Origin of the sequence: Aliidiomarina sedimenti (assembly GCF_003986955.1) — a bacterium.
In the GTDB taxonomy this organism is placed as follows: Bacteria; Pseudomonadota; Gammaproteobacteria; order Enterobacterales; family Alteromonadaceae; genus Aliidiomarina; species Aliidiomarina sedimenti.
This window is the reverse complement of sequence record NZ_PIPN01000003.1, coordinates 172,361-230,031: the sequence shown is the minus strand read 5'-3', so window position 1 is coordinate 230,031 and position 57,671 is coordinate 172,361. Positions and strand designations below refer to the sequence as shown.

The following is a 57,671-nucleotide window of genomic DNA, read 5'->3' as shown; positions in this document are numbered from 1 at the left end:
GACTCAGCAGGCGGTTACGTACCAATACCAGCTCTCCGACCATATTCATGATGTCGTCTAAGCGCTTGGTATCCACCCGCACCGTCGTCTCAGCAGCTGGTGCAGTCGGCTTCGCCGGGGCTTTTCCAGTACTGCTCGCGGCAGGCGCTGGCGCTTTTGCAGCAGCGGTTTGCTCCGGTGCTGGCTGTTTGGCTTCAAACTTACCTTTGCCGTGCAAATCATCGAGCAAGGATTCGAATTCATCATCGCTGATTTCATCGCCTTTAGCGTTGTCATTACCGGACGCAGCAGGCTTAGCAGGTGCCTTGGGCGCTTCTTGCTGAGCCTTTTCCGGGGCCTTTTCCGGCGCTTTGCCACCACCGTGGATTTCATCCAACAGTGCTTCAAATTCATCGTCGGTAATGTCGTCATCCGATGCCGCTGGCTTCGGTGCTGGCGCTGCAGTGGCTTTTTTATTGCCGTGCAGTTCGTCCAGTAGCGATTCAAATTCGTCTTCGGTTATTTCGTCAACACCGCCGTCACCTTCGACCTTAGTGCTTGTTTCAGCTGCTGCCGGCGCCGCTATTGGTGCCTCATCCTCGCTTTCCGGACGACTCAGGGCAGTTAACGTCTGCAGTAACTCCGGCGTCGCAGGGATCGGTTCTTCACGTGCCTGGACCTGAGCAAACTGGGCATTGATGGTGTCGAGTGACTGCAGAATAACATCCATAAGTTCTGCAGAAACAGAGCGCTGACCATTGCGTAGGGTATCAAAGACATTCTCGGCACCGTGGCAGGTGTCAACTAACTCAGTTAGCGACAAAAATCCGGCACCGCCTTTAACAGTATGGAATCCGCGGAAAATTGCATTCAGCAGATCGCGATTTTCAGGGTCGTTTTCAAGCTGCACCAATTGTTCGGACAACAGCTCAAGGATCTCCCCCGCTTCAATCAAAAAGTCCTGTAGAATATCTTCATCTACATCAAAGCTCATGCGCTCGGTGCTCCTAGAATCCTAAACTGGACAACAAATCATCAACTTCATCCTGCCCTTGCACCACATCCTGGCGTTCATCAGGGTTTATCACCGGGCCTTCAGCTCCGATAGGATCAGCTTTTTTCTTATTGTCTGTGTTGCTTCGCTCTGCTCTGGCGCGTTCCTGATCGCCAAACACTCGTAACAGCTCTATCAGACTGACTTCTACTTCATGCACCAACTCGATAACCCGGCGGATAACCTGCCCGGTCAAGTCCTGAAAATCCTGAGCCATTAACACTTCAGTTAACAGGCCTTGCAGATGTGCAGAGTCGCCTCTGGCTTGCTTAATAAACTTATCGACCTGATGACAGAGAGCTTTAAATTCGCTTAGCTCGATATCACGGCCCATCAGTTTATCCCAGGCCGGCTCAATCGATGCTGTCTCTGTGGCCAGCTTATCCGCTAACGGTAAACTGGCTTCGACCGCATCCATCGTTCGGTTTGCAGCATCTTCAGTGCGCTGCATCACGTAATGTAAACGGTTCTTAGCATCAGGAAGATCATCAGCAGTCATCTGTTCGATACGTGGATCAAGCTGAAAGTCGGACAAGGAGTCATGCAATTGACGCGTCAGCTTACCAACCGAATTGAAAAGTCCTTCACTTGACTTGTCTTTCAAGCGCATGAACATCTGGTCGGCCTGCGCTTGCTGACCACTTTCAAGTAAAGTGACCAGCTCCTGCGCCTGTTCGAGTGTGATTGCTGGAGTTTGAGCCTGCGTTGTATCCCCCATCGCCGCTTAACCCAACCGCTCGAAAACTTTATCCAGCTTTTCTTTCAGTGTTGCTGCAGTAAAAGGTTTTACTATATATCCATTGACGCCGGCTTGAGCTGCCTCAATGATTTGTTCACGTTTAGCTTCTGCCGTTACCATCAGCACCGGGATTTCTTTCAATCCGTCATCGGCGCGAATTGCGCGTAACAGATCAATACCCTGCATGCCCGGCATGTTCCAGTCAGTGACCACGAAATCGAAGTCACCGGACTGTAGCATCGGCAACGCGGTGGTACCGTCGTCAGCCTCTTCAATGTTGGTGAACCCAAGGTCACGCAACAGGTTTTTTATAATGCGACGCATCGTGGAGAAATCGTCCACGACCAAGATCTTCATACCTTTATCCAAAGTACCCTCCACTGAGGCATTTGTAATTAATGTTATTTTTCGGATACGTCATCATGACACACCCGCACCTTTATTTGAATCGTTTGCAAGGTTGCGTGGCAGCCTTACGACGTCCAATCCTGCATCCGTGACTTCAGCCGCATCATTGCCTGACTATGGATCTGGCTGACCCGGGACTCACTGACACTCAGTACTTCACCAATTTCTTTCAGGTTCAGTTCTTCGTCATAATACAGTGACAATACCAGTGCTTCGCGTTCAGGCAAAGTCCGAATTGTCGAGGACAGCGCATTTTGGAATGCATCCTGCTCAATATCATTGAAAGGGCCGTCAAACGAAGCGTCCTGTTTATCTGACAACAGCACGTCGTCGGTGACCCCCAGATCTTCGATGCCAATCATACGACCAGAGCGGACATCATTCAAAATTGAATGATACTCTTCAAGCCCCATATCCAGTCTTTTCGCCACATCTACGTCGCGCGCATCGCGCCCGGTTTCAGACTCTACTTCGCGGATCGCATCGGCAATCAGACGTCCGTTGCGGTGAACCGAGCGCGGGGCCCAGTCACCACGCCGAATTTCATCCAGCATGGCACCGCGTATCCGGATACCAGCAAAGGTTTCAAAACTAGCGCCTTTACCGTGATCGAAGTTACCCGCCGCTTCCAACAGCCCAATCATGCCGGCCTGGATCAAGTCATCTACTTGCACGCTGGCTGGCAACCGCGCCACCATATGGTGAGCAATGCGCTTCACCAGATTACTATGCTGCTCAACGATTTGTGTGCGATTATCGACGGTTGTAGCGTAGCCTGTCGCTTTATTCATTGGCCACCCCTTTGTACATGCTGGGTTTCTGAACCAGTTGTTCAATGAAAAATTCTAAATGACCGCTCGCCTGAGCCTGCACCGGCCAGCGCGCGGCTCGGTGTGCCAGCGCTTTAAATGCTAATGACGACGGTGACTTCGGCGCGGCCTGAACAATTAACTGTTGGCGGCGTACACATTTACGCAGATTCTCATCGTACGGCACAATCGCCGCCAGCTCCAACGCTACATCAAGAAACCGATCGGTCACCTTGGTCAGTTTGTTAAACAGCACCTGCCCTTCGCGCATGGTGCGAACCATATTTGCTATCACTTTAAAGCGGAATACATTGTGCTCACGGCTAAGAACCTTGACCAGCGCATAAGCATCGGTGATTGAAGTCGGCTCGTCACAGACCACCAGTACCACATCCTGCGCAGCGCGGGAAAAGCTCAGAACCATCTCTGAGATACCCGCGGCGGTATCCACAATCAATACATCGAAGTCATCCTGCAAGGTACTGAATGCGCGAATCAGCCCGGCATGTTCAGCGGCAGACAGTTCCACCATGTTGCGCGACCCCGAGGTTGCCGGCACAATTTTAATTCCAGCAGGGCCCTCGACCAGAATATCTTCCAGGTCACATTCACCGGCAAGTACGTGAGAAATATTTTTCCGCACCCGCAGGCCAAGCATGACGTCCACATTGGCAAGGCCTAAGTCGGCATCCAGCACCAGCACGCGCTGGCCCTGTTCAGCCATCGCTACCGCCATATTCAGTGACACATTGGTTTTACCCACACCGCCCTTGCCACCTGTCACAGCAATTACTTTGACCATGCTCTGTTTCATCATTTTGCGTAAACCGCTTGCTTGATCCATCACATTCTTCTCTTATAGCTGCTGCGACGCGTTGGCCTGGGGGACAAAAGGCGCTGCTTCGGCGTTAGTGGTCATATTCTCTGCAGCCTTACGCACCAGCGTTTTCGCGTCTGCAATGTGAATATCCTCAGGCACTTGTTGACCATCGGTCAGGTAGCTAATTGGTAAGCCGTTGTTAATCGCTGTACTAAGTACCTCGCCCAGGCTCAGTGATTCATCAAGCTTGGTAAAGATACATCCGCATAGCGGGATCTTCTTGAACTGACGCACAATCTCGTTTTGTACTGGTGCCTGCGCAGTCGATGACAGCACCAGGTAAGGCCGGATTTTAAGCCGCGTATTGTCCATCAATGTCGCCAGTTGCTCACTCAGGCGCAAATCTCGCTGTCCCATGCCGGCGGTATCAATCAGCACTAACTTGCGTTGCCGGAACTGCAACAGAACCGCATTTAACTCGTCTGCATCTTTGGCTACTTTAATCGGGCAACCAATGATCCGAGCGTACGTCTGTAGCTGCTCACTGGCTGCTATACGGAAGGTATCCGTGGTGACCAGCGCCACGTCGTCGGGACTGTGCATCTGTGCATAGCGCGCCGCCAGCTTGGCAATGGTGGTCGTTTTGCCGACCCCTGTAGGGCCTACCAGCGCGACCACGCCACCCTGACTTAAAATGTCATTTTTGGTCGTGCCTATCTGTCCTTCAATCAGATCCAGCGTTTGCTCCCAGGCTTGCTCATCATTGAGGCCCTCAGGAATGAAACAGCTAATCTGGTCTGCAACCTGCTCCGTAAACCCAAGTCGCATCAACTTTTTAATCAGCATTGCGCGGGTTGGTTCGTTGCGCTCGATCTCTTGCCACATCAGGCCAGAGACCTGTTGCTCCAGCATTTGCCGGATTGCTGACATGTCCGATTTCATCGCACTAATGGTGGCATCGTGGTCTTCCAACGGTCTCATTTTGAAATCAGTCGAGGCCTCAGCATGTTTGCCTGAACTGCTTCCGTTGGCACGCTGCTGACCATTTGCTGCTGACGGCTCGGCCCGGTTTGTCTCGTCATTCGTTTCTTCACCAGCCGCCTTCGCGCCTTCTTCCTGGCGCGCCAGCAATGCTTCGAGTGAATTGGCAATCGCCTCTTTCTTTTCCTCGCCGCCTCTTATCGCTTTGCCTCGTGCCGCGTTGCCATTTTTCGCCTTGGGATCAGGTTCCTGGTCAAAGGCCGCCATAATTTCAACGCCACCATTGACGCGTTTGTTCGACATGATGACAGCATCCGGCCCTAAGGTGTCTTTCACCTCTGCCAGCGCTGAACGCATATCCTTGCCAAAAAAACGTTTAATCTTCACTTAACTACCCCCAATCCACTACTGGCCGATCGAGCTCATGATGCGAATTTGCTTGTCGTCCGGGACTTCCTGGTACGACAACACATGCATGCCCGGGATGGTGTTGCGCACAAAACGCGACAACGTGTTTCGCAACACGCCGGATGTTAATAACACCGACGGCTGGCCGTTCATTTCCTGACGCTGATGCGCCTCTTGCAATGACTGCTGAATCTTCTCTGCCATCCCCGGCTCGATACCGGCACCTTCGTTGCCGGCGGCCTGCATGGACTGATGCAACATCTGTTCCAGCTCAGGCGCCAGGGTAATGACAGGCAGTTCTTCAATACCACCAGCCGCTTCCTGCACAATCAAGCGGCGTAGCGCTATGCGCACCGCCGCGGTCAATACATCGGTATCCTGACTCTTAGCGCCATACTCCACCATGGTCTGGGCGATGGTGCGGAAATCCCGTACCGGGACCCCTTCACTTAACAGGTTCTGCAGCACTTTAACTACCGCAGCCAGGTTCAGCGTATCCGGCACCAGGGCTTCTGACAGCTTCGGTGTCTGTTTACCCAGCATATCCAGCAGCTGTTGCCCTTCTTCATGGCCTAGCAGCTGCGATGCATTGTTGGTCAGGATCTGGCTCAAATGGGTTGCAATCACGGTTGCCGAATCGACTACGGTATAACCCAGTGTCTGCGCGTGCTCACGGTCTTCCCGTCGGATCCAAATCGCTTCCAGACCAAACGCAGGGTCAATGGTTTTCTCACCTTTTACTTCGCCGAAGACCTGGCCTGGGTTGATCGCCATCTCCCATTCAGGGCGGATCTCAGCTTCACCGAAGGTAACACCCATTAAGGTAATCCGGTATTGGTTCGGCCCCAGGTCGAGGTTGTCGCGAATATGGACTGCTGGCACCAGAAATCCGAGTTCCTGCGAGAGCTTTTTCCGCACTCCTTTAATCCGCGCTAAAAGCTCGCCACCCTGGCTCTTGTCAACCATCGGGATCAGTCGATAACCCACTTCCAGACCAATGGTGTCAACCTGATGCACGTCATCCCAGCCAATCTCTTTTTGTTCATGCGGGGTCGAGTCAGTCAGCTGCTTTTGTTGCGCAACCAGTTCGCCGGAGGCTTCTTCTTTCATCGTACGAATACGGAAATAGGCCATCGAGGCGAGCATTAATGCCATGCTTAAGAATGCGATATGCGGCATCCCGGGCACCACGCCCATAACAAAGAGAATGCCGGCAGAAATAATCAGGATCCGCGGGTTCGAAATAAGCTGCAGGCTCACCTGCTCGCTCATATCTTTGGAATCATTTTCCCGGGTAATTACGATCGCAGTGGCCACGGACAGCAATAGCGCAGGTATCTGAGCCACCAGGCCATCACCGATACTTAGCAGGGTGTAGACCTCTACCGCATCGCCGAAACTTAAACCATGCTGCGCCATACCAATGATAAAGCCGCCGATCAGGTTGATCATCAGGATCAGAATACCGGCAACCGCATCACCTTTAACAAATTTACTGGCACCATCCATCGAACCGTAGAAGTCGGCCTCGCGGGTAACATCCTGCCGGCGCTGCTTGGCATCTTCCTGGGTGATTAAGCCGGAGTTGAGATCGGCGTCAATCGCCATTTGTTTACCGGGCATTGCATCCAGGGTAAAGCGAGCGGTCACTTCGGAAATACGCCCGGCACCCTTAGTAATAACAACAAAGTTGATGATGATAAGGATCGCGAAGACTACTAAACCAACCGTGTAGTTACCGCCAATTACCACGCTACCAAAGGCTTCAATCACGTTACCGGCGGCATCCGCACCTTCATGTCCATGCAGCAAAACCACCCGCGTCGAGGCGATGTTTAATGCCAGTCGCAACAGCGTTGCAATCAGCAAAATCGTGGGAAACATGGCAAAATCGAGCGGGCGCTTGGTGTAAACTGCGACCAGCAGTACGATCATCGACAATGTGATATTGAACGAAAACAGGGTATCCAGCAGAAAAGGGTGCATTGGCAAAATGACCATCGCCAAAACGGCGAGGACAAAGAGCGGTGTGCCTACTCCTTTAACGTGCTGTGAATTATTCTGATAAAAGCTTTTCAGCGCACCAAACTGCTGCATTCGATTAGCAACCTCAAAACTGCATGACTGAGCAGCTCAGTCAACAAGTTGAAACTTCAGGAAGTGTCAAGAAAGTGTCAACGTCCCCCATCCTATCTAACTACTATTCAATTATCAGGCCAGCTTGATCAGGGACCTCCTTTTCACATTGAAATAAGTCCACGCGCCTTGTGTAATAAGGCATAGGTTGATCTAACTGGCGTTGATTGAGAGTCTGATAGCGATCAGTCAGATCATCCAGCTGTGGGTACCAATGCAAAAATAATGTAAAAACTGCCAAAGTTCCGACGCCTGCTATACTGCTTGCAATCAGCACCTCGAGCAGGCTGCTGCCGTCGTCCGCTCTAGCGCAGGCCCGGCCGCGTCCGGGGAAATACAGGGTCATCAGGGAACTCCTCATTCGGCGGCGGGATTGTGCTGTCCAGCGCCAGGCTTGAAGCGCTCGCATACCAGTAGGGTTGGCTACAACTTTGCGCCGGCACCAGTAGTAAGCGCTCACGTTCCACGTTGTTCCGTCGGTCTGTAACCCGCACCGACCAACACTGGGTTGTGGTTGGATAAGGGTGAGGACACTCGTCAGGCATCACCGCCCCGTCCAGCTCACTATTGTTATAACTGTCGGTTTCGAAACTGCCAGGCGACGACCCGCTCTGCCCCTCATTTAGTTGCAGTGCAAGCTGACTGAATAAGGCCTCAACCTCCTGCTGACGAGCGATACCGGTCTGTTGCAGATGAAGGTGCATAAACTGCCCCATCATCTGCTGACTACTCAGCGCCATCGCGGCCAGCGAGAAGCTTAATAACGCGAGTACGAACAGGAGTAGCGCGACACCCCGCTCAGTAGGAAACCGATAGCTGACCATCTATTCGCACCCGCCAGTTAAGTAAGTCATCACCGACCCGCCCCGCGATTGATACAAATGCCTGGGGGGTTGGCTCCGTGGTATTCAGCGTAAAGACAAAGGATTCAATATAAGCATGAGCGGATTCATTTAGATTCGACCAGTAGCCATCACTGCAACTCCTATTTCCACCCCGCCATTGCAGATGCCCGTCACGTAAACGAAGGCCAAGTTCATCACCCAGCAGAAGACATTGGGTCGCTGCACTCCACTGCCAGTTTATTTGCCCCGCGTCGACAGTGCGTCGCAACTCGCCATCCAGCCACCCGGCCAGCTGATAGAAATGCTGAACACGTCGGGCATGGGTGAGCCGCTGATCGAGTTCGATCAGCGGCCGGCTGAACACCGGCACCCAGACCAGCATAAAGATGGCGCTAATCAGCATTACCAGGCTCAATTCGAGTAAACTTACTCCCCGTTGCTGTCTGCGCGGCTTAAACACAGGCGGGTATTCCGCTCATGGCCGGCGACGAGCAACCTCTGATCCGGCCCAGCGCACTTACTACTATTGATATTTCCTGATCCTGCCTGCCCGCACGAAGTCTCAGCGTGCCCCCGTTTACACTGCTAAACCCACGTCCTGCACTAAAACTGAAGATGCGCGGGTTGTATTGTGTCGCTCTGAACGTAAATCCCTGGCGCAGCGTTCCTTTTGCCAGTGCACAGTCGCTTTTGTGATCACCTTCAAACCAGGCACACCACTGGTTATTTTCAAAGTGAATATGGCTGGTGCGTTGCTGCGCAATAGCCTGTTCGCGGGTTTCACTTATCTGCATCAGCAAGATTCCATGCAATCGTCGCAGCATCAGTGTATTAAAGCTTTGCTGTATCTGCGGAACCGTCACCGCCCCCAAGAGGCTCAGCAACGAAACCACCAGCATCAGTTCAAGTAAGCTGAACCCGCATTGTTTGCCGTGCATCTCTATAGCCATAGCCATTCCCCCACCCGCAATACCGAGAGTATGAACCTAGGCCGCTTTTTTGCTCGCCAGTTGCGCAATCACGCACAAAAAAGCCCGCCGTGTACGCAAATACACGGCGGGCTTTTAACTACATACTGAAATCAGGAGACCTGGGTAACCCTTAATTCGGGGGGAATTGAGAAGGTCACATTCTCTTCGCGACCGCTGCGTTCCTCGACGTCTCCACCACCCCACAGCTGCAAACGTTTCACCACGTTATGAACCAGAATATCCGGAGCAGATGCACCTGCGGTGACGCCCACATTGCGCACATTGGTAAACCAGTCTTGCTGCAGGCAATGTTCGTCATCAATCAGATACGCCGGGGTACCCATTTTCTCAGCCAGTTCGCGCAAACGATTCGAGTTGGAACTGTTGCGCGCACCGACCACCAGCATCACATCCACTTCGTCCGCCATCTCGCGAACCGCATCCTGCCGATTCTGGGTGGCATAGCAGATGTCGTCTTTACGTGGCCCGTTAATCGATGGAAAACGAGAGCGCAATGCATCAATCACATCAGCAGTATCATCCACCGACAGTGTAGTCTGGCTCATGTAATGCAGGTTTTCCGGGTCCTTGACGTCAAGTTCGGCCACATCGTCGACCGATTCCACCAGGTAAATACCGCCTTCGTCGTTCAGATACTGGCCCATGGTCCCTTCTACTTCAGGGTGTCCGGCGTGCCCAATCAGCACACACTCATGACCTCTGCGACTGGCGCGGGTCACTTCCATATGCACTTTGGTGACCAGCGGGCAGGTTGCATCAAAGACTTTCAAACCCCGGTTCTGAGCCGCCTGGCGGACCGCCTTTGAGACCCCGTGGGCAGAAAAGATAACAATACTGTCGTCCGGTACCTGATCCAGTTCTTCAACAAACACGGCCCCACGGTCCCGCAATCCGTCCACCACATATTTGTTGTGGACCACTTCATGGCGCACATAAATAGGCGGCGAAAACATCGCCAATGCCTGTTCGACAATGGTGATCGCACGGTCAACACCGGCACAAAAGCCGCGCGGGTTAGCCAGGATTACGTTCATGCGTCCTCCACACTCAAAATTTCAACCGCGAAGATAATGCGCTGACCGGCCAGTGGATGATTAAAATCGATGGTCACGGTATTACCTTCGACGTTACGCACTATGCCGGGGACTTCTCGCCCGTCAGGCTGGTTAAAGGCAATAATAGAGCCCACTTCCGCCGGCGCATCATCACTGAACTTAGACTTATCAAGATGGTAAATGTTCTCATCGATCGGCACACCGAAGGCTTCTTCAGGTGCTAAAGTGAATTCGCGCTCGTCACCAGCCTTTAACCCCAACAGGTGTTTCTCAAAATTTGGGGTCAGATTGCCGTCGCCGACCCGAAAGCGCGCGGGCTTTCCGTGCACTTTCGAACTATCCGCCGCACTGCCGTCTTCCAGCTTAATCGAAAAATGCATCACCACCCGGCTATTCTCACCGATGACCGCTAACTCACTCATATCTACCTCTTCACTTTCAACCATCGAGCCGGGGCCTGATCATTGAATTCACTTATCGATTTCGAAAGCCGTCCCAGATCATCAGGCCAGCGCCAATGACAATGGCGCTGTCGGCTACGTTAAATGCTGGCCAATGATGGCTGCTGTCACCGAGACGAATATAAAGATCAAGGAAATCTACCACGTAACCATGCTGCAGTCGGTCCAGCACGTTACCCAGCGCGCCGCCAATAACCAGCCCAAATGCCCAGTTTAAGCGCCATTCCCGACGCGACTGACGGCGCATCCAGAAAACCAGCACCGCCGATATAACGACCGCCAGCAAGGTAAAAAACCAACGCTGCCAGCCACCGGCATCACTTAAAAAGCTAAACGCGGCACCAAAATTTTGTGCATGCACAATATCAAAAAACGGCAGCACGTTAATTCGTTCATACAGACTCAAGGTCGCCAGAATCGCCTGTTTGGTAAGCTGATCAAGGACAATAATCAGCAATGGCACCCACATCAGGCGCCAGCCACTGTCCTGCCAACGCGCTGGTCGTTGTGCTGTCATCAGGCGAAACTCCGTTGCTCACCGTCGCCATCCACATTGGTGACACAGCGCTGACATAGCTCAGGATGCTCGTTGATAGTGCCAACCTCTTCGCGGTGATGCCAGCAGCGAGCACATTTGCTATGCGGTGACTTCAGGACCACTACTTTAAGCCCCTCGACGTCAGTGGCAATGGCATCATCTGGGATCTGACTCAACGGCGCCGTGTCAGCGTGCGAGGTCAGCAACACAAACCGCAGCTCGTCTTTAAGTTTAGCCAGCAGCGCTTCCAACTCGTCGCTGACATACAGCATAACGTTAGCTTGCAGCGAGCCACCAATACGATCGTCACGGCGTGCCTGCTCAAGAGCCCGGTTTACTTCGCCGCGCACCACCAGTAGTTGTTGCCAGTCGCTGTCACTAAGCTGACTCTCAACATCCAGCTGTGGCCATGCCTGATACCACTCCGCCGTAAATACATAAGTCTGACGACCCTCGACTTCAGGCATCAGCTCCCAGATTTCCTGTGCGGTGAAACTGGTAATAGGCGCCATCCAACGCACCAGCGCTTCGACAATATGCCACAGCGCGGTCTGACACGAGCGTTGCGCAACACTGTCTTGCTTCGCCGTGTACTGACGGTCTTTAATAATATCCAGATAGAAACTACCAAGCTCAATCGAGCAGAAGTGCATCAGTTTCTGGGTCACGCTCAGGAACTGGTAGTTGTCGTACGCATCGATAATCTCACTTTGCAGTGTCCGCGCCCGGCCGACAATCCAGCGATCCAGCTCAACCATATCTTCAGTCGCTACCGCATGCTCTGCCGGGACGAAGCCATTCAGGTTAGAAAGCAGAAAACGCGCGGTATTACGAATACGACGATAAGCATCGGCTGACCGCTTAAGGATTTCGTCTGACACTGTCATTTCAGCGGTATAGTCCGTTGAAGCAACCCACAAACGCAGAATGTCACCACCCAGTTTGTTCATTACTTCCTGGGGTGAAACCACGTTGCCCAACGACTTGGACATTTTGCGTCCATCCTGATCAACGGTAAAGCCGTGGGTCAGTACATGGCGGTACGGGGCTTTTCCTTTGGTCGCAACACCCGTCATCAGCGACGACTGGAACCAGCCACGGTGTTGATCCGAGCCTTCCAGGTACAGATCCGCCGGCCACGCCAGCTGTTCCTGCTGATCAAGCACGCAATAGTGAGTGACCCCGGAATCAAACCAGACATCCATGGTGTCGGTCAGTTTGCGATACTGCTCTGCTTCATCGCCCAGTAGTTCTGCGGCATCCAAATCAAACCACGCCTGAATACCGGCCTGTTCAATTTTGCCTGCCACCTGCTCCAGCAACTCAAGCGTGCGCGGGTGCAATTCGTCAGTTTCGCGATGAACAAATAAAGTAAGCGGTGTGCCCCAGGTACGCTGACGCGAAATACACCAGTCCGGACGCCCTTCTACCATGCTGGCGATACGGTTTTCGCCCCACTCAGGGACCCAGCGAACCTCTTTGATCTGTTCCAGCGCATCGCGGCGCAAGTTTTCTTTTTCCATGCTGATAAACCATTGCGGTGTAGCACGGAAGATAATTGGAGTTTTATGCCGCCAGCAATGCGGGTAGCTGTGCGGATAAGCTTCGTGGTGCGCCAGATTTCCCGCCTCTTTAATCGCTTCGGTAATCACATCATTGGCTTTAAATACGTGCTGACCTGCAAACATCGGGGTGTCGTCTTTATACACACCACGGTCATTAACCGGGTTGTACACTTCAAGACCATATTGCTTACCAACCAGAAAGTCATCGACACCGTGCCCGGGGGCTGTGTGTACACAACCGGTGCCTGATTCGGTGGTAACGTGATCGCCCAGGATCAGTAAAATATCACGCTCAAACAGCGGGTGATTCACTGTCATTTTTTCCAGCGCCGCACCCTTGCAGAAGCCAAGTTTATGATATTTATCGATACCATATCGAGCCATCGCATCGCTCACCAGATCAGACGCCATGATCAGACGTTCGACCGGCTTATCATCATTCCCTGCTTCAACCTGAACCAGTGCGTACTCCAGATCACCGGCTAAGGTAATCGCCTGCGAGGCCGGGATTGTCCACGGGGTGGTGGTCCAGATGACCACGCTCACCGGGCCGCTGCCTTCGTGCCCTTCCGGGTGTTCAAAAGCCGCCACCAGTTCAGCCTCGTTCTGGGCCGGGTATTTAACATCAATCGCCGGTGAGGTCTTGTCTTTGTACTCGACCTCAGCTTCAGCCAGCGCCGAACCACAGTCGGTACACCAGTGCACCGGCTTAAAGCCTTGTTGCAAATGGCCACGCTCAATAACTTTACCTAACGCGCGAACGGTATTGGCTTCCTGTTCGAAAGCCATCGTCATATAGGGCTGGTCCCACTGACCGAGTACACCTAATCGTTTGAAGTCTTCACGCTGGCCCTGGATCTGGCTGAGGGCAAACTCACGGCATTTCTCACGAAACTCGGCATCGGTTAGTTTAGCACCCGGCTTGCCGTGCTTTTTCTCAACGACCAGCTCAATCGGTAAACCATGACAGTCCCAGCCTGGAACGTAAGGAGCGTCAAAGCCACTTAAGGTCTTCGATTTCACCACCACATCTTTAAGGATTTTATTGACCGCATGGCCAATGTGGATCTGGCCGTTAGCGTACGGAGGGCCGTCGTGCAGAATAAACTTGTCGCGACCTGCACGCGCATTGCGGATCTCGCCATACAGATCGGCGGCGTACCATTGCTCAAGCATTTTCGGTTCGCGTTGCGCCAGGTTGCCGCGCATAGGAAACGGCGTTTCAGGTAAGTTTAACGTGTGCTTATAGTCGCTCATGCCTTTCTAATTTCCGTCGCTTTATGAATTATTACCCGAATTCAAGATTCAAGCCCCGCGCTCGAATCTTGAATTCATGACTGACCTAGCGGTTTGCGTAGGCCTGAGCCTGCATTACATCCAGGTGAATTTGTTGTTTTAGTTCTTCCAGCGAAGCGAATTTCACTTCGTCGCGAATTTTATGCAAAGGGGTGACGACCATCTCTTCACCATACAAGTCACCGGCGAAGTTAAACAGGTGCGCCTCAAGCTGGACACCCTGGCCATTGACCGTAGGCCGCCGGCCAATATTGGCGACCCCGTTGTAGCGTTTGCCGGCCACCTCAACCTGAACCACAAACACCCCCTGCAAGGGTGAACGCAACCGCTTCAGTGGAACATTCGCGGTCGGAAAGCCAATGGTACGCCCTTTCTTTGCGCCATGGCTAACTTTACCGCACAGAGTAAAAGGTCGGCCAAGCATCTCCTCGGCATCGGCAAAATGGCCCTGCTCCAGTGCTTCACGGATTAACGTCGAGGAAACACGTTGGGTATCGTGGCGATAGCTTTGGGTGTCAACCACCGCAAAGTTATACTGCTCACCCATTGCTTGCAACAGCGCGAAATCGCCAGCGCGGTCTTTACCAAAACGAAAATCATCACCCACTACAACCAGCTTAACGCCGAGTTTATCGACCAGCGTGGTTTTTACAAAGGTTTCTGCCGCCTGGCTGGCAAATTTTTGATTGAATGGTGTACACAGCATGCGCTGGATACCCTGACTTTTCAGTAATTGATACTTCTCGCGCCAGGTGGTCAGCCGTGCCGGAGCAATTTCCGGACGAAAAAATTCAAGCGGCTGTGGCTCAAAGGTCATCACCACCGCCGGTAGCTGTAATTCAGCCGCGCGGGCTCGCACCCGCTGCAGCACCGCCTGATGCCCGAGGTGAACGCCGTCAAAATTACCAATGGTGAGAACACAGTGGCGATGGGACGGAGTAATTGTGTGTAAACCGCGAATAAGTTCCATAAGCGCTGGATTATACCCCAAACCCCGCCCAGGTTTCACCCACAATTCAACGTTCAGGCGCGGGGCTTGATCATTGAATTGACGCAATTCAACGTTCGAGCGCGGGGCTTGAACGTTGAATTGGACTCATTGCGTACAGCAAATGCGGCAAATTCAATGATCAAGCCCCGCGCTCGTTTGTTGAATCGTTAGTGGGGGGTGCGCAGGTGGCGCAGGCGGCCTCCGAGGAGCAGGAAACTGGCGCCGTAGACCAGGCCACCAGCGCCGATCAGGCCACCAAGCCAGAGGCTGCGGATCAGATTACCCTGTGCCAGCCAGCTTGTAATGGGCGGCGACAAGAGCAGGATCATGGCCACCATGGCCAGTGTCGCAGCGATGATTCGGGCAAAAAACACTAAGGTGGCCCGCGGTAACGCCAGCACGCCTTCGCGATACAAAACGCTCGCCAGCAACAAGGCATTCACAGTTCCTGACAACGCGGTGGCGATCGCCAGGCCAACGTAACCAAAAGGAATCGCAAAAATCACGTTGAATACCATGTTCGCTGCCATGGCGATAATGCCGTACTTCACCGGCCGTTTGGTGTCCTGGCGCGAAAAGAACCCGGTTGCCAGTACTTTAACCAACATAAAGCTAAGCAAACCTGCACCGTATGCCATCAGACTGTACGAGGCCATCCGCGAATCATCGACGCTAAATTCACCGCGCATAAAAAGCACCATCAGCATCGGTTGAGCCAGCACAATGAGTCCTGCCATCGCCGGTAAACCCAGCATACTGACCGCGCGCACGCCCCAGTCCAGAGTTTCGCGAAAATGCGCTAGTGACTGGTCTACGTGCCGCGCTGACAATGCCGGTAAAATAACCGTGGCGATGGCGATGCCAAACAGCCCAAGGGGGAACTCAAGTAAACGGTCGGCATAATAGAGCCAGCTGATCGAGCCGGTCATCAGGAAGGAGGCAATCAGGGTATCAAAGAGCAGGTTGATCTGACTGACCGACACCCCAAAAATAGCGGGTAGCATCAACAGCCGAATACGTTTGACCCCGGGGTCGTTCCAGCCCCAGCGTGGGCGGACCAGGAAACCGGCGCGCTTTAAAAACGGCAGTTGAAACAAAAACTGCACCAGACCACCGGCGAAGACACCAATGGCTAACCCAATCTCCGGCTGGGCCAGGTTCGGAGCCAGCCACCAGGCCGCGGCGATAATAGCCACGTTGAGAAAGACCGGGGTAAAGGCCGCCACCGCAAACTTACCAATGGTATTCAGGATCGCACCGGCCAACGCGGTGAAGGTAATAAACCACAAATAAGGAAAGGTGATTTTTAACAACAGGCTGGCAAGCTCAAACTTTTCAGCGTGCGGCCCGCCCTGCCAGTAATCAAGAAACCAGCCGAAGCCAAACATCGCAGCCACCACTGGCGAGCCGATCACCGCCAGTATGGTCACAACCGTAATAATGGTACCAAGGGTGCCTGCGACCCGGGCGATCAGCAGCCGCGTTTCATCCAGCGTTCTACCGCGGTGATATTCGGTTAAGACCGGTACAAACGCCTGCGCGAAGGCGCCTTCGGCGAACAGGCGGCGCAAAAAATTGGGAATTTTATTGGCAAAGAAAAATACGTCCGCCGCCTGACCAGCCCCTATCAGAGCCGCAATCACAATATCGCGTACCAGGCCGAGAACCCGTGAAATAAGGGTCATCGCGCTGACCACCAGCCCGGAACGAACCAACCGGGGTGACTGCTTTGGAATATCTGCCTGCCCCTGAGGTTCAGACGGGGTCGACGGTGAGGGTTCAGTTGTGCTCAAGGCAACGTCCTGCGCTGTTAATCCGAATACAGGCTATAGTACGGGATAGCAAAACGCAGGCATAGACCCTAAAACGCAAAAGCCACGTTCAGATACTAACCAAATAACTGTTGCCCTCAGGCCAGCAGGCCGGTAGAATACGCGCACAAATTTTATCAATGTCATGCACAATGGATTGACTTTTAGGTCCGAATTCGGGTATAGTCCGCGGCCTTAAACGTTAAGACAGCAATGTCAGACACAGCTTACAGAATTTAGGAGTTTACCTTGGCTAACATCAAGTCTGCTAAGAAACGTGCGGTACAATCCGAGAAACGTCGTCAGCACAACGCGAGCCGTCGTTCAATGATGCGCACGTACATGAAAAAAGTTAACGCAGCTATTGCTGCTGGCGACCAGGAAAAAGCATCAAACGCATACGCAGAATTGACGCCAATCCTTGATCGTTACGCGAGCAAAGGCCTGATTCACAAAAACAAAGCGTCTCGCCATAAGAGCCGCCTGAACACACAAATTAAAGCATTAGCTTAATTTGTGTTGTTGAAGTGAATTGCGCCACGCGCAGATCAAAAAACCGGCTACTAGCCGGTTTTTTTGTATCTGATTATTGTCTATTTGGCGTCTACTTGACGTCTACTTGGCGTCTGCTCGACCAAGTGAGCCCTACAAACCAAGCCCTTCTTTTTCCGCCCAGTTGCGCAATGCGCGTTCCTGCGCTGTCGTCACCAGTTGCCGCCAGGCAGCCAGTTTACCAATTGAATTCAGGTAGTGGATGCCAGCCCGGACCGCCGCTTCCGCTGTACAGTCCTGCGTAGTCTGAGCGAATTCAGCCTGCTCCTGCTCACTCAGTTGACGCTCGACCAACAACCCCATCAGCTCAAATTCATTGAGTAAGTCATCCTGTGCCGGCACGCGTACGTATTTAGACGCATCATCCAGATCCGCAGGGATCTCGTCGCCATCATTCAGCTCTATATTATCAATATGAATAGCTCCATTGTCACGTTCTACAAAGGCATTCACATCCAGCCCCGAGCCTTTCGCTGACACCAGCATGTAGGCAAGTTCTAACTCTGAATAGGTCAACGGTCAAACCCCTCAAAAAAGTCCTGCAACGAATCGTCATCCAGGGTCAGCTCGTCACTGCTCTGTTGAGTTTCCTCGAAGGCGCGCTGCAACATTAGCTGCATAATCATATGGTAATCACTGTGCGCCAGGGCCTGGTACTGCTCCGGCAGAGGCTTGTCGGCGACAATCGCATGCAGGAACTCAAGCAGTTCCTGAGTCGCATCTGCCTTTTCCGTGCTCAGGCGGTCACTTTCCGTCCACAAGCTAAAGCCAGACAGGAAACCACCCGCCCACGGCACTAAACTGTTGAGGTTCTCGACCGCAACGGATTCATAATAAGGGGCAGCTTCGCCAGCTAGCAGCGAGTCTTTTACTTCCGAATAGTAGGTGGTCAGCTGGTCAACGCTCTCTTCGCAGATGTCCTCGCTGATATCTGCCAGCGTTTCGTCCTGCAACAGGGCCAGCCATAACGAGCGGGCGACTGGCGTTGGGCTCAGTGCCAGCGCATAAAGCAATCCATCGAGTTCCGCCATGGTGCGTAAACCGCTCCCCTGGCGTCGCTGAAACTTCGTTTCCAGTGCCTGCCGGATCTCATCCAGTTCTTTGGTATGCATAAACTGTTCGAGGCCAGCTTCAAACGCCGTTTCCGGCGTTAGCAACGCCTCTTCAACGGCGGCGGCGCTGGTGTATTCAGCACTTGTCACCAACTCTTGCTGATAAGCACGTTGAATAAGCGGAAGTAGCTCTTCGGCCTGCATACTGACACAGGTTTCAACCAGCACCCCATTCACCGCTGCCGGGTTAGCCGTAAAGTCCTGCAGCCGGGCACCGACCACTTTGGCCACGCGACCATAGTATTCCGGATGCAACGCTGCATACTGCTGCAACAACCAGGCGGCAAAGACACGCCGCTCATCGCGGTGCTCGCTATTCCCCATCAGCGCATCAAGCAAGCCAATTAACGGGGCGTCACAGTACGGCAGCGCATAACTGACGATGTACTCTTGTTGCGCATGCAATAAGCCTTCATCCGCAGCCCCTAGCGCCCGGGCGAACAAACTATCATCGTGACATTGCAGCAACGCCAGCAGTGCATGAGTCGCCGCCAGAGGATGCAGGATAAAATAATCGGTCCCGATCAGCTCCACCGCCGCGTCAGTGTCCTCAGAGCCAAGCTGATAATCGGGCAATTGATGGCTATCGAAAGTATCCGGCTCTGCCAGTTGTGAAAAACGCTCAAGCAGCTGCGCCGTACTGTGGGACATTAAGGACACTCCGGGATTAATGGAAAGCTGATAGTTTAAGAAAAATTAACGCTTAATGGAAATAGTAACGTGCCGGCCGCTGCCAGGGTTCAAGACATTCCCGGCAATGTTCCTGCAACGTCCGTTTAAATAGCTTACGTTCCGCGACAGTCCGTTGTGATGGCGCCAGCACATCCACCCGCACCAGTTCACCGAGTACCGGGTTAGGCATACTCGATGCCTGTACGTCAGCCACGCCGACCACCTGCAATAACGCCTGCTCAACCACTTCCGGCTGCACGCCGCGGCCGCCTACCATGAGTTGGTTGTCCTGATGGCCCAGTAAAAATACCCGTTGATCCTGCTTAACCGCGAGGTAGCCGGTATGGATAGTAGCGCCGCTGCCGGTAAAGCGAATATCCAGCTGGGCATCATTGATTTCCAGCTTAAGGCCATCGTCGTTGGCAGCAAAAAGTGAGACCGGTAGTCCGGGTTCACGGTCATCAATCAGCCAGCTCACCCCGGCCCCGGTGTTGGAGAAGCTGTGCGCCAGCATGGCGTCCGGGAATAAGTTTTCCAGCCGCTGCAACGTGGCCGCATCAACGATACCACCATTGACTAAGGCAAGGTGCAGCGCCAGGCGGGTGATTTCTTCCGACGCGGTCAGGTTTCGCCATAAGCGAGGCGGTGCCGCAATTGCATTGACTTCAGCATGGATAAACATATCAGCCAGCGCATTTAACGTGTCCGCTTGTGCCAGCACGATGTCTTCGCCATGCCTGAGCGCGCGTAACCACACCAGAAGCCCAGCCAGTTCAGCCGGTTCCTGCATGACGCCCCAGCGCAGGGGGTGCTCTATGGAATCTTTCTGTACCAGGTCATTGTTCGCCAGTTCATCCAGCGAATAGCTAATCACGTCCCCGTGCTCATCCAGCAGTCCCCACTGGGTCACCACTGGCAGATTGTCGCTGCTATAGTCGTTGAGATCGCGCAGCTGACCACGCTCAGAAATATGGAAATGACAGCCTTTCGGAACCGCGTGATCCACCGGCAGCAAAATCAATTCAGCGACGAACCCATCCAGAGCCACCATGTGCACCAATGCATCTGCCGACGCAGTCAGGGTGAGTGCCAGACGTGAGCCTGCGACTGCGGCATACTGATTGCGCAAGGCTTTGGCCTGTTTCGCCACAGCCTTGAAAGTCTGGGTGCTTTGGACGTTGGGACCGTAATTATGGACCCGCGGTTGCTTAGAGTCGGTAAACTGAGAAAGGTAGCCTAATAAGGTGCTCATGGTATCCGCTAATCCTGGCGCTGGGCCTTATCCGTTGATCGTTTTACGTAGCTTGCTAGCGCAAACACTAGTAACGAAATACTACCTGTTTGCAATGGCCAGGTACATAGCCAGCCGCTTCAGTTTTCAGATTGTTTACGGGTCTTCAGGCTGTGTTAGAAGTGGTTCGATCAAAAAGCGCGCAGGCTAGTAAGCTTTGCGCGCTTTTTTTGATGTGTTCAGGGTGATTAAACGCTCTTTGACGTCACTTTGTTCGGCCTGACACCGCTGTAACAACGCCTTGGTGTTGTGGTAGGCCTGACGAAAATACGGTTGATAGACATCCAGCGCAACCTTGTCATTATCTATTGCGGCACCCATTTTCTGATGCAGCGTTTCGCGCTTTTCCAGTACCGCACTTAAGGCATCATCATCCAGCTCTTCAGCATCGGCAAGTTGCTTTAACTCTGCTTCCAACGCTTCCGCCTGAGCCAGTAAGTCGATTGGTTCCGGCAAACTATCGGTCAAGTTATCCACCCACAGCCATCTGATCACGCTGGGCAAAGGCCTGATTGCGGGCCTCAACCGGAATAGCATCCCAGCCTTCTTTCAGGTTACGCATCACTAACAGACAGTTATCCACAGCCTCAAGCTTGTTCTCGGCCATCGCCTCAACAATCTGCCGCTTCATATAGTCATACAAATCAAACATATTGTTGACTACTTCACTGTCAACGGTCATATCCAGACCTTCCTGCAGGGCACTTACAATTGAAAGCGCCTTGGTCAGGTTTTCCGATTTGGTCTCAAGGTCTTTCCGCTCCATTGCGCCTTTGCTGATAGCGAGCTTTTGCAACGCCCCATTCATCAACATCTGAATCAGTTGATACGGGTCCGCTGTTGTCGCCTGATCGCGACCACCAACGCTTTGATACGCATTCACACCTTTCTTATACATAACAATACCTTTTCGGTTTTACTATCTGTTACTCAACGTATCGGCGCCAGGCGCCGATACTTTATCGCTATTTAGCCGCCACCGCCCCACTGGGTCAGAAAGTTCAGACTGGAGGACATCCGTGCAATGTTCTGATCAAGCGAGCCAAAACGCTGGCGCAGGTTGGATTCATACTGCTCCATATAGCGCTCAAACTGCTCTCGTTCATTGTCGACCATCTGCTTCTGACTTTCGTAAACATTTGTACGACCATCGAGTAAGCCTTGCGACTGGGTATATTCACGAGTGACGTCACGCAACTGAGTAGCAATACCGTTTTCCCCGGACAGCAGCTCTACCATGCCGTCAAAGTTCTGCGCCAATGATTGATCGAAACGCTGAGTACCGGTACCACCGCCAATATTGCGCGGGTCAAACTCAATCTTACCATCGTTGTCAGTTACAATACCCATCTGATAAAGGCTATTGAAATCACCGCCGCCCTCTATCGGGGTGGAGATAATCGACGCCATACGGCTACGAATCGAGCGCACCATAGAGTCACCAATCAATGGGCCACTCTTGCCCTCAGGCACATATTCAGTCAGCTTGGCAATTTCATCGACCAGACCGTTATACGCCGATACGAAATCATCCACCATGCCACGAACGCTTTCCTCGTCGACCTCTACCGTAAGCTTGGGTTCATCATCCACACCGGTTTCACGCTCCGCGGTAATAGAGACCCCTTCAATGGCGTTATCAAAGGTATTCGAGTCGCTGCGCACTTCAATGCCATCAACGGTCATGATAGCGCCCTGCGCCGCCTTACGCTCAGTCAGATTGGCATCGGTTAAACCATCCAGGCCGCCGACGCCGTTGGCCGTAATCGACAAATCATTGCCATCGCCAGTGACAGTAGAATCAAACACCAAAAAGCTTTCGGTGCCTGTATTAATAACACTGGCAGTCACGCCAAAATTACTGTCTGAACGATTGATCGCATCCGCGATATCACTCAGGCTAGCGCCGTCTTCAACATCGACATCAAAGGTGTTATCGCCACCGGCACTGAAGGTCAGCGAGCCCGCGCCCGTTGCCTGTGGATCCGTCGAATTAGCAAACGATGCTGATTGCATCCGTGACCCCGAGGCCACCTGGTTTATCTGAATATTGTAGTTACTGGTCGCAGCACGTTGGTTCGCATTCGCGGTAAAGAACGGGTTGTCTTCATCCTGACCGGCGATCGTGGCAGAGCGTGCGTTTAAGTCGCGCTCACGACTTAAGCTATCTAACGCATCAACCAGTTCGGTCATTGAGCTTTTCAGCTTACCCACTGCAGAAATATTACTTTCTGCGTCTCTGGTACGTTCCACCAGGCGCGATTCCTTGCCCTGACGCTCTAACTGCACTAACTGACGAACCATGCCGTCCAGGTCAATCCCTGAACCTACACCTAATGATGTCATTGCCATGGGAAAATCTCCCTTTTATAGTTCAAATACATTAAACCAGGCTATCGACTAGAAAGCCTGTCGCGCTGTCAATTTCAGGTTGGGTACTTTGCCCTTGACTGGCACTCAGTTCCCGCACCCGCTCTGCTAAGCGCACAATTTCTTCCGACGGTATCTGCCTTACGGTTTCACCCGTATTGCGGTCAATCACCGTAATCACGGTTTCGTCAATGTCTTTGTTCACCGAAAACTGCAGTTCTCTATTCAAAGTTTGCGCCACTTCGACAAATTGTTCTGCCGTTTTTGACAATTCGTCCTGGCTCATTTCGCGCTGCTCTGAATTCTCTGTGCGCTGCTCCCGAATGGCCTCGCGTACGCTGTCTATCGTACGCGGATTCAATTCGTTCGATTCCTGCGCCTGTGTCTGCTGCGCCTGAGTCCGGTTTTGCTCACTGCTGTCTATACGTGGCAGTGAGTCTGAATTCATCGATTCTATACTCATAACCTACTCTCCAACCTACCTTTTTTTGCTACCTGTACAGCTGATTCAGGTATGCCCCTATATAACTATCGGCCAGTTCACCGTTTTACTTTAACCCTAAAGTCTATTTTTTCGCCAGCTAGTGTTGCAACCACACTACCCTAAAAGTGACAAAACCAGCGATGGACTTTGATTTGCCTGCCCCAGGATGGCAATAGTTGCCTGTTGCATGATCTGAAAGCGGACAAGTTTTGCCGTTTCTGCGGCAAAGTCGGTATCCATAATCCGCGACCGGGCAGCACTGACGTTCTCTGCTACATTGCTTAAGTTCGCAACTGTCGACTGCATCCGGTTCTGTTTCGCCCCAAGACCAGAACGTGAGCGGCCAAGATCGCGAATGGCGTTATCCAGTGACTGCAGCATATCCTCAGCCGACAGTCCCGACCCTTCGCGCACGTCAACTTCAGCCTGGGTAATAGCCAGATCCGTGGTGCTTGCGCCCGCAATAGTCAGGCTAATCCGCTCGGCCGCATGCCCAGTTGAGCCGACTAAAAAGTTCAGCCCGTCGGTGGCAAGACTGCCATCCAGCAGTTTTCGTCCGGAAAACGCAGTGGTCTCTGCGATGCGATCGACTTCTGTCTGCAAGGCCGTAATCTCACGCTGAATCGCTACTTTGTCTTCCGCGGCGTTGATGCCATTGTCTGACTGAATAACCAGTTCGCGCATGCGTTGTAGCATGTTGCCGACTTCCTGCATCGCGCCTTCTGCTACCTGCGCCACCGAAATACCGTCATTGGCATTGCGAACTGCCTGGTTCAGACCGGTTATCTGCGACGTCATCCGGGTGCTTATCTGCAATCCGGCTGCGTCATCGGCCGCACTATTGATCCGAAAGCCCGATGACAAACGCTGGAACGTCTGGTTTAACCCAAACGACGACGTCATTAGCTGACGCTGCGCAGTCAATGACGCAATGTTAGTATTTACATAGAGTGCCATACGACACCTCGATAAACGGGCAGAGCCCGATTCACAACCTGTTTAGCCCGCGAAACCTGACACGGACTACCCCACCTCAGTTACTTATCGGCCAAACTAAATGAAGCTTGAGTGATTTTTGTGCTTTCTACATTAATTTATTCTAAACTATACGAATTGAAGCACATGCGCTGCCACAAAGCGGCAAAGTTCGCCGCTCTGGCTAGAAGTCGCCGCTTTCAGGCGAATTCATTCCTTTGGGCAATTCCAGAGCCAGTGCTTTGCCGAAATAATCAGGGGTCTTTTAGTCGTTAACGCGTTTACTAACCGGGGCAGGCTGGTGAATAAAACTGGCTGAGCGGCCACTTTTTTAACTTTCTGCATTATTTATCGGTATTTTAAAAAAGTTGGCACAAGCTCTGCATTACCCTAATCGTGAAACGGTTTAACGACTGTCTGCCGGCTGAGTTGGATGCCCCCCTACAACCTCCTTTTCCAACTCGGCCGGTTCTTTCACAATGACTGTCTGTCGGCTGAACTGGATGCCCCCCTACAACCTCCTTTTCCAGTTCAGTCGACTCTTTTTTGCCCAGCGTTTACCAATTTCTCTTAACTGGCTTCCAGCTCAGTCAAATTATTCAGCCCCAGAAATAACAAAAGCCAGGCATATGCCTGGCTTCTGCGTTACTGGCTGTAAGTAGGGGTATGGAATTACAGCAGTGACAATGCCGCTTGAGGACGAGCGTTCGCTTGACCCAAGATAGCAGTACTTGCTTGCTGGGTGATCTGGAACTTAGTTAAGTTCGCAGTTTCTGCAGCAAAGTCAGTGTCCATGATGCGTGAACGAGCACCAGAAACGTTTTCAGAGATGTTGCTTAAGTTAGAAATAGTAGACTGGAAACGGTTCTGAGTAGCACCCAGTTCAGAACGTGCAGTACCTACAGTTTCGATAGCGCCATCAATGGCAGTTAAGAAAGTTTCTGAGTCGAAACCAGCTGCTACGGTAATAGTTGCAGCGTCAACACCCAGAGTAGCCGCGTCCATGTTACCAATCGCGATACCTACTTTCTCGTCAGCTAAACCTTGTGAACCAACCAGGAAGTCAGCGTCAAAGTTACCGTCTAACAGGTTCTGACCAGAAAACTGAGTAGTACCAGCGATACGATCGATTTCATCAACCAGCTCACCAATTTCCTGGTTGATAGCTGCCAGATCTTCGTCGTTGTTGATACCGTTGTCTGCCTGAACAACCAGTTCACGCATACGTTGCAGCATGTTTGAAGATTCCTGCATGGCGCCTTCAGCGGTTTGTGCAACAGAGATACCGTCGTTCGCGTTACGAACAGCCATGTTCAGGCCATTGATTTGCGAGGTCATACGGTTAGTGATTTGCAGACCTGCCGCGTCATCAGCAGCGCTGTTGATACGGAAGCCAGATGAAAGACGCTCGAAAGCGGTATCCAGGCCGCTGCCTGAAGTCATAAGTTGACGTTGTGCGTTCAAAGACGACACGTTCGTATTCACGTATAGTGACATACTATTCTCCTTTACAGGTTTACACCTGTTGCCTAGTTATTGTGTTATGCCACCCAACCACAAGTGACAAAACCTTCCCCTACATCAAGGGTTTCGGCCTAAGAGAAAGAACCTTTAGGATTATTTTACGTTTTTTTTGAAAAAAACGTATTTTCCTTTAAAGCCCCATAGCGCACGGGGCTTACAGAAGGATAAGAAAGGTCAGAAAAAGCCAGGGATAACGAAAAAATGAAAATCCAGATAAGAAAAAACCAGGCAAACGCCTGGTTTTTGATGAGGTCTGCCAGCCAAACAGGGTGCCCCAAATTCCCCTTTCCCTGAGTGGCTGGCTCTTTCCCCCGCGCAGCTGGCAAAGCCAGGAGCGCTGGAAGTTGGATTAGCCCAGTAGCGAGAGTGCCGCTTGAGGACGCTGGTTCGCCTGTCCAAGAATACTGGTGCTGGCCTGTTGCGTAATCTGGAACTTAGTCAGTTGAGCTGTTTCCGCTGCAAAGTCAGTATCCATAATACGTGAGCGAGCTGCTGACACGTTTTCAGAGATATTGCTCAGGTTAGAAATGGTTGACTGAAAACGGTTTTGCGAAGCACCCAGTTCTGAACGCAATTCGCCCACGCTTTCGATACCGTCATCAATTTGGCCTAATACCGTTTCAGCGTCGAATCCTGCTGCAACAGCTACCGCGCCACCAAACAACTCTGCTGAGCCCATGCGGTCAGGAATATCGATGGTAACCTTTTCTTCCGCTAAGCCCTGGCTACCAACCAGGAAATCTACTGCAGTAAAAGAACCATCAAGAATGTTGCGGCCAGAAAACTGCGTAGTATCCGCGATACGGTCGATTTCATCCTGCAACTCAACCAATTCCTGGTTAATAGCAGCGAGATCTTCATCGTTGTTAATACCGTTATCTGCCTGGATAACCAGTTCGCGCATCCGCTGCATCATGTTGGTACTTTCCTGCAACGCACCTTCGGCGGTCTGAGCTACAGAAATGCCGTCATTGGCGTTACGCACAGCCATGTTCAGGCCATTGATTTGCGAGGTCATGCGGTTAGTGATTTGCAGACCAGCAGCATCATCCGCCGCACTGTTAATACGGTAGCCAGAAGACAGACGCTCAAAGGCAGTGTCCAGGCCGTTGCCTGACGTCATTAACTGACGCTGAGCATTTAAAGATGATACGTTGGTGTTTACATATAAAGACATGGGGCGTCTCCTTTATAGTCGACTCAATCTAGCCGCTTGTTCATTGTTAGTTAAAGCGTCAATGCCTTGTCTGCAGTGCGCCTTGGTTACTTAAGTTATCGGTGGAATGATTTTTTTCTTTAGTAGAAATTGCTATTTTTATTGCTTTCGCCTGATAACGCCGCCCAGATACAAGAAAACCAGGCTTTCGCCTGGTTTTGCAGAGTAACAACAGCCGGCCCAGCGCCCCTCCGGGCCAACCGTTGTTGAAGCCGGGTACTTAACCCAACAGTGACAACGCTGCCTGAGGACGTTGGTTTGCCTGACCCAAAATGCTGGTACTGGCCTGCTGAGTGATCTGGAACTTAGTCAGCTGTGCTGTTTCGGCAGCATAGTCTGTATCCATAATCCGTGAACGAGCTGCTGATACGTTTTCAGAGATGTTGCTCAGGTTAGAAATGGTTGACTGAAAACGGTTCTGTGAAGCACCTAGCTCTGAACGTGTGGTGCCCACAGTTTCAATTGCTGTATCAATCGCACCCAGATCCGTTTCAGAATCGTTCGCGGTTACATCCACAGTCCCAGAAGTAAGTTCTGCAGCGCCCATACGAGTGGCAATATCGATCGTTACTTTTTCGTCTGCCAGACCCTGGCTACCAACCAAAAAGTCAACAGCAGTAAAGCTTCCATCGAGAATGTTGCGGCCAGAGAACTGGGTAGTATCGGCGATACGGTCGATTTCATCGTTGAGCTCGCCAATTTCCTGTTGGATCGCTGTCAGATCTTCCGCGTTATTAACCCCGTTGTCAGCCTGAACCACCAGCTCACGCATACGCTGTAGCATGTTCGTGGTTTCCTGCAATGCACCTTCAGCGGTCTGTGCAACTGAGATACCATCATTGGCATTACGCACTGCCATATTCAGACCGTTTACCTGCGAGGTCATCCGGTTGGTGATCTGCAAACCGGCGGCATCGTCGGCTGCACTGTTAATGCGAGAGCCAGAAGACAGACGCTCAAACGCGGTGTCCAGGCCGTTGCCTGATGTCATTAACTGACGCTGAGCGTTCAGTGACGAAACATTGGTATTTACATATAAAGACATAATCAAACTCCTGCTTGCTGTCGCTTTTTTAAATGGCGCATCGCACCATGCTTACCCCTGCTAACGGCGATCTGGCAGCAGACTTTAACGCTGCGTTGCTATTTTTCTTTAGCAAATTGCTATAACCCCTGGCATGCGTGCGCTATAGCGTTTTAATTTTTTTTGCAACAGACACAAAAAAGCCGGGCAAGCCCGGCTTTTTAAGCGTTCGGAGGGAATTAACCCAGCAGTGACAACGCTGCCTGAGGACGCTGATTCGCTTGTCCCAGGATGCTGGTACTGGCTTGCTGAGTGATCTGGAACTTAGTCAGCTGTGCAGTTTCTGCTGCGAAGTCAGTATCCATGATACGTGAGCGAGCTGCTGAAACGTTCTCAGAAATATTGCTCAGGTTAGAAATGGTTGACTGGAAACGGTTTTGGCTAGCACCCAATTCAGAGCGAAGTGTGCCAACGCTTTCAATCGCAGCGTCAATAGACGCTAAATCTACGTCTGAGTCGTTTGCTGCAACATCGACTGTCGCTGAGGTTAATTCAGCCGCACCCATACGAGCCGGGATATCGATAGTTACTTTCTCTTCAGCCAGACCTTGTGAACCAACCAGGAAATCAACCCCGGCAAAAGTACCGTCCAGAATGTTACGACCTGAGAACTGAGTAGTGTCCGCGATACGGTCGATTTCGTCGTTCAACTCACCGATTTCCTGCTGGATTGCAGCCAGGTCTTCTGCGTTGTTGATACCGTTATCAGCCTGAACCACCAGCTCACGCATACGTTGTAGCATGTTGGTAGTTTCCTGCAACGCACCTTCAGCAGTTTGTGCTACTGAGATACCGTCATTGGCGTTACGCACAGCCATGTTCAGGCCGTTGATTTGCGACGTCATGCGGTTAGTGATTTGCAGACCGGCAGCATCGTCAGCAGCGCTGTTGATACGGTAGCCAGATGAAAGACGCTCAAATGCAGTGTCAAGACCGTTACCTGAAGTCATTAACTGACGCTGAGCATTCAACGATGATACGTTAGTGTTTACATATAGTGACATGGTATTTCTCCTCGCCGAACCTCGGCAATCTAGTTAATAAACGCAAGTCGCCTTGCTTGACTTATGTAACGGTCGACTTTGATAAAACTTTAACTATTTATTCATCTATTTATTCGTCAGTGGCTAAATTCCCGTCATTCTGCGGCCATAAAAAAAGCCTGATAACGGCCAAGTGCCGATATCAGGCTTTTTTGTTTGCACGAGCGGCGTTAATGGCGGCTCACTGTGTCAGTCAATTACCGTAGATAGTCAAATAAGCTTAAGCGGGTAATTCGGGTAAAGGTCGCCTGAGCTGCCTGCAGCGCTGTATCCTGCTTAGTCAGTTCAGTCATCGCTTCAGCGTAATCCACATCCTGGATTTTGGCCCGGGTATCTTTATTCGCAATTGAAAAATCAGTGTTGGTCAAAACGGCGGTCTCAGCACTGTTCATCCGGCTACCGGTTCTCGCCCGAGCTGTCCCCAGCGACGTTTCGACTGAATCAAGGTTGGCGATCGAGAATTCAATCCCCTGCCCCAGTTCATCCTGCAGCGCATTAGGGTCATTCAACAGAGTAATCATGTCGTTCAGCATGGTGGCGGCGTTCTGTTTTGGCTGACTTAACCGAAATTCAATCTCATCACCAGCCGCCGGAGTACCCTGCACCCGCATTTCCATGCCATTAAAGACCACCGGGTCGCCTGGTGTATAGGCTCCGGTATCCAGTACGTTATTCGCTGCATCCAATACGTCGTAGGTACCGCCGTTAAACTCAACCCGATAGACGTTATTGGCTGCATTGTCTTTGTCATAGTTGGCCTGGTGGAACGTATCCCAGGCTCCCCGATCAGCAATAAAGGTATTACCACCCGTAATAGCACCGGTGTAATTACCAACCCGTGCCATCAACTCCATTGGCGACTGCTGAAATACTTCAGCGCCGGATGATGTCGACTGCAATTGCTGATTCGCGGTGACCTGAACCTTGCGGTCGCTTGAATCACCATTGTATTCATAAGTACCGGTGAGGGCATCTAGAGTAAAGGGACGCACTTCAGACTGACTGCCGGAAAACAGGTAGTCACCGTTTTCATTCTGTGCGTTCATCATATCCAGCACGTTGTCGCGCAGAACCTCAAGTTCCAGCGCTACCGACTTGCGATCCTGCGGGCTCAATGCACCATTACCTGCCTGCACGAACAACTCTTTAGCCCGGTGCAGTGAGTCGGTCACGTTCGACATCACCGATTCCTGACGCTGCAAGTCGTTTAGCAACAATTCAGAGTTTTTCCGAAACTGGTCGTTCTGTGCGATACGCTCGGTCAGCGACAGTGCCTGCGCTTTTCCGGCGGGGTCATCGGCAGGCGTCAGAATTTTAGTTTCACGCGCAATTTGATCCTGCACTTTCAGCAGTTTCGATGTGCGGTCAGTGACCGAGTTTAAACCACGGTCGTACATCATGCTTGTCGATATACGCATATCTTAGCTCCTTCCGTTAACGCGTTGAGCTTAGCAAAGTGTCGAATATCGTTTGTGACACCGTAATAATGCGAGCTGCTGCGTTGTACGATTGTTCGTATTTGAGCAGGTTCGATGCTTCTTCATCCAGGTTAACCCCGGATACTGATTCGAAAAAGCTGGTCGACTGCTCAAGCAAAGACTTAGAGGCTTCATCGGAGGTCCGCGCCTGGGAGACTTTATTACCCACGTCGGAAACCATCCGGCCATAGCCTTCATTAAAGCTCATCATGTTCTTTTCACCCTCTACAATGGGGTTACGGCGCAAGGTTTTTTCCCGCTGTAACTCACTCATCGCGAGGCTGTTGCTGTTATCTGCAAAGCCGTTGCTATTGTATTCAATATCAAAGCTGTCACCCGCATCCGGGTTGCCGCTCAGGCTAACGTCATAGTCTGGGGTAAAATCATACAGTGTCGGAGTCGTGGTCATATCCGGGAAGGCACCTGTGCCGTTCCATTCCACTGCATTATCCAGAATGTTGTCCATGTTGGTTCCCTCAAAGTAACCAACCGTATTGCCGTCATTGTCAATAATACTCAACTGATGAGTACTCCCGACACGACCTTCGTAGCGGATCTGCACCGGTGCATCGTTAAGCAATTCGTTATTGGTGCCGTCGAAGAAGTTATCAACTGAGTCCATACCTTCGAAGCTGATCTCACCACCGCCAGAGTTCTCTGGATTTTCGCCAACCCGAACCGGAGCAGCCAGTGCAATATCTTCCGGACGTGTGATGCCCACATCGATATTCAACGCGGCATTCTGAGTGAAGTTCACTTCAAAGCGATCGCCTGGATCAAAGGTGCCATCTGCGAAATTGAACTCCATGCCAATGCCCAGATCGCCTTCCCAGTCGCCCGCCGCACCTATGGTACCAACCGGATAATCCGTTTCGTCACCAATCATACGACCATTGGTGTCGAGTGCGACTACCTGAAACTCAGTCCCAGACGGCTGGATACGTACTTCGTAACGGTGGGCAGTCAGCTCAGCCGCCTTTCCTGCCTCAAGGCGAACGTCAATCCGCTGATTGGTGCCGGTATTCGTATCAGTATGTGGTAACGCCGTCGTTTCGGTGTTGCTCAAATCAAAAAACACACCGCCCAGCTCATTGTCCAAATCCATCCCTAAACGATTCTGCTCGTTTAGAGCATCGGCAAAGCCCATTGCCATCTGGCCTAGTTTAAATTGAGTCGGCTCCAGCACCTCATCACGGTAAGCCACCATGCCACCGATGGTGCCACCCATACGGGTCACATCGACCGGTACATCGACCAGCTTGCCGTCACTTCGGGTTTGCGTGGTCAGTTCCGGACGTAACGGGTTCGGATCACCCTTTAGAGCAATCAGGTTAAAGGTGCCATCTTCCATTACCAGGCTTTGACCGGTGGCCAGGGTGATATTCTGGCGGCCATTCGAAAAGTCGGTGACGCGAATGTCAGCATATTCGGACAACTCACGCAGTTTCTCATCGCGATCGTTCAGCAATGTATTGAGTGCGCCCTGTTTTTCTTTCTTGGTACTGGTATAGCTTGAGATTTCCTTATTCAGTTCGGAAATACTCTCAATCAGATTATTTGCACGGTCAACTTCCAGGTCCAGGCGATCATTAAACTGATCGTACTGGTTCTCCAAAAACTCGCCCATTTCCCGCATCCGGGCAGCGACCCCTTCGCCTTCGGTCAGTAGCAATTCACGGTAGGTGAGCGACCCAGGATCATTATTGGTGTCCTGCATCAGGTCGAAAAATTTCTCAATCGCCGTGGCTACAGACCCTTCATCCCGCCCAAGCACGGTATCGATGCGAGTCGCCTGATCCAGATAAGTATCAGTGAAGGCAGCACGCGAGGTATCAACCCGCACTTGTCGCTGGGTAAATTGATCAACCATGCGCTCGACTTCTAAGCGGTCAAGGCCGTAGCCAATGCTTGACTCATTGTAAACAGGACGTTCACGGATATAACCGGCCGTGTTTACATTGGCAATGTTGTTACCGGTAATCTGCAGCGAGCGCTGATGCGCCAGCGTTGCATTCCTACCCAGGTTCAATAAGTCAAAAGACATTCACTCTCTCCTTTCAAGAGTTTTTATACCGAGCGCTTTCTATATCGGCTAGAAACCAAATTTCTCGCGTACATTTTGCATCACATCACTTTGCATGATGGTTTGCAGCTTGCGAGCGTACGACGGATCGGTTGCATAACCCGCCTGTTGCAGCTCTTCAACAAACTGACCAGCGTCCTGCCCTACTTCCAACGCACGCTGATAGCGCGGGTTGGTTTGCAGGAAGTCCACGTAATCATGAAAGCTGTCCGCAACACTTTGGTAAGAACGGAAAAATGCGCTTTCTCGTTGTGGCTGACCGTTGTAATACTCGGTGGTCATGGTTTGTGCCCGATCACCATCCCAACGGTTGTCCGCTTTAATATTAAATAAGTTATTACTGCTACCGTTATCATCAGCCACCACATGACGGCCCCAGCCGGTCTCAAGTGCGGCCTGAGCCAGCACAGATTCAGGTGCAATACCCGCTTCTTCGCTGACTTGCTTAGCATAGGGCGCCAGCGTTTCGAGAAACTCAATCGGGTTGCCAGGGCGCCAGTCGGCGCGATCGGCAAGCACCATGTTGTCACTGCGGCGGTTATTTGCCGCTGCCAGCTCGTCCTGAGTGCCGCGTGCATCCTGGTAAGGCACTGCCTCATCGCTCTGGCTATGTGCCGTTTGATGTGAGCTGCCATTAAAACGCTGCGCTGGAAGCAAATCTGACGGAGTATGGTCCGCTGTTCCTGTCGGGCTCAGCTGCTGCACCATCAGTTCTGCCAGTCCTAATGTACCTTGCTGCGAAAGCTCACTGGTTAACTGGTTATCATGCATGTCCTGAAAGAACTCGACGTCACGGCTACTAAACGGGTTTTCGCCGTCTTCAAAGACTTTATTGGCCGCCCGCATCCCTTTCATCAGCATGTTCATGAACAATGCTTCAAACTGCTCAGCCGCAGCCCGCAACGCGCTCTCGTCGTTGTTCAGGCCGCGCTGACGCAAATCATCTAGCTGCTGCAAATCGTAAACCGAATTGCTGCGAGCTTGCTCTAAATGATTACTACTGAAGCTGTCCATCATAACCCTGCTCTCTGCCGAAGATTCAATGATCGAGCGCGGGGCTTGATCATTGAATGGTCTTACCAATTCAACATTCAAGCCCCGCGCTCGATCGTTGAATTACCAATTATGTTGTGAGTAATGCAAATTTAAGGCCAATTAGATGACGACCAGCTCGCCGTCGATGGCACCCGCCTGTTTCAGTGCTTCCAGCACAGCGATAACATCGCTTGGCGCCGCCCCGATCTGGTTGATGGCACTAATTAAATCATTCAGTGAAACGCCCGGGTCAAACAGGAACATACGCGCGTCTTCCTGCTGGATCTCGATGGTCGTATTCGGAGTCACCACAGTCTCACCCTGCGCAAACGCGCCAGGCTGAGTCACATTCAGGTTCTCCATAATATTGACCTGCATATTACCGTGCGCGACAGCGGCGCGGTGCAGGCGCACATTGTTACCGACCACGATGGTGCCGGTTCTGCTGTTAACCACAATACGCGCCGGGGCCTCACCCTGAGTGATATGAATATTTTCCAGCGTCGACAGGTAACTGACCCGCTGGCTAATGTCCTGCGGTGCTATAACACGCACCGATGCAGCATCCACTGGCGTCGCGCTACCAGGCCCAACTAAATCGTTAATGGCCTGAGCCATGCGCTTAGCCGTCGTGAAATCAGCACGATTCAGGTTAAAGGTAATAAATTCGCTTTGCGCAAAACCGGTTTCGATTTCACGCTCAACCATAGCACCATTAGGAATACGGCCAACCGTCGGGGTATTAATCACCACACTGGAACCGTCAAGGCCTTCAGCACCAAGACCACCTACCACCATGTTGCCTTGAGCGACAGCATATACTTCACCGTCAGCGCCTTTCAGGAAAGTCTGCAACAACGTGCCGCCGACCAGGCTCTCGGCATCACCCACCGACGACACTGTCACATCAATTTGCTGACCTGGTTTGGCGAAGGCTGGAATTTCCGCATGCACGGCAACAGCGGCAACGTTATTAATCTGCGGGCGCTGTCCCTCCGGCAAGTTAATGCCGAAATTGCCAAGCATGGTGCGGAACGTCTGGTCAGTAAACGGCGTTCGTTCACCGGTCCCCGGCAAACCCACCACCAGGCCATAACCCATCAGCTGGTTCGAACGCACACCCGCCACCTGCGACACATCTTTAATACGCTGTGCCTGCGCTACCTGCGACAACGTACTGGTCGCCAGCAACAAAGCCGACAGTCCCACTACATGCCAAAATTTCGCTTTTAAATACCACATATTCTAATCCCCTAACCCCAACGGATCGTTCATTCTCCAACCATTCATACACATTCCGTGCCAAGGTGGTAGGGAGGCTCAGTTAAGATTGGCTGTATGGGGGAGAAGGCGTGTGTTTGCTGGGACGCCGTAAATACTTCCCTGTAGGCTCGGCTCGCGCATCCATGCGCGAGACGCCCAGCAAAGCACACCGCCTTATCCCCCACGCCAATCTTAACTGAGCCCACAGATGTACTTGCGGCGTCCCTCAAAACAGAACCCCAACCCGGCCGGAAAGCGGGCGACTGCGCCCAAGCCCAAGCCCTTGCCTTTGCCCGTCAGGTACAAAAAAGCCCGCAGAGCGGGCTTTTAGCAACAGGTTGATAGCGTTTAGAAAGGCCAGATAGGGCCGTTAAAGAAGCGGGTTAACCAGCCTTCACGCTGAGCGCTGGCAAGGCTGCCGGTGCCCGAGTATTCAATGCGCGCATTGGCAACGCGGTTCGACTCGATGGTGTTGTTTGAGCGCACGTCCTGAGGACGGATAATTCCGGTCAGGCGAACGTATTCCTCGCCGTTATTCAGAGTTAGCCACTTTTCACCGCGTACAATCAAATTGCCGTTCGGTAATACACGGATAACCGCCACGGTGATTTCACCTTGCAACTGATTGCTCTGATCCGCGGATGAGTCACCGCTAAATTCAGATCCACCGTTAACACCCGCTGAAATCGGGTTGCCAGATACAGTTACGTCACGGCCAAACAAGGTTGGCGTTGGCAGATCCACGTTGGTATTACGTGAAGTACCTGTGCTCGCTGATTTCGAGGCGCTCGTTTGTTCCTGCAGCTGCACCGTAATGATGTCACCTAAATTGCGCGCTTTAATGTCGGAATACAGCCCGTTGACATTCTGACCACGGAACAGTGAACCGTTCGCCACCGGCGGGTCAATCTGTTCTTCTGGCATCACTGGCGCGTAGTATGGGTCATCAGGCATAGGCGTCGGTTCGGGAACCGACGTACATGCCGCCAGAGAGAGGGCCATCAGGCCCGTTAGCCGTTTTAAATTACGCAGGAACATAAGCATCACCCTACATTTACATTTGTTGCGTCGCGAAGCCAAGCATCTGGTCAACCGACGAAATTACTTTTGAGTTCATTTCATATACACGCTGGCTCTCAATCAGATTCACCAACTCTTCGGTCACGTTGACGTTGGATGTTTCAAGTGAACCCTGCACCAACGAACCACTACCGTCCAAACCTGGAACATTAACCTGTGGCTGACCACTGGCGGCGGTCTCAACGTAGAGGTTCTCACCCCGTGGCTCGAGGCCGGCCGGATTGATAAAGTTGGCCACGTTAATTTGCCCGACCACCTGATTCTGCGCTTCACCGGCAAGTTTCACTGACACTTCGCCATCCTGAGCAATGGTCACAGACTGCGCGTCATCTGGAATATTAATCCCTGGCTGCAATGGATGACCGGCACCCGGGGTTACCAGATCGCCTTCATTATTCAGCGTGAACTGGCCATTACGGGTATAGGAAATAGTCCCGTCCGGCATCAGAATTTCGAAGAAGCCCGGACCATTGATCATGATATCCAGTGAGTTGTCAGTAGTCTGCATGTTGCCCTGCGAGAAATTCTTCTGCGTCGCGACTACTTTCGAACCCGCACCTAACATCAAACCTGAAGGCAACTCAGTGTCAGCTGTCGACTGGCCACCCGGCTGGTTAATGTTCTGGTACAACAAATCTTCAAAGACGGCCCGGTCTTTCTTAAAGCCGATCGTACTGGCGTTAGCCAGGTTGTTTGATGTAATTGAAATATCGCGTTGTTGCGCGTCTAAACCAGTTTTACTAATCCACAGTGCTGGATGCATCATCCACCTCCGCTAAGGGGAAATATTAATAAATACGTAAGAGTTGTTCTTGCCGCTCGTCGTTTTCTTCAGCAGCCTTCATCATTTTCACGCTGAGCTCGTAGTTACGATGCAGCGCAATCATCTGAGTCATTTCTTCGATGGCATTCACGTTACTGCCTTCGAGTGCACCAACTTCAAGCTGGGCATCAAATTCCGGCAACGGCAATTCTTCGCCATTTTTCATTCTGAACAGGCCATCGGTACCTTTTTCAACGTTGCCATTTGGCGGGTTTACCACACTGATACGGTCAATTTCTTCACGTACCTGAGATGGAGCGCCCTGAGGCTGCACGGAAATCGTGCCGTCTTTGCCGATCGTAATGTCCGTGATCGGCAATGGAATAAAGATGGGACCTGCATTGCCCATAACCGGCTCACCACTGGAGGTCTGCAACATGCCGCCCTGGCTAATTTCCAGATTACCGTTGCGGGTCATAGCTTCTTCACCATTCTCATCGAGAATATGCAGCCAGCCCTGGCCTACTACGGCAACATCGAGGTCACGACCGGTCGTTCTTAGTGCACCTGCGGCAAAGTTTTGCCCGGCACGCTCGGTCAGTGAAAACACCCGGCTCGGATGGCCTTCGCCATACGCTTGCATGGCACGGGCTTGAGCCAAATCGGCTTTAAACGCGGTGGTATTCACGTTGGCCAGGTTATTAGCCCGCACCGCAACCGCGTTCATGTCTTCTTTGGCGCCACTCATGGCAATGTAGAGCATGTTATCCATTGTAAGCCTCAGCTTTGCGAATACTTGTTCAGTCTATGTAGTGATTAATGCACGAGCTGTGCCAACTTTGGAGATGGACGGACGTTAATACAGAAAGTTTTTGATGGGGGGAGTAAGAAAGGTAGAGCAGAAACAAAAACGGGCGCCATAGCGCCCGTTTCTTCAACGTGTTGCCGTTATTAACGGATCTGCAGAATAGTCTGCTGCAAGGTGCTGTTCACTTCCAGTGAACGCGAGTTCGCCTGGTAGTTACGCTGCGCCACTATAATATCGACCAGTTCTTCAGTCAGGTTCACGTTGGAGTTTTCCAGCGCCGATGACTCAATAGCACCAAAGGTACCAATACCCGCTTTACCAGTGATTGCCTCACCCGAGTTATTGGTTTGACGCCACTTGGTACCACCAACCTGCTCCAGTCCTTGGTCATTATTAAACTGCACCAAAGCCACCTGGCCCAGGTACTGAGTTGAACCATTGGAGTACTCAGCAGCGATAAGACCATTCTCGTCAATCTCGACATTGGTCAATCGACCAACGGTGGTGCCGTTTTGTTTCAAAGCCTGTAACTCAAACGCTGAAGCGAACTGAGTCGGCGTCGCGCTACCACCTTCACTACGGAAATTGAAAACGATATCTAGAGGATCCGCGCCACTGGTCGGTGTATACGTGAATTCACCCGGTTCGAAATATCCGTCTGCGGTTAAGTCAGGTCCTGCAGGACGGCCACTTGCATCAAACTGAATGCGAACACCCGTATTACCACCCGAGGTTGCATCTGCAGTCAGTGTTCCGCCTGGTGCCGCAAAATCCTGCATGTCGCCATTCACGGTTTTGTACACATCCCACTGCGTCTCACCCGTGGCGGCATCATCACGACGTGCATAGTAAGTGGTAACAGTGTGCGCTTCACCCAGTGAGTCATACACAGTAGCAGACGTTGAATGGCTATAGGTGGCATCATCCGTCGGATCGAATGGATCCAGAATGGCGTCCTCACGTGAATCCAGGTTGACTGACTGATACAACTCGTCAGTGGCTTGCGGAGAACCGGCGGTAGTCGGAATTTCGACCGGACCTGTGGTACTCAACGCAGTTGAAGAGTTTGCGCCTGTTTCACGATTAACTGGATAAGCTTGCAGATAATCGCCGGAGTTATCCACGATGTAATTATCGCGGTCCATTTTAAACGCACCTGAACGGGTGTAGCTGTAGTCTTGCGACCCTTGCTCTGGCGCAGTCACGAAGAACCCGCCACCTTTAATGGCCATGTCCAGTGAGTTTTCCGTAAAGTCCAGGGTACCCTGACTGAACTGTTGGGCTACGCGCTGAATTTGCACACCGTCACCGACTTTAGTTCGGCTGTTGGTAAAGATCGATGATGCATACACATCACCAAACTCAGCCCGTGAGCCTTTGAAGCCCGTGGTATTTACGTTAGCAACATTATTTGAACTGGTATCCAAATCGCGTTGCGATGCAGATAAACCACTTAGAGCGATAAAGTATGACATACGTCACCTCGTTATTTTTTATGGGCTCAGCTAATTAGCCGTTACCGTTTGTAATCTGAATAACATCTTTAAAGTCGATGCGTCCGATGGATTCCAGGTTTAGTACGATTCCACGTTGACCACCTGTACTTACACTTTCAACATTGGCATAGGTCAGCGCCATAAGGTCTTCACTGCTACCACCGACCCGGCCATTGGCGGCAATTTTGTAATCGCCAGCCGGCACAGCTTCGCCGCTATCGTCTAAACCATCCCAGCTATAACGGTGTTGACCCGCTGGTAAGGTTCCCATATCGATAGTACGAACAACCTGACCGGCTTCATTCTCGATACGCAACGTTGTATTCTGAGTCGTTTGTTCGGTAGCAACCATGCCCTCTACCGGCTTACTGCCATCGAAGTGACCGACATCAGACGGAATCAGCACTTGCCGGCCAACCAGACTGGATGCCTGCAACGCCTGGTTCGAGGTCATGCTTTCCGCGAAGTCTTTGAATTCTTCACTCAGTCCGGTGATTCCCTCAGCCATAGTAAAACTGGTCATCTGGGCGATCATCTGGTCGTTTTCTACCGGCTTACTCGGATCCTGCATGCTTAATTGCTGGGTCAGAAGCTTAAAGAAGTCCTCCTGACCTAAGCGCGCGTCTTCCGGTTTCGCCGCCTCAGCACTCTCTTCAGGAGTCCAATACAGATCCTTTAAGGGCGAGCTATTGTTGTTTACATTGTCAACCATTCTTGGTTACCTCACCTACTGGTTCTGGCCCATGCGCAAAGTACGACTCAGCAACTGCTTCGTTGAGTCCGCGATCTGCACATTGGTCTGGTACGAACGAGAGGCCGACATCATGTTTGCCATCTCTTCCATTACATTGACATTCGGCTTGTAGATATAGCCTTCTTCATCCGCCATCGGATGATTCGGCGAGTACTCCACAATCAAAGGTGTCTCGTCTTCCACAATACCCATGACTTTAACTCCGACCGCTGAGTCTTCCTGCATCAGACTTTCTCGACCAGGTCGGCCCTGCATAGCTTGCTGCAGTTGAGTCGCAAAAACCGGATGACGGGCGCGATAGGTCTCGCCAGCCGAGCTGCTCACTGAGTTTGCGTTTGCCAGGTTACTGGCCGTGGTATTCAGACGCAGGTTCTGCGCGCTCATCGCGCTGCCTGCTACATCAAAAACATTATACAAACTCATTTTAACGGCCTCCGGTAATGGCTTTCTTCATGCCTGATATACGGTCATTCAGAAACTGTAAACTTGCCTGGTATTCCATAGAGTTTCTCATATACAAATTCCGTTCCACTTGTACATCTACAGTATTGCCATCACCTGTATCTGGTTGATCTGGAACGCGATATTGCTCGCGATTATTGGCTTGCAAGTCCAGTTCAAAATGCTTGCTATGGGTTCGGGACATACTGTAACCGGAACGACTTTGCACCCGCTGCAGCGCATCCTGGAAATTAATATCCTTTGCTTTATAGCCGGGAGTATCAGCATTCGCGATGTTACTCGCCAGCACCGTGGCACGTGCTTCTCGGGCGAGCAGCGCATGCGGGTGGATACCTAAACCTTTATCAATACCAATTGCCATAACAGCCTCGCTTATTCATTACTGCAAATACATAAGCAAGCACTGTGCCAAAGGTGGCGGCAAAGACAAACATCTGCTAAATCCCCCATTCAACGAGGGCGGGCGCGGGGCTTGAACATTGAATTGACCAATCAAAGGCCACCCAATTCAATATTCAAGCCCCGCGCCAGGGTGTGTTGAAAGACGGTTATAAAAAAAGCGGCAATTGGCTGCCGCTTAGAAAAGTTAGTTTTTACGTTGGTAGATAATACCGGGGTTACAGCGGATCATGCTGTAATCTTCGCTAAGGCCAGAAATCGATTCCGATGCACCCAGAATCAGATAACCATCCGGGTTCAGAGAGCCACGAAACTGAGCGAGAATTTTCTTTTTCACATCCGGTGAAAAGTAAATCAGCACGTTGCGGCAAAATATAATGTCAAACTTACCCAGCAATGAATAGCTATCCAGCAAGTTCAAATGGCGAAACGAGACCATCGAACTGACTTCTTTTTTCACCTGCATTTTATTATCGTCGGCAGGCTCAAAGAATCGTTTTTTGCGCTCGTCACTTAACCCACGTGCCAGCGACAAACCGTCGTAGACTGCTTCTTTCGACTGAGCCAGTACTTTGTTCGATATATCCGTCCCCACCACCTGGATGCCATGGCTTAGCGCACCAGGGTTCTTCTGCTTAAACTCCAGCAAACTCATAGCAATAGAATAGGCTTCCTGCCCACTGGACGATGCAGCCGACCATATTTTTAACGGCCGTTTTAAATTGGCAAACTCAGGAAACAGTTTCGTTTTGAGTAATTCAAACGGGTACACATCGCGAAACCACAAGGTTTCGTTGGTGGTCATTGCATCCAGCACTGCACTGCGCAATGCACGTTCACTGATCGCCATCGAACGACGCACCAGTTCTGACAATGAATCGATACTAAACTTATTCATCAGGGGACCTAGCCGGCTTTTAACCAGGTACATCTTGTTCTCGCCCAGTACAATGCCGCACTGGTGTTCGAGAAACTGTCTGAACTGGTTATAATCCGCTATATCAAGCTCGCGATCATTCACCAATGGCTATCCCTACGTTATTCATATGATTGGTCGTGTCATTCTTCATGCGTTCTTTATATCTTTTCTTTCAATTTGCATGGTGGTTCAGTGCTATGCCGACGTTTGTGCTTGCGCCGCAGGTTCATCAGTTTTCAACCATTTCTGCACCGCACCCGCCAGCTCATCCGGATGGAATTTAGCAATAAAGTCATCAGCACCGACTTTTTTTACCATCGCCTGATTAAACACACCGCTGAGCGACGTATGTAAAATGACATGCATTTTTTTCAAATCCGGGTCCGCTTTGACTTCAGCCGTTAGCGTGTAGCCATCCATCTCCGGCATTTCTATATCCGAAACCATCAGCGGTACGTGAGGCGAAATATCGCCGCCCACCTCTTTTGCTTTCGCCTTTAACCAGTCCAGCGCTTCGCGTCCGTTTTTTACCACTTCCATTTTTACGCCCAGCGAACTCAATGCTCGTTTAACCTGGTTCCGCGCCACTGTCGAGTCATCTGCGACCAAAATGGTCACGTCTTCGAGTGTTTGCGGATTACTCTGCTCACGTACGCTTTCGCTTACATCGGTACTCAATGGACTGATTTCATCAAGGATTTTTTCGACATCTAAGATCTCAACCAATTCGTTGTCAATCTCAGTCACAGCCGTCAGGTAACTGTAACGCCCCGCCCCTTTCGGTGGCGGCATCACCGCTTCCCAGTTGATATTTACAATGCGCTCGACACCTTCAACCAGGAAACCCTGCACCGTGCGGTTGTACTCGGCAATAATCACAAAACGATTATGGATATCGTCGATTGGCTTGCCACCAGTGGCCATACTAAGGTCAATAACCGACACAGCCTGGCCACGAATATGGGCTACACCACGAATAAATGCATTGCGTTTAGGCAATGCCGTAAGCCGCGGGCACTGCAAAACTTCACGAACTTTGAACACGTTGATGCCAAACCGCTGACGCCCGTGCAACTTGAACAACAATAACTCAAGACGGTTCTGACCGACCAGTTGAGTGCGTTGATTTACCGAGTCTAAAATACCTGCCATGTTGCTCTCCGTGATGTGTTGCTGTGTTTTCTTGTCTAACCCTCTACCAGGCACAGGTATTGCATGCTTTTCCAGCTAATTCCTGTTACGTCGGAAGATTGACGTACACTAGTCTAGTTATACCTTTTTTTGCCCGTGTCGCATAGTGCTGTCCAGTACATGTACGTGATGTAACACAGGCAACCTGGACAAAACATGAGGCCTTCTGCATGAAAGCTGTCACAATGCTGACGCTATTTCTGACCATCGTCGCTGTCCCCCTCAGTGCTCACAGCACCGAGGCCACTCAGTATGGCCCAGCCGAGCTGGTTACCCTGGCCGAAGACCACGTCAAGTCATTGATCGCGCGTGAATCCAGCGATGACCGAATTGAAGTCAGCGCCGGCTCACTCGACCCACGTATGGGTATCCGCACCTGCCAGCAACCCATTGACGTCAACCTGGCCAACAACGCAACCCTCGACCGCCAGACCACCGTATTAATTCAGTGCCATGATTACGAAGGCTGGCGGCTGTTTATTCCAGTACGTATTCAGCAAATGCGCGCCATTGTAGTAGCCGCGCGCCCGCTGTCTCCTGGGGATGTTATCGGCCGTAGTGACGTAAAATTTAACCACGTCGACATTCACCAGTTACGCGACTCAGCACACACCAATATCGACGAGTTACTCGGCGCGCAAATAAAACGCCGAATTGGTACCAACCAGGCAATCCAGGCGCGTCATACCTGCTTTGTTTGCCGCGGTCAGAATGTTACAATCATCTCCGGTTCCAATGGGCTGGAAGTTCGCGCAACCGGGGTTGCCCGCAGCGATGGCCTGATGGGTGACCGCATCACCGTGCGCAATAGCCGCTCCAACCGGGACGTCCAGGCAGTGGTTTCAGGCAGCAATGAAGTACGTGTCGTTTTTTAAACAAATTCGACTAAAGTTTATTACTGCAACGCCGATAAGGTTGGCGTAGGTTAGATATTACTAGGGGCAAATTATGGCTATCAATAACGTAAACTCGAGTGTCAACAACACTCAACTGAACACTAAATTTGAACAACAATCACGTCCGGCAGAAGCCCAGACTACTCAGTCTGCACCTCGTCAGGACGCGGTTTCGCTGACACCGCAAGCGCAACAGCTCGCGCAGTTGCAGCGCCGTGCAGAAAACAACTCTGGCGTTGATGAAGCCAAAGTCGAGCGTATTAAACAAGCGCTGGCCAATGGCGACTATTCAATTGACGCTGAGCGTCTCGCTGCCAACATTGCCAGTTTTGAAGCTGACATGTTCGGTAACGGAGAATAAGGCCCTTACCCATGGCTGCCTTGCTTGCTGATCTATTAGAACAGCAGATTGCGCAATTGACGCAACTGGTGGAACTACAGGCGAGCGAGAAACAACTGCTAGTCCAGCGCGCTGCCCCTGCGCTGGAAACTTTGACCGATCAAAAAGAGGCATTGCTCGACCAGATCCAAACCCTGGACGAGCAAATCGCCGAGCATCCGCAAAAAGAAATCATCTCCACCCATCCGCAACTGCGCGACAAGCGCAAACAAATTATCCAGCTGATGGAATCCTGCCAGACCAATAACGAAGTCAACGGCCAAATCGTACGCATGACACTCGGTCGCATTCAAAACCTAAAACAAAGCATTCAGGCTGCCTACACCGGCACCACAGTAACCTACACCAACAAAGGCAAAACCTCGACCGGCCCATCCGGCTCCAGCATCAAAGCCTAAACTCGCAGCTTAGCGGTAGCCCGGCAAAGGTTGGCTTTGCGGGGGACAAGGCATGTGTTTGCTGGGACGCCGTAAACCCATCCCTGGGGGCTCGGCTCGCGCATCCATGCGCGAGACGCCCAGCAAAGCACATCGCCTCATCCCCCGCGCCAACCTTTTCCGGGCTTCTCACTGCTTCTTACTCGATTCAGTTATGACCAATCTTTCATGGCCAGGCGGGTGTCGCTGGCTGCGCGGGTAGTAGGTGCGCAGAGTTGACCTCGTGGGCGGGTGGGGGATTCTGCTTTTGGGGGCGTTGAGCGCATGGATGCGCGAACCGAGCCTACAGGGACGTACTTGCGGCGTCCCCCAAAACAGAACCCCTGCCCGTCCGCAAAGCGGTCAGCCCTGCACACCGCGCCCGCGCAGCCAGCGGCACCCGCCCTGCGCGCCAACGCAAAAAGCCCGCGGCGCGGGCTTTTTGGTGGTGAGTGGTTACTAGTAGTAGAGTATCCGATCGACTTTGGTGGGGCGTACGGTTGCGATGTAGAGGTTGTGGACCTGTTCGAAGTCGAGGCGCAGTTCGGTGGCGTAGTAGTCGTCGCCGACTGGGTAACTGCGGACTACTTCGGCACCGCGGATAACGCCACTGATTTGGCTGCGGAACTGGTCGTCGCGAAGCATCATGTCGCTGACTTCGCTGGTTCCGCTAATGCGTACGCCTTGCACTTGCTCAACCAGTTCACGGTACGCTTCAAGGCGCGATGCACGCATTGCCTGCAGCACTCGCTCCTGCTCTGTCCCACCATTTTGCTTGGCAATGGGGGCGTAGCCAACAGCGGTTAGCTCCGGGAATGACTCTGGGGTTACTGTGGTGTATTCGACATGCCGGTCCATACTGCTGCAGGCAGACAATAAGCCAATACTGGCGGCAATAATAAGGTTGCGTAACATGCTCGACTCCTTGATCTAGTGTATTGTTACTAGCGTTTATTCTCTATCGGCACAAAAGCTGCATAGTTGAGTACAAATTTCGTGAGGAAAGACCCATGCAGAAAGTTTTCTTATTCAGTGCCCTGCTCACTTTACTTAGCCTGGCCTTACCGGCCCAGGCTGAATGGTACGAGAGTACCGGTAGTGCGCCGATTGTAAACAATGACGTTAAAACGGCACGTTCTGAGGCCGTGACCAGTGCGCTGCGGCAAAGCCTTGATTTTTCAGGCGGTCGGGTCGCCAGTGTCGAGCAGGTCGTGGATGGTGTGCTGACCGGCGACTTTTTTGAATGGAGTGCTGAAGGCTCAATTGAGCAGGCAGAGATTGTCCGCGAACGGATACGTGATAACCGCATTGAGGTCACCATCCGCGCCAATATCCGTCAGGACGAAGAACATTGCCCGGCAGCAAGTTTCCGCAAAGGGGTGTCGATTGTACCATTTGAACTGGCGCGGGCTGAACAGGCGCGCCATGGTGCATTATGGGATCTTGAACGCGCGGCCTCACAACGTTTCGCAGAAATGCTGGCACAGCACAGCAACACCTTATTCCTGGAACACCGGATTGAGCGCAAAGTCGGCCTGACCGATATGCGTGCCGCTAACAACGATCAGGCGATGGCTGGATTTGCCCGCCGTATCGGCAAAGAAACGGATGCCCAATATGTGATGGCGGCGGTTTTTGATGACATTAGCACCGAGCAACGCGGAACCAATTACACCTTCTGGACACCTGCCGAACAGAACCGCAATATGGCGCTGACGTTGTATGTATTTGAAGCATCCAGTGGTGACTTAATTACCCGCGCCAATGTCCGTGGGCAGACAGTGTGGGACTTTGATTACAACGAAGAAGTTGACCCCTTCGGCCAGCGCTTCTGGAGCAGTGCCTATGGCAACCTGATTCAGGAACGGATGCAGGATTTGGTCTATGGTGTCGATGAACGGCTGTCCTGCGAAGAGCCTCAGGGCCAGGTCATCGCAGTGAGTGGTAACCAGGTCACCGTCAATCTGGGCGCTAATCATGGGGTCGACGAAGGACAAAACCTGCATATCTACCATCGTGGCAACTTCATTGATGATCAGGGCATTTATCGTGAACAGTGGGTGCTCAGCCCGTACCAGCTGACTGTCGCCCAGGTCGAACGTTCTTCCGCACTGACCCGTGTCGCAGATGACGAAGTCGGCAGTAACATTCAGGTCAATGACCGGGTAGTGGTGCGATAAGCACCACACTGCTTACCTCGAGTAGCGCAATAGTCCTTTCAGCGAGGTCTTTTGCGAACCGACTATCTTATAGGCCTGAGCGAGAAACAACTCGGCACAGGCCACAGCGTCACTTAAGGCATGATGTTGCCGCACTGGCGGCAATCCATAGCGTTGCCGGCACGCCGCCAGTGTCAGTTCGCCTTTCTCGAGCCAGTCCTTCTGGCGTTGCAGACGAGTCTGTTCAAGTTTTAACGTGTCCATCAGCGCCAGTGGCTTACATGCAATACCCTGCTGACTAAAAGCGCGCTGCAGAAACTGCCAGTCAAACCCGGCATGATGCGCCACCAGCACCGCCCCATCCAGGCTTTTTGCCAGCCGTTTAAGCACCTTAGCCAGGGCTTCTCCGCCCTGAATATCGTGTTCAGACAACTGGTGAATAACCGCGCTTTGGCTAAGCGGCTGGTCACTTTGAATCACCCCGTAATCCGCCGCATTCAGCGCAATCCGTGGCACCTTCAGGGGCACCCAGCCGATCGCCAGAATCCGGTGCTGCTCAGGGTCTAAACCATCGGTTTCCAGGTCCAGGGCAACATAACGGGCTTGTTGCCACGCCCCCTGAAGGCTGGCCTGCCGCTCGCGGCCATCGCTGTTAATTATATTCGACTGCATGCCCTGGCCGAGCTGGCCAAGTTTATCGAGCAGGCTAATTAGCATCGCTCAGCCACCATCTTACAGCCCTCGCCCCACTTTGAAACCAACCCCTTGCTGCGCATCTTTGATCACACTAAAAGCAGCCTTCAATTGGCGTCGCTGTAGCGTGCTTAAAGTTTCCGGGTCAATGGAGTTCACCGGCTCAGTGGAGTCACCCTGCAACCTTAACTGATGCGACAGCCGTAGCTGGGTTAAAAATTGCCAGGCTTCAAGCAGGTTCTGATTATCTTTGGCCGTGAGCAGTTTATGGCTCTGCAGCGCCTGCAACCGCGCTGGAGTCGCTGGCATGGTTAAGCCTTCGATTAATGAGTACAGGCGCACAATGTCGTTAATAACGGCAACGCCCTGGGTTTTAATATCAATGTAATCACCGCCCTTTTCACTTTTCGTGCGCAAGCGGTTAAAAAGCCCCAGGGGGACATTTAGCTCCCCAATATGACGGCCAATATTACCCAGAAAAATATCGCGCTGGGCAATTTTGCCAATGGCTTCACGGTGTCGTCGATAGAGCTGCTGGTTGCCCGCTATCATTCTGCTATCGAAGAAAATCATACTATGCATTATCGCATCGGGCGTCGGCGACTGAACCCATTTTTTAATCTGCTGCTGCCATTCCAGCGAGGTTTTGTTCCACTTCGGATTCATCGCCATCACATCACCCGGACACAAACGAATGCCGCAGTCCGCCAGACCTGTGCAGACAAATTCAGCGAGCTTATGAAAGTACTCGCGCTGCCCCTCTTTGACCCCATCGGCTAACAGCAGACCGTTGTCCTGATCCGAGCTCAGGGTTTGGTCTTCGCGTGCTTGCGAGCCAAAAGCCATCCATGCATAGGCAACGGGTGCGGCGCCATGCTCATGCTCATACAAGCGAATCAGCTTGCGTGTCATGCCATCCGTCAGTGAGGCCAGTAACCGGCCGACCATGCCAATGTCTTTGACCCGGGTGGCAAAAGTACGCAGATAATGCGGTATGTTCTGTGCTTCCTCGACCAACGCTTCGCGGCTTTGCGCTTTAAACAGCGCATTCATTAAGAACACCGGCTCGCTGCGCTGCTGCTTCATGAGGTCAGTGGTGGTGATCATTCCGACCGGCCGCTCTTCGTCATCCAACACAGGTAAGTGGTGAATATTTGCCTGGTTCATCATTGTCAGTGCATCAAATAAACTCTGCCGGGTGTAGACCGCTTCCGGCATCTGGGTCATCACGGCGGTTACCGCCACCCCGTAATCCATACCCTTGGCCACAACCCGGTTGCGGATATCACGGTCGGTGATAATCCCGCGAAGGTGTCCTTCATCCACTACCAGTAAACTTGACACTTTATTCTCACTCATTGAAATCGCTGCTTGCTGAATGCTGGTGTCACTGCCAATACTGATTAGAGGGCGTGAAATGACACTCCCTATATCGCGCTCAGTCCAGTCTGGGGTCGAATCCTCGCCACGATGCTCGACCAGTAACCGGCGCTCCTGCGCCTGCATAAAGTAGCGCTCAAAGGGTTCAGAGTAGCGGCGCAGATAGGCGAAGGTGGCTGCATCCCAGCAAAATAGGATGCCATCAGCCAGCACTTCTATTTGGTTGGTAATCGTCCGCCCACTAAGTAGTGCCGGAAAACCAAATACATCGCCCGTTTCCAGCCGTTCGATAAACTTGCCGTGCTTATCGGTCAGGTCATAGGTACCCGAACGCACCACGTATAAGGTTGGGTGTCCCTCGCGCAGTATCTCTTCGCGGTTGTGTTGATTGACATACACCGCTTCAGCATGGTCCAGAGCGTAGTCAAACCGGGCGTTATCGAGTGCATCAAAAGGCGGCGTTTGCTTTAGAAAATCCGCCATATCCTGTAAATCTAGAGCCATAAAAATAAACCCCCGAGCTTAACGCCCGGGGGTTCCATTGTTATCAGAGTGCATGACTAATCACGCTGTCTGAAGTTAGTGGCCTGTCGCCGCACCCGATCCTTTTGGATAGCGGATAGACTCGACCAATTCCTGGATTTCCGCTGGCGATTCTTTCGTGAACTTCAGCACAATATTAGCAACGATGAAGTTCAGAAGCATACCTACAGTGCCAATTCCTTCCGGCGAAATTTGCATGAACCATTCATCTGGTCCCGCCGTCGGGTTCATGAATTTGAAGTAGATAATGTATGCCAGGGTAAACACGATACCTGTCACCATACCGGCAATCGCACCCGTACTATTCATGCGCTTATGGAAGATACCCATAATAATCGCAGGGAAGAAGGATGACGCTGCCAGACCGAACGCGAAGGCGACCACCTGCGCCACGAATCCGGGAGGGTTAATACCAAAGTACGCACCGATAAGAACCGCGAAGCCTGCCGCAATACGTGCCGCCAAAAGCTCCTGCTTATCAGTAATATCTGGTTTAAAGGTCCGTTTCAGTAAGTCGTGCGAGACCGAACTGGAAATAACCAACAGTAAGCCTGCCGACGTAGACAGTGCGGCGGCTACACCACCAGCTGCTACCAGGGCTACGACCCAGTTAGGCAAGTTCGCAATTTCCGGGCTGGCCAGAACGATAATATCAGCATCGACATTGGTGTTAGCACGGTCATCGTTGGAGAAGAACATTGGCTCTTCGCCTGCGCGAGCTTCCTCACTGATCTGAATCAGTCCTGTCTGTTCCCAGTTTGAGATCCAGGTTGGTGCATTTTCATACATTACACCTTGCTGATCAGGTCCGTTGATAGTATCCAGCACGTTCACCTTAGTGATCGATGCGATGGCCGGCGCAGTGGTATAAACCACAGCAATAAATACCAGCGCCCAACCGCCAGAACGACGGGCATCACTTACTTTAGGAACGGTGAAAAAGCGAATAATAACGTGTGGTAAACCAGCTGTACCTACCATCAGTGCCAGCGTAATCGCGAACACATCCAGTGTTGCCCGTGACCCCTCGGTGTACGCGGCAAAACCTAGCTCACGTGACAAGCCGTCAAGACGTTCCAGCAGGTAAGCGCCAGAGCCGTCAGCCAGGGTTGCACCGAAACCAGTTTGCGGCAGGATATGCCCGGTCATCTGGAAGGTAATAAATACCGCAGGGACGGTATAAGCGAATGCCAGAATGCAGTACTGCGCAACCTGGGTGTAGGTAATGCCTTTCATACCACCCAGCAAGGTGTAGAAATACACCATCGCCATACCGATAAGAACACCGGCGGTGATATCAACTTCGAGGAAGCGGCTAAAGACTACACCAACACCACGCATCTGACCTGCGATGTAAGTAAAGGACACCACGATGGCACAGAATACAGCTACCGTGCGCGCCGTTTGTGAATAATAACGGTCGCCGATAAAGTCTGGCACTGTGAACTTACCAAATTTACGTAAGTACGGAGCTAAACAAAGCGCCAGCAATACGTAACCGCCGGTCCAGCCCATCAGGTAGACACTTCCGTCATACCCCATGAATGAAATCAGGCCGGCCATCGAAATGAAGGATGCAGCTGACATCCAGTCAGCAGCGGTTGCCATACCGTTCGCTACTGGTGGAACACCACCGCCTGCTACGTAGAAGTCGTTGGTTGAACCCGCGCGAGCCCAAATCGCAATTCCGATATAAAGGGCAAACGTCAGGCCAACGACGATAAAGGTTAATGTTTGAATATCCATCGATTACTCCTCGTCGACCTGGTATTTTTTATCCAGCTTGTTCATCTGCCGAATATAGATAAAAATCAGTACGATAAAGGTATAAATCGCACCCTGTTGTGCGAACCAGAAGCCCAGTTTAAAACCGAAAAACTGCACCTGGTTCAGTACGTCAACGAGGAATATGCCGAATCCGAAAGAAACCAGCGCCCAGACAAACAGTAGTTTGACCATCAGCGACAGGTTTTCTTTCCAGTAGGCTTTGGCATGATCTGCAGATTCAAATGCCATATGAACGCCCTCCAGTTAGTTGTTGTTGTGAAAGTTATACTTATTGGGTCATTAGCGACTTTATCAGTGAATGGAAAAACGGGAATTGGACTATAGTCGTAGAAAAGGGGCAGTACGACCAAGGTCGTACTGCCCCTTTTCTACGACTATCTGTTGAGAGTGCGGGGCTTGAATATTGAATTAGCTCCACCAATTCAATATTCAAGCCCCGCGCTCGCCCTCATTGAACCCAACCAAACCCACCAATTCAACGTTCAAGCCCCGCGCTCGCCCCCATTGAATCTACAACAACATCAACGCCGGTTAGCTCGCTGCACATGCTGTAGCAGAGCTTTGAGTTGTGCCGGTTTAACCGGTTTAGCGACAAACTGCAGTCCCAACTTGCGCGCTTCTTTTTTTACCTCAGGTTCACGCACCGCCGTCACCAGCGCACCCTGCAAGGGTTTACCCCATATCTGCAATAATTCAGCTGCCAGGGTCAGGCCGTCACCTTCATGGCCCAGCTGATAATCTAATAAGACACCATCCGGTTTCGGATGACACTTAGCATATTCAATGGCATCGTCAGCGCGGGTAAACAGGCTGCAGGTCGAGCCCCATTTCTCCAATAAAGCTCGCAATGCATTGAGATTCTCCGGATCGTCATCGACACAGACGAAATGCATTGCCGAAGTCTGCACCCGACTGACCGTCTGTGCTTTCTGCCGCACCACGTGGACCGCTTCGCCCATCGGTATGCGCACCGAAAAACAGCTCCCCTGGCCTAGCACCGAACGCACGCGGATCGGACAGTCCAGCTGTTTAGCCATCCGCTGCGCCACCGACAGACCAAGGCCCACACCACTGGTTGAGCCTTTGTGGTAGCGAATAAAGGCTTCAAAAATTCGTACATGCTGCTGCTCCGGAATACCTGGCCCGGTGTCCCACACATTGATTTCCACCAGCCGGCCACGTAACCGAACACCCAGCACAACCCGCCCACGCTCGGTATATTTGATCGCATTGGATAAAAAGTTTTGTACGATACGGCGCAGATAGGTGGGGTCTGTATGCACCACCACCTGTGAACGCGTGTAGGCACGGAAGTCGAGTTTACGCTGCTCCGCAAGCACCGAATATTCGGCCACTAATGGCTGTAACACCGTATCCAAATCGACGTGTTTTAATTTCGGTTGCAGGGCGCCCTGCTCCATCTTGGCGATCGCCAGCAGGGTCGACAGCAGATTCTCTGTTGAATCCAGCGCGTTATCGACTTTATTCAGCAACTGGTTATTTCTGCTATCCAGCTGACCGTGATCGATCGCTTCCAGATACAAGCGGGCTGCATTCAACGGCTGCAAAATATCGTGACTGGCCAGCGCCAGAAAACGGGTTTTACTGGCGTTAGCCGCCTCCGCTTCTGCCTTCGCGCCTTTCAGTGCTTCTTCCGTTTCACGTCGGCGTTCGATTTCTTCGGTCAGCTCGCGGTTGACCTCGCGCACCTGGCGGGCCCGGCTTTCGATCCGCGCTTCCAGGTCAATGTTGGCATCTTCTAATGCCTGCTGGGTTTCGATATGTTCAGTCACATCGGTGAAACTGGTGACAAAGCCGCCGCTTGGCAACGGATTGCCGACCATTTCGATAATACGTCCGTCACTGCGACGACGGATAAAGCGATGGGGTGAGCCCTGCTGCATGTGCCGCAGTCGTTTTTCTACCAACCCATCGATGTCTCCCGGTCCACATTCGCCCCGTTCGGCGTTGTAACGGATCATATCCGCAATCGGGCGCCCCGGTTGCACCATCCCGTCGGGGTACTCAAACAGATCCAGATAGCGTTTGTTCCAGACCACCAGGCGCAGTTCTGCATCGACTACAGATATGCCCTGCGCCAGGTTCTCCAGCGAACTGAACATAATTGACTGCTGGTTCTGCAGCGCCTGTGTGGTGTCATCGAAAAAGTGAACCACCTCCTCAATGTTCAGACGCCGGTCATTTAACGCAGCGCGCACCAGCGAACGTGCAGTTGCCGCGCCTAATACGCCGGAAATCGCGCGTTCGGTAAAGTCGATAAACTGTTCATCAGCGACCGCATTCAGTTGCAGTTCATGGCGCTGGGTGTAGTCGGTAACCAGCTGCTCCGTGCGCTCACGGCCGAGGAAGGTCTGCATCAGCATCTTCATATCGCGTCCACGTGCTCTGTGGTGACGGGTGCCCTCACTTTGGGGAGCAGACTCCCGCGGACGCACGTACGCCATTGCCTGAATCCGGTCAATCAGGCTCGGCACCGCAATCAGGCTGAACACAACATACGCAATCAGATTGGCGGCGAAGCTATACATGGCACCAAAACTAATGATCTCATCAACCCGCGTCTCACTCAGATTTGCACTGCTGACGATGGGCAGAAAAATGGTCATCAGCCACACCCCAAAGCCAACTAACAGACCGGCATAAACCCCCTGAGCATGCCCGCGTCGCCAGTACAAACCACCAAGTACGGCGGGAAGGAGCTGCAACACCACCGAAAATGCGAGTAAGCCCATACTTACCAGATCGAGCTGCGCCAACAGCAGGTGGTAACATAACCAGCCCATCAGCAGGATACTGGTAATCGCAATCCGCCGGACCAGCAACAGCTTGCGGTAAAAACGCCGCGCCTGGGGCATTCTGGTCACATCACGTTTCAGAACCAGCGGCATAATCACGTCGTTGCTGACCATAGTGCTCAGGGTCAGCGTGGCGATCACCACCATCGCCGTGGCCGCTGAGATACCACCGACATAGACAAACACTGTCAATGCATCAAAGCCCTGCGAAAGCGGCAGGCGCAAGGAATAATTGCCGCTTGCATCCGGCAACAGGGTCACCCCGGCAATCGCAATAACCGCGATAGCCAGCGAGGTCAGCATTAAATAGAGTGGAAATAGCCAGCGCGCGGTATTCAGGTGTGACAAATGCACATTATCAATCACAGTGACATGAAACTGACGTGGTAAACACAAAATAGCACCAGCGGCCATGAACAGCTGCGCCATGAACATGGGCGTCAGCGCCTGACTAAAACTCCAGCCTTCACCCAGGTTCAGGGTCTGCAACTGAGCAGTCAGACTTAATGAAGTCCCGCTACGCAGCAGATACCAGGCGACGATGGCGGACACCACCAGTGCCAACAGCTTGACCGCGGACTCAAATGCAATCGCCAGCATCATGCCGCTACGGTACTGGGTCACATCAATATGGCGGGTTCCAAACATGATCGCGAAAGCGGCCATCAGGATAGCCACGGCGAGTTCTTTTAATGAATAGGCGGCGGTCGGATCGTCGGTGCCGAGGATGGTGGTGAAACTGATCCCCACCGCTTTAAGCTGCAGTGCGATATAGGGAATAATCGACAACGCGGCAATGATAGTAACCACCAGTGCCATTTTATGCCGCTTGCCATAACGCGAGGCAATGAAGTCCGCGATGGAGGTGATATTCTGCTGCTTACTGACCGCCACCAGCTTGCGCACGATGGGCAGCGCAAATATATACAGCAGCATAGGGCCAAGCAGAATAGGCAGAAAACTCCAGCCATTGGTGGCTGCGTTATCGATGGCACCATAGTAGGTCCACGAGGTGCAATAAATGGCCAGAGACAGCGCGTATACACTCGGATGCAGACTCCAGCGGTAACCTCTGGTCTTGCGCCGATCACCCCAGACTGCAATGACAAACAGCAGCCCTATATAAGCAAGCCCTGAGGCAATCAGTATCCAGCTCATCTGCATCCTAGTGTTTTTATTGTTAGCTTACTTTAAATTGCGCTACCTCATCTTGCAAATCCGCAGCAAGGCGCGCCAGCTCCTGACTAGACGAGGCGCACTGATGCGCACCGGTCACAACCTGACGGACACTGTCAGCAACTTTATTCACATTTTCAGTAATATCATGCGCCACTGACGACTGCTCTTCAGTCGCGGTAGAAATCTGGATACCCATTTCGGTAACCTGTTGAATCGAGTCATACACGCGGGCAAATGAATCACCGGCCTGCGCCGCCAGGTTGCCACTTTCACTCGCCTGATCAGCCGACACTTGCATCGCTTCCATCGCCTCCCGGGCGCCACGTAACAACCGCTCGGTCGTTTCATGAATGGTTTGCGTGGAGGCTTTGGTATTGGCAGCCAGGGTACGGACTTCATCTGCAACTACCGCAAAACCACGGCCCTGCTCTCCGGCACGTGCCGCTTCAATGGCTGCATTGAGTGCCAGTAAATTGGTTTGCTCAGCAATATCCTGAATAACATTGACCACTTTACTGATTTCGTGAGTTCGTTCATTGAGTACCTGAAGCCGCTCGCTGGTGCCAGTGACTGCGCCTTGCAGCTGCTCCATCGAATCGATATTGCGGGTAATACTTTGCTGCCCCGCATTTGCTTCGGTCGCGCCTTTGTCCGCCGCTTCTGAAGCCGCCAGTGCGTTGCCGGCAACTTCCTGAATAGCCGCCGCCATTTCGGTGATTGCCGTCGCGATCATTGCCGTCTGCTCTTCCTGATTGTGGGCAATACCACTGACTTCATCACTGACGGTACTGAGTTCCTGGGACGCCGCTGCCAGTTGATTCGCCGCCGTCGCCATATTGCCGATGACTCTCTCAAAGTCTGTCATCATCTGGTTGAAGCTGACTGCCACCGACGACACCTCATCGTTGCCCTCAGTATCAAGACGTATCGACAGATCTTTGTTCACCGCAATCTGCTGAATGACGCTTTGCATGCTCAGAATTGGCCGAATAATACTCCGGCTTATCAGTAAGTTAAATAAAACAACCAGTCCCAGAACCAGGGCAAACACCAACAGGATCATCCGCGATAAATTTTGCGTGCTGCTGGCCAACGCCTGTTCGACCACCTCACTCAACTCCTCAAGATTGACCTCAGTTTGATGAACCGCGGCTCGCATCTCGCCCATCAATCCGCTGCGTTCATCCACACCAAGCACCTCACGTTGACTGGCATAGCGCGCAAATGCCTGTTGGTAGCGAGTCAGCAACGGCTGTGCAGACGATGATAATTGAGAATTCAGGGCATTAGCCTGCTGTTCAAATTCAGCACGTAAAGCCGGATCCGGGTTTACTATGAAACTGGTGCGCAGTGCATGCAATTGCATGATAGCAACGCGTGCTTCCGCGGATGCCGCGTTATCAAGTCGATTCGCGCTTTGTAACAGCTCCGCAGTCCTGCCGTCTTCATCGGTTAAACCGAGTGTTTCCGTGGCCGCGACGACCTTTGAAAACCCCTGCTGGTACTGACGGATATTGCGGCGAAAGGATTCTAAATGAGAACGGTCAATTTGCTGCTCTTCAAGAATATCTGCAAGCTGCTGCAGATGCGTCTGCAATGTGCTGACGTTGCTATCAAAGGTAGCCAGGTAACGCGTTTCTGCGCGCATTAAAAAGTCTTTTTCATTGCGACGCAACATCAGCATATCGGCCACAAGTCGTTCGTTGAGTCGCTGCGCTTCGCCCAGTTCCGTTTGTTGTGATGCCTGGTATTGGTTCAGGCCAAGAATAATCAACAAACCAACCACTAAAATGGCGGTATTGAGGATTAAACGATGTTTAATAGAAAGGGAGCGCATAAAAAAAACTTTTCCAACTGGTTAAAATTGGCGCAATTATAAACACTTAAAACTGTAATCTTTGTTAATTCTTTGCTGTTTTTTTAAACGCTCTAAACATCAGACACGGGTATTATCATCTGGCGGCGCCAGCTGCAGACGTTCGGCCAAAAGCACCGCCTGGGTACGGCTGTAGACGTCCAGCTTGCGAAAAATTGCGGTCATATGCGCTTTCACGGTAGCTTCAGTAATGCCAAGCTGATAGGCAATCTGTTTATTCAGCAGGCCTTCATGCACATGGTAAAGCACTCGGTATTGCTGTGGCGTTAGCGCGGCCACCTTGTCTGCCAGCTCAATGTCTTCCTGGGACAACGCCTGCATCTGCGAGCGTAAACTCTCCGGCACCCACTCATCACCTTCCAGAATAGTGCCAATGGCTTCAGCGATTTGCTGAGAGGACATCGATTTAGGAATAAAGCCAAGCGCGCCAAAGCCAATACAACGGCCAATCACCGCCGGGTCTTCGGTGCCGCTGATAATAGCTACAGGTAGCAAGGGGAAGTCTTCGCGGATCCGAATTAAACCATACAGGTCACCGCTGCCCGGCATATGTAAATCGAGTAGCAGCAGATCAATGTCGTCA

54 protein-coding genes (2 of these 54 running past the window's edge) are annotated in these 57,671 nt (G+C 52.0%); 5 read left to right on the top strand and 49 right to left on the bottom strand.

Going from position 1 to position 57,671, the window contains the following annotated elements; genetic code table 11:
• The 16 genes from CWE12_RS08060 to murJ all read right to left on the bottom strand — a co-directional run.
• Positions 1–973, bottom strand: the beginning of a protein-coding gene (locus CWE12_RS08060; protein ID WP_126789188.1) for a chemotaxis protein CheA. It extends 1,079 nt beyond the left edge of the window; only the first 973 of its 2,052 coding nucleotides appear in the window; its start codon is at positions 971–973; its stop codon lies beyond the left edge, outside the window.
• 13 nt (positions 974–986) lie between these two features.
• Positions 987–1,751, bottom strand: a complete 765-nt coding sequence (locus tag CWE12_RS08055; RefSeq protein ID WP_126789187.1) for a protein phosphatase CheZ — start codon at positions 1,749–1,751, stop codon at positions 987–989.
• A gap of 6 nt (positions 1,752–1,757) precedes the next feature.
• The gene (cheY, locus tag CWE12_RS08050) at positions 1,758–2,141 is read right to left on the bottom strand and encodes a chemotaxis response regulator CheY (protein WP_126789186.1); all 384 of its coding nucleotides are present in this window, start codon (positions 2,139–2,141) and stop codon (positions 1,758–1,760) included.
• A 104-nt stretch (positions 2,142–2,245) separates the two neighbouring features.
• Positions 2,246–2,971 (bottom strand): RNA polymerase sigma factor FliA, encoded by a 726-nt coding sequence (locus CWE12_RS08045; protein ID WP_126789185.1) that lies wholly within the window; start codon positions 2,969–2,971, stop codon positions 2,246–2,248.
• The gene (locus CWE12_RS08040) at positions 2,964–3,833 is read right to left on the bottom strand and encodes a MinD/ParA family protein (protein WP_126789184.1); all 870 of its coding nucleotides are present in this window, start codon (positions 3,831–3,833) and stop codon (positions 2,964–2,966) included. Before CWE12_RS08040 ends, CWE12_RS08045 begins: the two co-directional genes overlap by 8 nt.
• A gap of 12 nt (positions 3,834–3,845) precedes the next feature.
• Positions 3,846–5,177, bottom strand: a complete 1,332-nt coding sequence (gene flhF, locus CWE12_RS08035) for a flagellar biosynthesis GTPase FlhF (protein ID WP_126789183.1) — start codon at positions 5,175–5,177, stop codon at positions 3,846–3,848.
• Between the two features lie 18 nt (positions 5,178–5,195).
• On the bottom strand, positions 5,196–7,295 hold the full coding sequence (flhA, locus tag CWE12_RS08030) for a flagellar biosynthesis protein FlhA (protein ID WP_126789182.1): 2,100 nt from the start codon (positions 7,293–7,295) through the stop codon (positions 5,196–5,198).
• Positions 7,296–7,639: 344 nt separating this feature from the next.
• On the bottom strand, positions 7,640–8,158 hold the full coding sequence (locus tag CWE12_RS08025) for a hypothetical protein (RefSeq protein WP_126789181.1): 519 nt from the start codon (positions 8,156–8,158) through the stop codon (positions 7,640–7,642).
• Positions 8,133–8,639: a prepilin-type N-terminal cleavage/methylation domain-containing protein gene (locus CWE12_RS08020; protein ID WP_126789180.1), complete on the bottom strand. Its 507-nt coding sequence runs from the start codon at positions 8,637–8,639 to the stop codon at positions 8,133–8,135. Before CWE12_RS08020 ends, CWE12_RS08025 begins: the two co-directional genes overlap by 26 nt.
• Positions 8,632–9,135, bottom strand: coding sequence for a GspH/FimT family pseudopilin (locus CWE12_RS08015; RefSeq protein ID WP_126789179.1), 504 nt, complete (start codon positions 9,133–9,135; stop codon positions 8,632–8,634). Before CWE12_RS08015 ends, CWE12_RS08020 begins: the two co-directional genes overlap by 8 nt.
• Before the next feature lie 125 nt (positions 9,136–9,260).
• The gene (gene ispH, locus CWE12_RS08010) at positions 9,261–10,205 is read right to left on the bottom strand and encodes a 4-hydroxy-3-methylbut-2-enyl diphosphate reductase (RefSeq protein WP_126789178.1); all 945 of its coding nucleotides are present in this window, start codon (positions 10,203–10,205) and stop codon (positions 9,261–9,263) included.
• Entirely contained in the window at positions 10,202–10,648 is a 447-nt protein-coding gene (gene fkpB, locus CWE12_RS08005; RefSeq protein ID WP_126789177.1) for an FKBP-type peptidyl-prolyl cis-trans isomerase, read from the bottom strand. Before fkpB ends, ispH begins: the two co-directional genes overlap by 4 nt.
• Before the next feature lie 52 nt (positions 10,649–10,700).
• Positions 10,701–11,204 (bottom strand): signal peptidase II, encoded by a 504-nt coding sequence (lspA, locus tag CWE12_RS08000; RefSeq protein WP_126789176.1) that lies wholly within the window; start codon positions 11,202–11,204, stop codon positions 10,701–10,703.
• Complete coding sequence (gene ileS / locus CWE12_RS07995; protein WP_126789175.1) at positions 11,204–14,047, bottom strand: isoleucine--tRNA ligase; 2,844 nt, start codon at positions 14,045–14,047, stop codon at positions 11,204–11,206. Before ileS ends, lspA begins: the two co-directional genes overlap by 1 nt.
• A gap of 85 nt (positions 14,048–14,132) precedes the next feature.
• Positions 14,133–15,056, bottom strand: a complete 924-nt coding sequence (gene ribF / locus CWE12_RS07990) for a bifunctional riboflavin kinase/FAD synthetase (RefSeq protein WP_126789174.1) — start codon at positions 15,054–15,056, stop codon at positions 14,133–14,135.
• A 188-nt stretch (positions 15,057–15,244) separates the two neighbouring features.
• Positions 15,245–16,762: a murein biosynthesis integral membrane protein MurJ gene (murJ, locus tag CWE12_RS07985; RefSeq protein WP_126789390.1), complete on the bottom strand. Its 1,518-nt coding sequence runs from the start codon at positions 16,760–16,762 to the stop codon at positions 15,245–15,247.
• A 375-nt stretch (positions 16,763–17,137) separates the two neighbouring features.
• On the opposite strand from murJ, the gene rpsT reads away from it, so the two are divergent.
• Positions 17,138–17,401 carry a 30S ribosomal protein S20 gene (gene rpsT, locus CWE12_RS07980; protein WP_126789173.1) on the top strand — a complete coding sequence of 88 codons (264 nt, stop codon included), beginning with the start codon at positions 17,138–17,140 and terminating at the stop codon, positions 17,399–17,401.
• A gap of 132 nt (positions 17,402–17,533) precedes the next feature.
• On the opposite strand, the gene CWE12_RS07975 is transcribed toward rpsT, so the two are convergent.
• The 25 genes from CWE12_RS07975 to CWE12_RS07855 form a co-directional block, all read right to left on the bottom strand.
• Positions 17,534–17,956 (bottom strand): hypothetical protein, encoded by a 423-nt coding sequence (locus tag CWE12_RS07975; RefSeq protein WP_126789172.1) that lies wholly within the window; start codon positions 17,954–17,956, stop codon positions 17,534–17,536.
• Positions 17,953–19,203 carry a UPF0149 family protein gene (locus CWE12_RS07970; protein ID WP_126789171.1) on the bottom strand — a complete coding sequence of 417 codons (1,251 nt, stop codon included), beginning with the start codon at positions 19,201–19,203 and terminating at the stop codon, positions 17,953–17,955. Before CWE12_RS07970 ends, CWE12_RS07975 begins: the two co-directional genes overlap by 4 nt.
• A gap of 52 nt (positions 19,204–19,255) precedes the next feature.
• Positions 19,256–20,476: an acyl-CoA synthetase family protein gene (locus tag CWE12_RS07965; protein ID WP_126789170.1), complete on the bottom strand. Its 1,221-nt coding sequence runs from the start codon at positions 20,474–20,476 to the stop codon at positions 19,256–19,258.
• Between the two features lie 186 nt (positions 20,477–20,662).
• Positions 20,663–20,983: a hypothetical protein gene (locus CWE12_RS07960; protein ID WP_126789169.1), complete on the bottom strand. Its 321-nt coding sequence runs from the start codon at positions 20,981–20,983 to the stop codon at positions 20,663–20,665.
• Between the two features lies 1 nt (position 20,984).
• A complete protein-coding gene (gene fliS / locus CWE12_RS07955; RefSeq protein WP_126789168.1) occupies positions 20,985–21,413 on the bottom strand; it encodes a flagellar export chaperone FliS in 429 nt (142 codons plus the stop codon).
• Between the two features lie 71 nt (positions 21,414–21,484).
• Positions 21,485–22,867 (bottom strand): flagellar filament capping protein FliD, encoded by a 1,383-nt coding sequence (gene fliD, locus CWE12_RS07950; RefSeq protein WP_126789167.1) that lies wholly within the window; start codon positions 22,865–22,867, stop codon positions 21,485–21,487.
• 31 nt (positions 22,868–22,898) lie between these two features.
• Positions 22,899–23,348, bottom strand: coding sequence for a flagellar protein FlaG (locus CWE12_RS07945; protein WP_126789166.1), 450 nt, complete (start codon positions 23,346–23,348; stop codon positions 22,899–22,901).
• Positions 23,349–23,483: 135 nt separating this feature from the next.
• Positions 23,484–24,326: a flagellin N-terminal helical domain-containing protein gene (locus CWE12_RS07940; RefSeq protein WP_126789165.1), complete on the bottom strand. Its 843-nt coding sequence runs from the start codon at positions 24,324–24,326 to the stop codon at positions 23,484–23,486.
• Positions 24,327–25,016: 690 nt separating this feature from the next.
• Positions 25,017–25,841, bottom strand: a complete 825-nt coding sequence (locus tag CWE12_RS07935; protein WP_126789164.1) for a flagellin N-terminal helical domain-containing protein — start codon at positions 25,839–25,841, stop codon at positions 25,017–25,019.
• Between the two features lie 376 nt (positions 25,842–26,217).
• Positions 26,218–27,045 carry a flagellin N-terminal helical domain-containing protein gene (locus CWE12_RS07930; RefSeq protein ID WP_126789163.1) on the bottom strand — a complete coding sequence of 276 codons (828 nt, stop codon included), beginning with the start codon at positions 27,043–27,045 and terminating at the stop codon, positions 26,218–26,220.
• Between the two features lie 259 nt (positions 27,046–27,304).
• Positions 27,305–28,129: a flagellin N-terminal helical domain-containing protein gene (locus tag CWE12_RS07925; protein ID WP_126789162.1), complete on the bottom strand. Its 825-nt coding sequence runs from the start codon at positions 28,127–28,129 to the stop codon at positions 27,305–27,307.
• A 218-nt stretch (positions 28,130–28,347) separates the two neighbouring features.
• The gene (locus CWE12_RS07920) at positions 28,348–29,172 is read right to left on the bottom strand and encodes a flagellin N-terminal helical domain-containing protein (protein ID WP_126789161.1); all 825 of its coding nucleotides are present in this window, start codon (positions 29,170–29,172) and stop codon (positions 28,348–28,350) included.
• 236 nt (positions 29,173–29,408) lie between these two features.
• A complete protein-coding gene (gene flgL / locus CWE12_RS07915; protein ID WP_126789160.1) occupies positions 29,409–30,629 on the bottom strand; it encodes a flagellar hook-associated protein FlgL in 1,221 nt (406 codons plus the stop codon).
• 16 nt (positions 30,630–30,645) lie between these two features.
• Positions 30,646–32,733, bottom strand: a complete 2,088-nt coding sequence (gene flgK / locus CWE12_RS07910) for a flagellar hook-associated protein FlgK (protein ID WP_126789159.1) — start codon at positions 32,731–32,733, stop codon at positions 30,646–30,648.
• Positions 32,734–32,781: 48 nt separating this feature from the next.
• The gene (flgJ, locus tag CWE12_RS07905; protein ID WP_241984167.1) at positions 32,782–33,789 is read right to left on the bottom strand and encodes a flagellar assembly peptidoglycan hydrolase FlgJ; all 1,008 of its coding nucleotides are present in this window, start codon (positions 33,787–33,789) and stop codon (positions 32,782–32,784) included.
• 138 nt (positions 33,790–33,927) lie between these two features.
• Positions 33,928–35,049, bottom strand: a complete 1,122-nt coding sequence (locus CWE12_RS07900) for a flagellar basal body P-ring protein FlgI (RefSeq protein WP_126789158.1) — start codon at positions 35,047–35,049, stop codon at positions 33,928–33,930.
• A gap of 369 nt (positions 35,050–35,418) precedes the next feature.
• Complete coding sequence (flgH, locus tag CWE12_RS07895; RefSeq protein ID WP_126789388.1) at positions 35,419–36,102, bottom strand: flagellar basal body L-ring protein FlgH; 684 nt, start codon at positions 36,100–36,102, stop codon at positions 35,419–35,421.
• 22 nt (positions 36,103–36,124) lie between these two features.
• On the bottom strand, positions 36,125–36,913 hold the full coding sequence (gene flgG, locus CWE12_RS07890) for a flagellar basal-body rod protein FlgG (protein ID WP_126789387.1): 789 nt from the start codon (positions 36,911–36,913) through the stop codon (positions 36,125–36,127).
• A gap of 25 nt (positions 36,914–36,938) precedes the next feature.
• A complete protein-coding gene (flgF, locus tag CWE12_RS07885; RefSeq protein WP_126789157.1) occupies positions 36,939–37,685 on the bottom strand; it encodes a flagellar basal-body rod protein FlgF in 747 nt (248 codons plus the stop codon).
• Between the two features lie 179 nt (positions 37,686–37,864).
• The gene (gene flgE / locus CWE12_RS07880; RefSeq protein ID WP_126789156.1) at positions 37,865–39,196 is read right to left on the bottom strand and encodes a flagellar hook protein FlgE; all 1,332 of its coding nucleotides are present in this window, start codon (positions 39,194–39,196) and stop codon (positions 37,865–37,867) included.
• Between the two features lie 34 nt (positions 39,197–39,230).
• Positions 39,231–39,929 (bottom strand): flagellar hook assembly protein FlgD, encoded by a 699-nt coding sequence (locus tag CWE12_RS07875; RefSeq protein WP_126789155.1) that lies wholly within the window; start codon positions 39,927–39,929, stop codon positions 39,231–39,233.
• 15 nt (positions 39,930–39,944) lie between these two features.
• A complete protein-coding gene (gene flgC / locus CWE12_RS07870) occupies positions 39,945–40,394 on the bottom strand; it encodes a flagellar basal body rod protein FlgC (protein ID WP_126789154.1) in 450 nt (149 codons plus the stop codon).
• Between the two features lies 1 nt (position 40,395).
• Positions 40,396–40,794 (bottom strand): flagellar basal body rod protein FlgB, encoded by a 399-nt coding sequence (gene flgB, locus CWE12_RS07865; protein ID WP_126789153.1) that lies wholly within the window; start codon positions 40,792–40,794, stop codon positions 40,396–40,398.
• A gap of 225 nt (positions 40,795–41,019) precedes the next feature.
• Positions 41,020–41,853 carry a CheR family methyltransferase gene (locus tag CWE12_RS07860; protein WP_126789386.1) on the bottom strand — a complete coding sequence of 278 codons (834 nt, stop codon included), beginning with the start codon at positions 41,851–41,853 and terminating at the stop codon, positions 41,020–41,022.
• 93 nt (positions 41,854–41,946) lie between these two features.
• Positions 41,947–42,903 (bottom strand): chemotaxis protein CheV, encoded by a 957-nt coding sequence (locus CWE12_RS07855; protein WP_126789152.1) that lies wholly within the window; start codon positions 42,901–42,903, stop codon positions 41,947–41,949.
• A 209-nt stretch (positions 42,904–43,112) separates the two neighbouring features.
• On the opposite strand from CWE12_RS07855, the gene flgA reads away from it, so the two are divergent.
• From flgA to CWE12_RS07840, 3 genes are all read left to right on the top strand, one after another.
• Positions 43,113–43,817, top strand: a complete 705-nt coding sequence (gene flgA, locus CWE12_RS07850; RefSeq protein WP_126789151.1) for a flagellar basal body P-ring formation chaperone FlgA — start codon at positions 43,113–43,115, stop codon at positions 43,815–43,817.
• Positions 43,818–43,890: 73 nt separating this feature from the next.
• Positions 43,891–44,199: a flagellar biosynthesis anti-sigma factor FlgM gene (flgM, locus tag CWE12_RS07845; protein ID WP_126789150.1), complete on the top strand. Its 309-nt coding sequence runs from the start codon at positions 43,891–43,893 to the stop codon at positions 44,197–44,199.
• An 11-nt stretch (positions 44,200–44,210) separates the two neighbouring features.
• On the top strand, positions 44,211–44,636 hold the full coding sequence (locus tag CWE12_RS07840) for a flagella synthesis protein FlgN (RefSeq protein WP_126789149.1): 426 nt from the start codon (positions 44,211–44,213) through the stop codon (positions 44,634–44,636).
• A 477-nt stretch (positions 44,637–45,113) separates the two neighbouring features.
• On the opposite strand, the gene CWE12_RS07835 is transcribed toward CWE12_RS07840, so the two are convergent.
• Positions 45,114–45,569, bottom strand: a complete 456-nt coding sequence (locus CWE12_RS07835) for an LPP20 family lipoprotein (protein WP_126789148.1) — start codon at positions 45,567–45,569, stop codon at positions 45,114–45,116.
• A gap of 95 nt (positions 45,570–45,664) precedes the next feature.
• On the opposite strand from CWE12_RS07835, the gene CWE12_RS07830 reads away from it, so the two are divergent.
• Positions 45,665–46,834 carry a flagella assembly protein FlgT gene (locus tag CWE12_RS07830; RefSeq protein WP_126789147.1) on the top strand — a complete coding sequence of 390 codons (1,170 nt, stop codon included), beginning with the start codon at positions 45,665–45,667 and terminating at the stop codon, positions 46,832–46,834.
• A gap of 12 nt (positions 46,835–46,846) precedes the next feature.
• Here the strand turns inward: CWE12_RS07830 and CWE12_RS07825 are convergent, their stop codons facing one another.
• The 7 genes from CWE12_RS07825 to CWE12_RS07795 form a co-directional block, all read right to left on the bottom strand.
• Complete coding sequence (locus CWE12_RS07825; protein ID WP_126789146.1) at positions 46,847–47,530, bottom strand: 3'-5' exonuclease; 684 nt, start codon at positions 47,528–47,530, stop codon at positions 46,847–46,849.
• A 15-nt stretch (positions 47,531–47,545) separates the two neighbouring features.
• Positions 47,546–49,390, bottom strand: a complete 1,845-nt coding sequence (locus CWE12_RS07820) for a DUF294 nucleotidyltransferase-like domain-containing protein (protein ID WP_126789145.1) — start codon at positions 49,388–49,390, stop codon at positions 47,546–47,548.
• 75 nt (positions 49,391–49,465) lie between these two features.
• Entirely contained in the window at positions 49,466–51,175 is a 1,710-nt protein-coding gene (locus CWE12_RS07815) for a sodium:solute symporter family protein (RefSeq protein WP_126789144.1), read from the bottom strand.
• A 3-nt stretch (positions 51,176–51,178) separates the two neighbouring features.
• Entirely contained in the window at positions 51,179–51,445 is a 267-nt protein-coding gene (locus CWE12_RS07810) for a DUF4212 domain-containing protein (RefSeq protein WP_126789143.1), read from the bottom strand.
• A 293-nt stretch (positions 51,446–51,738) separates the two neighbouring features.
• Positions 51,739–55,191 (bottom strand): PAS domain-containing hybrid sensor histidine kinase/response regulator, encoded by a 3,453-nt coding sequence (locus CWE12_RS07805; protein WP_126789142.1) that lies wholly within the window; start codon positions 55,189–55,191, stop codon positions 51,739–51,741.
• Positions 55,192–55,213: 22 nt separating this feature from the next.
• Entirely contained in the window at positions 55,214–57,049 is a 1,836-nt protein-coding gene (locus CWE12_RS07800) for a methyl-accepting chemotaxis protein (RefSeq protein ID WP_126789141.1), read from the bottom strand.
• Positions 57,050–57,148: 99 nt separating this feature from the next.
• A protein-coding gene (locus tag CWE12_RS07795; RefSeq protein ID WP_126789140.1) for a response regulator transcription factor crosses the window boundary here: on the bottom strand, positions 57,149–57,671 show its 3' portion. Its footprint extends 137 nt past the window's final position; only the last 523 of its 660 coding nucleotides appear in the window; its start codon lies beyond the right edge, outside the window; its stop codon occupies positions 57,149–57,151.

Bases quoted from the DNA above. Each gene is read 5' to 3' on its own strand.
- CWE12_RS07940 (WP_126789165.1), bottom strand. From the start codon at position 24,326: ATGGCACTCTATGTAAATACTAACATTGCGTCATTGACTGCGCAGCGT.
- flgG (WP_126789387.1), bottom strand. From the start codon at position 36,913: ATGCATCCAGCACTGTGGATTAGTAAAACTGGTTTAGACGCGCAACAA.
- lspA (WP_126789176.1), bottom strand. From the start codon at position 11,204: ATGACAGCACAACGACCAGCGCGTTGGCAGGACAGTGGCTGGCGCCTG.
- CWE12_RS08015 (WP_126789179.1), bottom strand. From the start codon at position 9,135: ATGGCTATGGCTATAGAGATGCACGGCAAACAATGCGGGTTCAGCTTA.
- flgM (WP_126789150.1), top strand. From the start codon at position 43,891: ATGGCTATCAATAACGTAAACTCGAGTGTCAACAACACTCAACTGAAC.
- murJ (WP_126789390.1), bottom strand. From the start codon at position 16,762: ATGACCCTTATTTCACGGGTTCTCGGCCTGGTACGCGATATTGTGATT.
- CWE12_RS07820 (WP_126789145.1), bottom strand. From the start codon at position 49,390: ATGGCTCTAGATTTACAGGATATGGCGGATTTTCTAAAGCAAACGCCG.
- CWE12_RS08045 (WP_126789185.1), bottom strand. From the start codon at position 2,971: ATGAATAAAGCGACAGGCTACGCTACAACCGTCGATAATCGCACACAA.
- CWE12_RS07810 (WP_126789143.1), bottom strand. From the start codon at position 51,445: ATGGCATTTGAATCTGCAGATCATGCCAAAGCCTACTGGAAAGAAAAC.
- CWE12_RS07930 (WP_126789163.1), bottom strand. From the start codon at position 27,045: ATGTCTTTATATGTAAACACCAACGTATCATCTTTAAATGCTCAGCGT.
- CWE12_RS08055 (WP_126789187.1), bottom strand. From the start codon at position 1,751: ATGGGGGATACAACGCAGGCTCAAACTCCAGCAATCACACTCGAACAG.
- flgF (WP_126789157.1), bottom strand. From the start codon at position 37,685: ATGGATAACATGCTCTACATTGCCATGAGTGGCGCCAAAGAAGACATG.
- CWE12_RS07945 (WP_126789166.1), bottom strand. From the start codon at position 23,348: ATGAGTATAGAATCGATGAATTCAGACTCACTGCCACGTATAGACAGC.
- CWE12_RS07970 (WP_126789171.1), bottom strand. From the start codon at position 19,203: ATGTCCCACAGTACGGCGCAGCTGCTTGAGCGTTTTTCACAACTGGCA.
- CWE12_RS07965 (WP_126789170.1), bottom strand. From the start codon at position 20,476: ATGAGCACCTTATTAGGCTACCTTTCTCAGTTTACCGACTCTAAGCAA.
- flgJ (WP_241984167.1), bottom strand. From the start codon at position 33,789: ATGATGGACAGCTTCAGTAGTAATCATTTAGAGCAAGCTCGCAGCAAT.
- CWE12_RS07855 (WP_126789152.1), bottom strand. From the start codon at position 42,903: ATGGCAGGTATTTTAGACTCGGTAAATCAACGCACTCAACTGGTCGGT.
- CWE12_RS07920 (WP_126789161.1), bottom strand. From the start codon at position 29,172: ATGTCACTATATGTAAACACTAACGTATCATCGTTGAATGCTCAGCGT.
- ribF (WP_126789174.1), bottom strand. From the start codon at position 15,056: ATGGAACTTATTCGCGGTTTACACACAATTACTCCGTCCCATCGCCAC.
- CWE12_RS07800 (WP_126789141.1), bottom strand. From the start codon at position 57,049: ATGCGCTCCCTTTCTATTAAACATCGTTTAATCCTCAATACCGCCATT.
- CWE12_RS07815 (WP_126789144.1), bottom strand. From the start codon at position 51,175: ATGGATATTCAAACATTAACCTTTATCGTCGTTGGCCTGACGTTTGCC.
- ispH (WP_126789178.1), bottom strand. From the start codon at position 10,205: ATGAACGTAATCCTGGCTAACCCGCGCGGCTTTTGTGCCGGTGTTGAC.
- CWE12_RS07805 (WP_126789142.1), bottom strand. From the start codon at position 55,191: ATGAGCTGGATACTGATTGCCTCAGGGCTTGCTTATATAGGGCTGCTG.
- fliS (WP_126789168.1), bottom strand. From the start codon at position 21,413: ATGTATAAGAAAGGTGTGAATGCGTATCAAAGCGTTGGTGGTCGCGAT.
- CWE12_RS07830 (WP_126789147.1), top strand. From the start codon at position 45,665: ATGCAGAAAGTTTTCTTATTCAGTGCCCTGCTCACTTTACTTAGCCTG.
- CWE12_RS07835 (WP_126789148.1), bottom strand. From the start codon at position 45,569: ATGTTACGCAACCTTATTATTGCCGCCAGTATTGGCTTATTGTCTGCC.
- flgL (WP_126789160.1), bottom strand. From the start codon at position 30,629: ATGCGTATATCGACAAGCATGATGTACGACCGTGGTTTAAACTCGGTC.
- flgK (WP_126789159.1), bottom strand. From the start codon at position 32,733: ATGTCTTTTGACTTATTGAACCTGGGTAGGAATGCAACGCTGGCGCAT.
- CWE12_RS07935 (WP_126789164.1), bottom strand. From the start codon at position 25,841: ATGTCACTATACGTGAATACGAACGTGTCGTCTTTGAACGCACAACGT.
- CWE12_RS07875 (WP_126789155.1), bottom strand. From the start codon at position 39,929: ATGGTTGACAATGTAAACAACAATAGCTCGCCCTTAAAGGATCTGTAT.
- CWE12_RS08025 (WP_126789181.1), bottom strand. From the start codon at position 8,158: ATGGTCAGCTATCGGTTTCCTACTGAGCGGGGTGTCGCGCTACTCCTG.
- flgE (WP_126789156.1), bottom strand. From the start codon at position 39,196: ATGTCATACTTTATCGCTCTAAGTGGTTTATCTGCATCGCAACGCGAT.
- ileS (WP_126789175.1), bottom strand. From the start codon at position 14,047: ATGAGCGACTATAAGCACACGTTAAACTTACCTGAAACGCCGTTTCCT.
- CWE12_RS08040 (WP_126789184.1), bottom strand. From the start codon at position 3,833: ATGGATCAAGCAAGCGGTTTACGCAAAATGATGAAACAGAGCATGGTC.
- CWE12_RS07900 (WP_126789158.1), bottom strand. From the start codon at position 35,049: ATGTGGTATTTAAAAGCGAAATTTTGGCATGTAGTGGGACTGTCGGCT.
- flhA (WP_126789182.1), bottom strand. From the start codon at position 7,295: ATGCAGCAGTTTGGTGCGCTGAAAAGCTTTTATCAGAATAATTCACAG.
- flgC (WP_126789154.1), bottom strand. From the start codon at position 40,394: ATGAGTTTGTATAATGTTTTTGATGTAGCAGGCAGCGCGATGAGCGCG.
- CWE12_RS07840 (WP_126789149.1), top strand. From the start codon at position 44,211: ATGGCTGCCTTGCTTGCTGATCTATTAGAACAGCAGATTGCGCAATTG.
- flgB (WP_126789153.1), bottom strand. From the start codon at position 40,794: ATGGCAATTGGTATTGATAAAGGTTTAGGTATCCACCCGCATGCGCTG.
- CWE12_RS07825 (WP_126789146.1), bottom strand. From the start codon at position 47,530: ATGCTAATTAGCCTGCTCGATAAACTTGGCCAGCTCGGCCAGGGCATG.
- fkpB (WP_126789177.1), bottom strand. From the start codon at position 10,648: ATGAGTGAGTTAGCGGTCATCGGTGAGAATAGCCGGGTGGTGATGCAT.
- CWE12_RS07925 (WP_126789162.1), bottom strand. From the start codon at position 28,129: ATGTCTTTATATGTAAATACCAATGTTTCGTCACTGAACGCTCAGCGT.
- fliD (WP_126789167.1), bottom strand. From the start codon at position 22,867: ATGGCAATGACATCATTAGGTGTAGGTTCAGGGATTGACCTGGACGGC.
- flgA (WP_126789151.1), top strand. From the start codon at position 43,113: ATGAAAGCTGTCACAATGCTGACGCTATTTCTGACCATCGTCGCTGTC.